The 55,850-nt window shown below is 72.3% G+C and carries 52 protein-coding genes (2 of these 52 cut by a window edge); 27 read left to right on the top strand and 25 right to left on the bottom strand.

Annotation, left to right across the window (positions count from 1 at the left end; all coding sequences use genetic code 11):
- From HCC61_RS28325 to HCC61_RS28310, 4 genes are all read right to left on the bottom strand, one after another.
- A protein-coding gene (locus HCC61_RS28325) for a 4-carboxy-4-hydroxy-2-oxoadipate aldolase/oxaloacetate decarboxylase (RefSeq protein WP_169140333.1) crosses the window boundary here: on the bottom strand, positions 1–666 show its 5' portion. Its footprint begins 12 nt before the window's first position; the window shows 666 of its 678 coding nt (coding positions 1–666); the start codon lies at positions 664–666; its stop codon lies off the left edge, out of view.
- Positions 663–1,457: a PIG-L deacetylase family protein gene (locus HCC61_RS28320; protein WP_169140331.1), complete on the bottom strand. Its 795-nt coding sequence runs from the start codon at positions 1,455–1,457 to the stop codon at positions 663–665. The genes HCC61_RS28325 and HCC61_RS28320 overlap by 4 nt, the downstream gene beginning before the upstream one ends.
- Positions 1,454–2,419 (bottom strand): DUF6282 family protein, encoded by a 966-nt coding sequence (locus HCC61_RS28315; protein WP_169140329.1) that lies wholly within the window; start codon positions 2,417–2,419, stop codon positions 1,454–1,456. Before HCC61_RS28315 ends, HCC61_RS28320 begins: the two co-directional genes overlap by 4 nt.
- A gap of 232 nt (positions 2,420–2,651) precedes the next feature.
- Entirely contained in the window at positions 2,652–3,320 is a 669-nt protein-coding gene (locus tag HCC61_RS28310; protein WP_346777424.1) for a GntR family transcriptional regulator, read from the bottom strand.
- 76 nt (positions 3,321–3,396) lie between these two features.
- On the opposite strand from HCC61_RS28310, the gene HCC61_RS28305 reads away from it, so the two are divergent.
- Entirely contained in the window at positions 3,397–4,242 is an 846-nt protein-coding gene (locus tag HCC61_RS28305) for a DUF1932 domain-containing protein (protein ID WP_169140327.1), read from the top strand.
- 116 nt (positions 4,243–4,358) lie between these two features.
- On the opposite strand, the gene HCC61_RS28300 is transcribed toward HCC61_RS28305, so the two are convergent.
- Positions 4,359–6,014: an FAD-binding dehydrogenase gene (locus HCC61_RS28300; protein WP_169140369.1), complete on the bottom strand. Its 1,656-nt coding sequence runs from the start codon at positions 6,012–6,014 to the stop codon at positions 4,359–4,361.
- Positions 6,015–6,176: 162 nt separating this feature from the next.
- Here HCC61_RS28300 and HCC61_RS28295 point away from each other — a divergent pair, with 162 nt between their 5' ends.
- The 9 genes from HCC61_RS28295 (at position 6,177) to HCC61_RS28255 (ending at position 14,764) form a co-directional block, all read left to right on the top strand.
- On the top strand, positions 6,177–6,728 hold the full coding sequence (locus tag HCC61_RS28295; RefSeq protein WP_169140325.1) for an NUDIX domain-containing protein: 552 nt from the start codon (positions 6,177–6,179) through the stop codon (positions 6,726–6,728).
- Positions 6,729–6,893: 165 nt separating this feature from the next.
- Positions 6,894–7,289, top strand: coding sequence for a DUF202 domain-containing protein (locus HCC61_RS28290; protein ID WP_169140323.1), 396 nt, complete (start codon positions 6,894–6,896; stop codon positions 7,287–7,289).
- Positions 7,286–7,624, top strand: coding sequence for a DUF202 domain-containing protein (locus tag HCC61_RS28285; RefSeq protein WP_169140321.1), 339 nt, complete (start codon positions 7,286–7,288; stop codon positions 7,622–7,624). The genes HCC61_RS28290 and HCC61_RS28285 overlap by 4 nt, the downstream gene beginning before the upstream one ends.
- Before the next feature lie 53 nt (positions 7,625–7,677).
- A complete protein-coding gene (locus HCC61_RS28280; RefSeq protein ID WP_169140367.1) occupies positions 7,678–8,151 on the top strand; it encodes a gluconokinase in 474 nt (157 codons plus the stop codon).
- Between the two features lie 433 nt (positions 8,152–8,584).
- Positions 8,585–9,607 carry a phosphotransferase family protein gene (locus HCC61_RS28275; RefSeq protein ID WP_169140319.1) on the top strand — a complete coding sequence of 341 codons (1,023 nt, stop codon included), beginning with the start codon at positions 8,585–8,587 and terminating at the stop codon, positions 9,605–9,607.
- 7 nt (positions 9,608–9,614) lie between these two features.
- Positions 9,615–10,841, top strand: coding sequence for an acyl-CoA dehydrogenase family protein (locus HCC61_RS28270; RefSeq protein WP_169140317.1), 1,227 nt, complete (start codon positions 9,615–9,617; stop codon positions 10,839–10,841).
- 919 nt (positions 10,842–11,760) lie between these two features.
- Positions 11,761–12,849 (top strand): class I SAM-dependent methyltransferase, encoded by a 1,089-nt coding sequence (locus HCC61_RS28265; protein ID WP_169140315.1) that lies wholly within the window; start codon positions 11,761–11,763, stop codon positions 12,847–12,849.
- Between the two features lie 381 nt (positions 12,850–13,230).
- On the top strand, positions 13,231–13,446 hold the full coding sequence (locus HCC61_RS28260; RefSeq protein ID WP_169140313.1) for a S1 RNA-binding domain-containing protein: 216 nt from the start codon (positions 13,231–13,233) through the stop codon (positions 13,444–13,446).
- A gap of 241 nt (positions 13,447–13,687) precedes the next feature.
- The gene (locus HCC61_RS28255; protein WP_169140311.1) at positions 13,688–14,764 is read left to right on the top strand and encodes an endonuclease/exonuclease/phosphatase family protein; all 1,077 of its coding nucleotides are present in this window, start codon (positions 13,688–13,690) and stop codon (positions 14,762–14,764) included.
- Between the two features lie 93 nt (positions 14,765–14,857).
- Here HCC61_RS28255 and HCC61_RS28250 read toward each other — a convergent pair whose 3' ends face one another.
- The 5 genes from HCC61_RS28250 to HCC61_RS28230 form a co-directional block, all read right to left on the bottom strand.
- On the bottom strand, positions 14,858–15,850 hold the full coding sequence (locus HCC61_RS28250) for an NADPH:quinone oxidoreductase family protein (RefSeq protein WP_169140309.1): 993 nt from the start codon (positions 15,848–15,850) through the stop codon (positions 14,858–14,860).
- A 255-nt stretch (positions 15,851–16,105) separates the two neighbouring features.
- Positions 16,106–16,651, bottom strand: coding sequence for a TetR/AcrR family transcriptional regulator (locus HCC61_RS28245; protein WP_169140365.1), 546 nt, complete (start codon positions 16,649–16,651; stop codon positions 16,106–16,108).
- A gap of 218 nt (positions 16,652–16,869) precedes the next feature.
- On the bottom strand, positions 16,870–18,552 hold the full coding sequence (locus HCC61_RS28240; RefSeq protein WP_240969362.1) for an AMP-binding protein: 1,683 nt from the start codon (positions 18,550–18,552) through the stop codon (positions 16,870–16,872).
- Positions 18,549–19,328, bottom strand: coding sequence for an SDR family NAD(P)-dependent oxidoreductase (locus HCC61_RS28235; RefSeq protein WP_169140307.1), 780 nt, complete (start codon positions 19,326–19,328; stop codon positions 18,549–18,551). The genes HCC61_RS28240 and HCC61_RS28235 overlap by 4 nt, the downstream gene beginning before the upstream one ends.
- Before the next feature lie 212 nt (positions 19,329–19,540).
- Positions 19,541–20,347: an SAM-dependent methyltransferase gene (locus HCC61_RS28230; protein WP_169140305.1), complete on the bottom strand. Its 807-nt coding sequence runs from the start codon at positions 20,345–20,347 to the stop codon at positions 19,541–19,543.
- Between the two features lie 459 nt (positions 20,348–20,806).
- Between HCC61_RS28230 and HCC61_RS28225 the strand changes: the two genes are divergently transcribed.
- Together HCC61_RS28225 and HCC61_RS28220 are read left to right on the top strand one after the other, a co-directional pair.
- Entirely contained in the window at positions 20,807–21,313 is a 507-nt protein-coding gene (locus HCC61_RS28225) for a hypothetical protein (protein ID WP_240969361.1), read from the top strand.
- A gap of 205 nt (positions 21,314–21,518) precedes the next feature.
- The gene (locus HCC61_RS28220; RefSeq protein ID WP_169140304.1) at positions 21,519–21,980 is read left to right on the top strand and encodes a MaoC family dehydratase; all 462 of its coding nucleotides are present in this window, start codon (positions 21,519–21,521) and stop codon (positions 21,978–21,980) included.
- Between the two features lie 84 nt (positions 21,981–22,064).
- Here HCC61_RS28220 and HCC61_RS28215 read toward each other — a convergent pair whose 3' ends face one another.
- Positions 22,065–22,754 carry a TetR/AcrR family transcriptional regulator gene (locus HCC61_RS28215; protein WP_169140302.1) on the bottom strand — a complete coding sequence of 230 codons (690 nt, stop codon included), beginning with the start codon at positions 22,752–22,754 and terminating at the stop codon, positions 22,065–22,067.
- Between the two features lie 138 nt (positions 22,755–22,892).
- On the opposite strand from HCC61_RS28215, the gene HCC61_RS28210 reads away from it, so the two are divergent.
- Entirely contained in the window at positions 22,893–23,516 is a 624-nt protein-coding gene (locus HCC61_RS28210) for a TetR/AcrR family transcriptional regulator C-terminal domain-containing protein (protein ID WP_169140300.1), read from the top strand.
- A gap of 58 nt (positions 23,517–23,574) precedes the next feature.
- Here the strand turns inward: HCC61_RS28210 and HCC61_RS28205 are convergent, their stop codons facing one another.
- Positions 23,575–24,417: an SDR family NAD(P)-dependent oxidoreductase gene (locus HCC61_RS28205; RefSeq protein WP_169140298.1), complete on the bottom strand. Its 843-nt coding sequence runs from the start codon at positions 24,415–24,417 to the stop codon at positions 23,575–23,577.
- 85 nt (positions 24,418–24,502) lie between these two features.
- Positions 24,503–24,835 carry a nuclear transport factor 2 family protein gene (locus HCC61_RS28200; protein WP_169140296.1) on the bottom strand — a complete coding sequence of 111 codons (333 nt, stop codon included), beginning with the start codon at positions 24,833–24,835 and terminating at the stop codon, positions 24,503–24,505.
- 145 nt (positions 24,836–24,980) lie between these two features.
- On the opposite strand from HCC61_RS28200, the gene HCC61_RS28195 reads away from it, so the two are divergent.
- Entirely contained in the window at positions 24,981–25,700 is a 720-nt protein-coding gene (locus tag HCC61_RS28195) for a TetR/AcrR family transcriptional regulator (protein WP_169140294.1), read from the top strand.
- Positions 25,701–25,740: 40 nt separating this feature from the next.
- Here HCC61_RS28195 and HCC61_RS28190 read toward each other — a convergent pair whose 3' ends face one another.
- From HCC61_RS28190 to HCC61_RS28175, 4 genes are all read right to left on the bottom strand, one after another.
- Positions 25,741–26,826 (bottom strand): Zn-dependent alcohol dehydrogenase, encoded by a 1,086-nt coding sequence (locus HCC61_RS28190; RefSeq protein ID WP_169140292.1) that lies wholly within the window; start codon positions 26,824–26,826, stop codon positions 25,741–25,743.
- A 128-nt stretch (positions 26,827–26,954) separates the two neighbouring features.
- Positions 26,955–28,373, bottom strand: coding sequence for an aldehyde dehydrogenase family protein (locus HCC61_RS28185; RefSeq protein ID WP_169140290.1), 1,419 nt, complete (start codon positions 28,371–28,373; stop codon positions 26,955–26,957).
- A gap of 56 nt (positions 28,374–28,429) precedes the next feature.
- Positions 28,430–29,773: an MFS transporter gene (locus HCC61_RS28180; protein ID WP_169140361.1), complete on the bottom strand. Its 1,344-nt coding sequence runs from the start codon at positions 29,771–29,773 to the stop codon at positions 28,430–28,432.
- A gap of 233 nt (positions 29,774–30,006) precedes the next feature.
- The gene (locus HCC61_RS28175; protein ID WP_169140288.1) at positions 30,007–32,580 is read right to left on the bottom strand and encodes a molybdopterin oxidoreductase family protein; all 2,574 of its coding nucleotides are present in this window, start codon (positions 32,578–32,580) and stop codon (positions 30,007–30,009) included.
- A 320-nt stretch (positions 32,581–32,900) separates the two neighbouring features.
- On the opposite strand from HCC61_RS28175, the gene hmgA reads away from it, so the two are divergent.
- The 4 genes from hmgA to HCC61_RS28155 all read left to right on the top strand — a co-directional run bounded on the left by hmgA (position 32,901) and on the right by HCC61_RS28155 (position 37,524).
- The gene (gene hmgA / locus HCC61_RS28170) at positions 32,901–34,295 is read left to right on the top strand and encodes a homogentisate 1,2-dioxygenase (protein ID WP_169140286.1); all 1,395 of its coding nucleotides are present in this window, start codon (positions 32,901–32,903) and stop codon (positions 34,293–34,295) included.
- Positions 34,296–34,303: 8 nt separating this feature from the next.
- Positions 34,304–35,056: a GntR family transcriptional regulator gene (locus tag HCC61_RS28165; protein WP_169140284.1), complete on the top strand. Its 753-nt coding sequence runs from the start codon at positions 34,304–34,306 to the stop codon at positions 35,054–35,056.
- Positions 35,057–35,236: 180 nt separating this feature from the next.
- A complete protein-coding gene (locus tag HCC61_RS28160; protein WP_169140282.1) occupies positions 35,237–36,103 on the top strand; it encodes a DUF1989 domain-containing protein in 867 nt (288 codons plus the stop codon).
- A 134-nt stretch (positions 36,104–36,237) separates the two neighbouring features.
- On the top strand, positions 36,238–37,524 hold the full coding sequence (locus HCC61_RS28155) for a type ISP restriction/modification enzyme (RefSeq protein WP_169140359.1): 1,287 nt from the start codon (positions 36,238–36,240) through the stop codon (positions 37,522–37,524).
- A gap of 280 nt (positions 37,525–37,804) precedes the next feature.
- On the opposite strand, the gene HCC61_RS31055 is transcribed toward HCC61_RS28155, so the two are convergent.
- A complete protein-coding gene (locus HCC61_RS31055; protein ID WP_169140280.1) occupies positions 37,805–38,071 on the bottom strand; it encodes a hypothetical protein in 267 nt (88 codons plus the stop codon).
- A gap of 209 nt (positions 38,072–38,280) precedes the next feature.
- Between HCC61_RS31055 and HCC61_RS28145 the strand changes: the two genes are divergently transcribed.
- Together HCC61_RS28145 and HCC61_RS28140 are read left to right on the top strand one after the other, a co-directional pair.
- Entirely contained in the window at positions 38,281–39,432 is a 1,152-nt protein-coding gene (locus HCC61_RS28145; RefSeq protein ID WP_169140278.1) for a DUF5925 domain-containing protein, read from the top strand.
- A 57-nt stretch (positions 39,433–39,489) separates the two neighbouring features.
- Positions 39,490–40,056: an NADAR family protein gene (locus HCC61_RS28140; protein ID WP_169140276.1), complete on the top strand. Its 567-nt coding sequence runs from the start codon at positions 39,490–39,492 to the stop codon at positions 40,054–40,056.
- A 133-nt stretch (positions 40,057–40,189) separates the two neighbouring features.
- Here the strand turns inward: HCC61_RS28140 and HCC61_RS28135 are convergent, their stop codons facing one another.
- A complete protein-coding gene (locus tag HCC61_RS28135; RefSeq protein ID WP_169140274.1) occupies positions 40,190–40,561 on the bottom strand; it encodes a GntR family transcriptional regulator in 372 nt (123 codons plus the stop codon).
- 185 nt (positions 40,562–40,746) lie between these two features.
- Positions 40,747–41,943: a MarP family serine protease gene (locus HCC61_RS28130; protein ID WP_169140272.1), complete on the bottom strand. Its 1,197-nt coding sequence runs from the start codon at positions 41,941–41,943 to the stop codon at positions 40,747–40,749.
- 387 nt (positions 41,944–42,330) lie between these two features.
- Between HCC61_RS28130 and HCC61_RS28125 the strand changes: the two genes are divergently transcribed.
- Positions 42,331–43,101 carry a dioxygenase gene (locus HCC61_RS28125; RefSeq protein WP_240969368.1) on the top strand — a complete coding sequence of 257 codons (771 nt, stop codon included), beginning with the start codon at positions 42,331–42,333 and terminating at the stop codon, positions 43,099–43,101.
- 186 nt (positions 43,102–43,287) lie between these two features.
- Here the strand turns inward: HCC61_RS28125 and HCC61_RS28120 are convergent, their stop codons facing one another.
- The gene (locus tag HCC61_RS28120) at positions 43,288–43,965 is read right to left on the bottom strand and encodes a hypothetical protein (RefSeq protein WP_240969360.1); all 678 of its coding nucleotides are present in this window, start codon (positions 43,963–43,965) and stop codon (positions 43,288–43,290) included.
- 332 nt (positions 43,966–44,297) lie between these two features.
- Here HCC61_RS28120 and HCC61_RS28115 point away from each other — a divergent pair, with 332 nt between their 5' ends.
- From HCC61_RS28115 to HCC61_RS28105, 3 genes are all read left to right on the top strand, one after another.
- Positions 44,298–45,293 (top strand): lytic polysaccharide monooxygenase, encoded by a 996-nt coding sequence (locus HCC61_RS28115; RefSeq protein WP_169140260.1) that lies wholly within the window; start codon positions 44,298–44,300, stop codon positions 45,291–45,293.
- A 74-nt stretch (positions 45,294–45,367) separates the two neighbouring features.
- The gene (locus HCC61_RS28110) at positions 45,368–45,571 is read left to right on the top strand and encodes a hypothetical protein (RefSeq protein WP_346777423.1); all 204 of its coding nucleotides are present in this window, start codon (positions 45,368–45,370) and stop codon (positions 45,569–45,571) included.
- Between the two features lie 6 nt (positions 45,572–45,577).
- Positions 45,578–45,718: a hypothetical protein gene (locus HCC61_RS28105; RefSeq protein WP_169140171.1), complete on the top strand. Its 141-nt coding sequence runs from the start codon at positions 45,578–45,580 to the stop codon at positions 45,716–45,718.
- 111 nt (positions 45,719–45,829) lie between these two features.
- On the opposite strand, the gene HCC61_RS28100 is transcribed toward HCC61_RS28105, so the two are convergent.
- Complete coding sequence (locus HCC61_RS28100; protein WP_346777422.1) at positions 45,830–46,816, bottom strand: alpha/beta fold hydrolase; 987 nt, start codon at positions 46,814–46,816, stop codon at positions 45,830–45,832.
- A 308-nt stretch (positions 46,817–47,124) separates the two neighbouring features.
- Between HCC61_RS28100 and HCC61_RS28095 the strand changes: the two genes are divergently transcribed.
- Both HCC61_RS28095 and HCC61_RS28090 read left to right on the top strand, forming a co-directional pair.
- Positions 47,125–47,967: an RNA methyltransferase gene (locus HCC61_RS28095; RefSeq protein WP_169140256.1), complete on the top strand. Its 843-nt coding sequence runs from the start codon at positions 47,125–47,127 to the stop codon at positions 47,965–47,967.
- Positions 47,968–48,072: 105 nt separating this feature from the next.
- Positions 48,073–48,531, top strand: a complete 459-nt coding sequence (locus tag HCC61_RS28090; protein ID WP_169140254.1) for a PPOX class F420-dependent oxidoreductase — start codon at positions 48,073–48,075, stop codon at positions 48,529–48,531.
- Between the two features lie 76 nt (positions 48,532–48,607).
- On the opposite strand, the gene HCC61_RS28085 is transcribed toward HCC61_RS28090, so the two are convergent.
- Together HCC61_RS28085 and dnaE are read right to left on the bottom strand one after the other, a co-directional pair.
- Complete coding sequence (locus HCC61_RS28085) at positions 48,608–49,699, bottom strand: hypothetical protein (RefSeq protein ID WP_169140252.1); 1,092 nt, start codon at positions 49,697–49,699, stop codon at positions 48,608–48,610.
- Positions 49,696–53,475, bottom strand: coding sequence for a DNA polymerase III subunit alpha (gene dnaE, locus HCC61_RS28080; RefSeq protein WP_169140250.1), 3,780 nt, complete (start codon positions 53,473–53,475; stop codon positions 49,696–49,698). Before dnaE ends, HCC61_RS28085 begins: the two co-directional genes overlap by 4 nt.
- A gap of 391 nt (positions 53,476–53,866) precedes the next feature.
- Here dnaE and HCC61_RS28075 point away from each other — a divergent pair, with 391 nt between their 5' ends.
- The gene (locus HCC61_RS28075; RefSeq protein WP_169140248.1) at positions 53,867–54,889 is read left to right on the top strand and encodes an aspartate-semialdehyde dehydrogenase; all 1,023 of its coding nucleotides are present in this window, start codon (positions 53,867–53,869) and stop codon (positions 54,887–54,889) included.
- A gap of 197 nt (positions 54,890–55,086) precedes the next feature.
- On the opposite strand, the gene HCC61_RS28070 is transcribed toward HCC61_RS28075, so the two are convergent.
- Positions 55,087–55,850, bottom strand: partial view of a S1 family peptidase gene (locus HCC61_RS28070; RefSeq protein WP_206323116.1) — the 3' portion only. Its footprint extends 301 nt past the window's final position; the window shows 764 of its 1,065 coding nt (coding positions 302–1,065); its start codon lies beyond the right edge, outside the window; the stop codon is at positions 55,087–55,089.

Raw genomic sequence — 55,850 nt, 5'->3', positions numbered from 1 at the left:
CCCTGATTCCGGGTTCTCGTCGGCCTCGCGCATGCCGTAGGCGTCGTAGCTGAACTCGCCGGCCGCCCAGCGTGCCCGCAGGCCGTCCTCCTTCGCGATGCGCTGCCGTACGGACTGGACCGCCGCTTCGACGTCGCCGGCGGCGACCGCCGTGACTCCGTCGTCGTCGAGCACGACCACATCGCCGGGCGCCACGGTCGTGCCGCCCACCTCGACCGGGACGTCCACGCTGCCGCGTTCGTCCTTCGTGGCGCCGCGGGCCCGGCGCCAGCGCGTCCACACCCCGTAGTCCAGGCGGGCCAGCTCCGCGCTGTCACGCACCGCGGCGTCGACGAGCACCGCCGCCGCGCCGCAGGCCGCGGCCTGGGTGGCGAGCAGGTCGCCGAAGAGGGCCACGGGCTCGGGCTCCGGCATGGTCAGCACGAGCACCTCGCCGGGCCGCAGACGCGTCATCGCCTCGTGCACGGCGCGGTTGTCGCCCTGGCCGCAGCGGGCGGTACGGGCGGGTCCGGCGGCGCGGAGGCCGGGCTGGAGGGGTATCCACTCCGCGTCGAGCAGACCGCGGCGGCCGTAGGCCTCGTAGACGGTGGCCACGCCGGCGGCGGCGAGCTCTTCGAGGGCCGCGGCCGCCGGTGCCGAACGATCCGGGGTCGCCGCGGTGTTCACAGCGCCCCCACGACGTTGGGCAGCAGCCGGTGGAAGGCCTCCGCCTGCCGGATGTTCTCGTCGCCCGTGACCTTGCGCGCGTGGTTGCCGCGCTGGTCGGCGCGCTGTGCGTAGTACTCCTGAAGATACTGCTGAGCAGCCATGCAGCTCATGGCCTCGACCTTACGGTCGAAGACCGGCGTGATGTCCACATAGACGGTCGGTGTGAAACCGCACAGCTCGGGCTGGTGCGGCTCGAAGGCCAGGAACTCCGAGGGCGGCGCCGTACGGAAGCCGCTGGCCACTCCGGCGCCCGAGGTGAGCAGCCGGGCGCGGGCGACCGCCTCGTGCGCGACGGGATGGTCGGGGTTGAACGGGTCCTTCTCGGGGTGGGTCAGCACCACGTGCGGTGCGAAGTCGCGCATCAACTCGGCCAGCCTGTCGACCGATTCCTGGGAGACCCGCAGCGGGTAGTCGCCGAGGTCGAAGGCGCGGAAGGCGGCGCCGACGGCGGACGCGGCCTTGGCCGCCTCCTCGTGGCGTATCCGCTTGACGTTCTCCTCGGTCTGGCCCTCCTGCTTCCACAGCACTCCGGACTCGCCGCGCTCGCCGTAGGACAGGGCGACGACGAGGGCTTCGCCGCCGGCGGCGGTGTGGGCGGCGACCGTGCCGGCGGAGCGCCACACGAAGTCGGCGCTGTGGGCGCCGACCACCAGCAGGCGGCGGGGGGCCGGGCCGGAACCGCCCGCGCCGGAGCCGGTGCCTGCGCAGGGACCGGAACCGCTCGCGGCGGGCCCTGCGGAGCTGCTCATACGAGGCTCTCCTTACGGTGCCGGGCGGGAGCGTCGGCGAGGGGCTCGGCGCCGACGAGCCAGCGGCTGTTGTGCACCGTCATGGTGCGTACGGCCGTCTCGTCGAAGCCCTCGGCCAGGAGGCGGTCGGCGCAGATGGCCAGGCCGTCCTCGACGGGCGGGTTGAAGGGCTGGCCGAGGTCGCTGGAGATCACCGAGTTCTCGGGGCCGGTCTCGCGGATGGCGCGGTACCAGGTCTCCCACTCGACCTTGCCGGTGTACGGAGTGGTGAAGCACCGCTCCAACAGGGCGCCGTGGGAGGCGAGTTCGCGCTGGCGGTCGATGGCGACGCGCTGCGAGGTGAACTCGGGGTGCGTGACGACCATCCGCTCGACGCCCTCCTCCGCGGCGGCCTCGACGACGACCGCGATCTCGTCGGCGTGCAGGTGGCCGGTCGCGAGCACCATCTTGTGCCGGGCGATCAGGCGGAAGACCTGGCGGGCCGCGGGTACGACCTCGCCCTCGGGCGTGAGGACGTCGACGGGGTCGGCCGCCATGCCGTCGGCGCGCAGGTCGTCCTGGAGCTTGGCCCACATCGGAGGGGTGGCGCCCTCGGGTTCGCGGGCGTGGCACTGGCGCTGGTTGGCGCTGTCGACGGTGGGCAGCCAGACGAACTTCGCCCCGCCGCGGCCGGCGATCTCGACGGCGATGGGGTTGAGGCCGCCGACGGAGGCGTTGAGGGTGATGGCGCCGAGAGCCGTGGCTCCGGGCTCGGCGCGGCGTACGACGGCGGCACGCTCGGCGGTGGGCGCGTAGTGCGACTTCAGCACGAAACCGGCGAGGCCCACGGCGGCGAAGCGCTCGGCGAGCGTCACGTCGTCGATGCGGCGGCGCATCACGTCCGGCGCCACGTGGATGTGCACGTCGTACGCGCCGCGCACCAGCTCTCTCGCACGGTCGGACGGCTGGGGATGGTCCGTCATCTCTCTCCTTCACGGCCCTCGGCACTCGGCCCTATTGCAGCCACAATCTCCGCTCAGATTGTTAACAATCTTGGCTACAGCGGTCAAGAGGGAGGTGAAGGGAAAGGCGCCGGGAGGAGAACGGACTCCGGAGATGCGGTGCGGACGGCGGGCCGGATTCCGGACCACGCGGGAGGCCCGGGAGGCGGGAGGCGCAGGTGGCGGGAGGCCCGAGAGGCAGGAGGCCCGGGTGTCAGCCTCCGGGCGGGAGCCCTGCCCCGCCGACCTCCTTCAACGCCTCGATCACGCTGCGCAGATGCGCGCGTGCGGCCGCCTCCGCCGCGTCCGCGTCGTGCGTACAGATCCCGTCGATGATCGCGAGATGCTCCGGCAGCGAGACCGACGGCCGCCCCGGATGCATCGCCAGCCGGAACTGGTGGCGCACGCTCTGCCCGCGCAGCCGCTCCAGCAGCCGGGACGCGGTCCGCTGGCCGCCGATCTCCCGTACGCGCCTGTGGAGTTGCTGGTTGAGCGAGGAGTAGCCGAGCACGTCGCGGTCGTCGACGGCCTCGCGCATCGAGGCGCCGATCGACCGGAGTTCGCTGATCTCCTCGGCCGTGACGGACTGGGCCGCCTTCGCCGCGCACAACCCCTCCAGCACCATGCGGACCTCGGAGATCTCGACCGCCTCGTCGAGGGAGACGGCGCGCACGCGGGCGCCCCTGTTCTGTATCCGCTCGACGAGGCCTTCGTTGGTCAGCTCCAGCAGCGCCGCCCGCACACTGGCCCGGCTGGCGTCGAACTGGGTGGACAGATCGGCCTCGACGAGCCGCTGGTTGGGCACGAACTCGCCGCGGATGATCGCCTCACGAATCGCCTCCACCAGGGGCACCTGCCCGTTCCGCCCGCCGTCCTCTGCCACGTCCGCTCCGGTTCCTCTCGCCCCACAGATGCACACCGATATTGTCAACAATTTTGGTCGAGCTTAGCCTAACGGCATGGCCTCTGCCTCTGGAACAGCTTCCGGTCCCGTCGTCGCGGTCCTCGGTCTCGGTGAGGCGGGCGGTGCGATCTCCGCCGGTCTGGCCCGTGCGGGAGCGGTCGTACGGGGCTACGATCCGGCGCCCGTGCCCGTACCCGAAGGCGTGACCCGCACCGGCAGCGAGGCGGAAGCGGCGGCGGGCGCAGCACTCGTGCTCAGCGTCAACAGCGCCTCGGCCGCGCACGACGCGCTGCGGGCCGCGGTCGCCTCCGTCGAGCCCGGCGCGGTGTGGGCCGACCTCAACACCGCCTCCCCCGGCGCGAAACGGGCCCTCGCGGCGACGGCCGCCGAGCACGGGGTGTCGTTCGCCGACATCGCCGTGATGGCTCCGGTGCCGGGCCGCGGCCTGAGCGTGCCGATGCTCGCCTGCGGGCCGGGGGCCGAGCGCACGGCACAACTCCTCACGCCGCTCGGGGCGTCGGTGGACACCGTCGAGGGGGACGCGGGCACGGCCGCCGAACGGAAGCTGGTGCGCAGCGTGTTCTTCAAGGGACTGGCCGCGGCCGTCGTCGAAGCGCTCGAAGCGGGCCGTGCCGCGGGGTGCGAGGACTGGCTGCGGGAGAACATCACCGGCGAACTCGCCCGCGCCGACGCCTCCACCGTGGACCGCCTGGTCGACGGCACCCGGCGCCATGCCGTGCGCCGCCGGGCGGAGATGGCAGCGGCGGCGGAGATGCTGGACGAACTCGGCGTCGTCCCCGCGGTGTCGGGCGCCAGCCGCGACCTGCTGGCACGCCTCGCCGCGGACGAACAGGCGGGCGCCGGGCGGGAGTCGGCGGACGGAGGCCGACCCGGGCGCTGACCGCCCGTCACCTCCGGCACGGGCACCGGCACCGGCGTCAGCACCCCACGCCGGCGCCCCCGCACACCGCAGACCCCGCACACCCCGCACACCCCGCACACCCCGCAAGTGACCCGCTACCCCAGCGCCTTCGCCGCCGCCCTGCCCGCCGTACGGCCCGAGAAGATGCAGCCGCCGAGGAACGTCCCCTCCAGCGACCGGTATCCGTGCACGCCGCCGCCGCCGAAGCCCGCGGCCTCCCCCGCCGCGTACACGCCCGGCAGCGGCTCGCCGCCCTCGCTCAGCACCCGGGCATCCAGATCGGTCTCCAGCCCGCCGAGCGACTTGCGCGTCAGGATGTTGAGCCGTACGGCGATCAGCGGCCCGGCCTTCGGGTCGAGCAGCCGGTGCGGCGACGCGACGCGGATCAGCTTGTCGCCGAGGTACTTGCGCGCACCGCGGATCGCCGTCACCTGGGAGTCCTTGGTGTAGGGGTTGCGGATCTCCCGGTCGCGGGCCTCGATCTCGTGCCGCAGCCCGGCCTCGTCGATGAGCTTGTCGCCGGTCAGCTCGTTCATCCGCCGTGCGAGGGCGCCGAGTTCGCGCTCGATGACGAAGTCCACGCCGTGATCCATGAACGCCTGCACCGGACCGGGCGCCCCCGAGCCCACCCGGGCCAGCAGCTGCCGTACGTCCCGTCCCGTCAGATCGGGGTTCTGCTCGGACCCGGAGAGCGTGAACTCCTTCTCGATGATCTTCTGGCTGAGCACGAACCACGTGTAGTCGTGCCCGGTGTGCATGATGTGGTCGAGGGTGCCGAGCGTGTCGAAGCCGGGGTAGAGCGGTACGGGCAGCCGCTTGCCGGTGGCGTCCAGCCACAGCGACGAGGGGCCGGGCAGGATGCGGATGCCGTGCAGGTTCCAGATGGGGTTCCAGTTCTCGATGCCCTCGGTGTAGTGCCACATCCGGTCGCGGTTGACGATGCGCCCGCCCGCCCGCTCGGTGACGCCGAGCATCAGGCCGTCGACGTGCGCGGGGACGCCGGAGAGCATGCGGGCGGGCGGAGTGCCCAGCCGCTCCGGCCAGTTGGCGCGTACGAGCTCGTGGTTGCCGCCGATGCCGCCGGAGGTGACGACGACCGCCTGTGCCCGCAGTTCGAAGCTGTCGGCGACGTCGCGGCTGCTCGCGGTGCCGCGCTCGGCGTCGCTGGGCTCCAGCACGTCGCCGCGCACGGTGTCGACGCTGCCTGCGCTGCGCCCGAGGCCGGTGACCCGGTGCCGGAAGCGCAGCTCGACCCGGCCGCGCTCGACCCCGGCGCGCACCCGCCGCTCGAAGGGCTCGACGATTCCCGGCCCCGTACCCCACGTGATGTGGAAGCGCGGCACCGAATTGCCGTGTCCGGTCGCGCCGTAGCCGCCGCGCTCGGCCCACCCGACGACCGGGAAGAGCTTCAGGCCCTGCTGTCGCAGCCACGACCGCTTCTCCCCCGCCGCGAAGTCGACGTACGCCTCGGCCCACTGCCGCGGCCAGTGGTCCTCCTCGCGGTCGAAGCCGGCGGTGCCGAGCCAGTCCTGCCAGGCGAGTTCGCGGCTGTCGCGGATGCGCATGCGGCGCTGCTCCGGCGAGTCGACGAAGAACAGGCCGCCGAAGGACCAGTGGGCCTGGCCGCCCATCGACTGCTCCGGCTCCTGTTCGAGAAGGATCACCTTCCGTCCCGCGTCGGCCAGTTCGGCCGTCGCCGCGAGCCCGGCGAGTCCTGCTCCGATCACGATGACATCGGCGTCGTACGCCATGCGCCCCACCTGTTCCACGTCCGCCACGTCCGGGTCCGCTCCCGGTCGTCCAGCCCGGCCGTCCAGTCCACCCGGAGGATCCGGTGACGGGAGAGTAGACCCCCTCGGATGTACGCGGCACCCCAGGGCCGGTGGTGGAATGAGCCGCATGAGGAAGATCCGATGACCGAAGAGCCGCGCTCGGCGCAGGAGTTGCTCGACATCGTCGACGAGGACGACCGCGTGGTCGGCCGGGCCCTGCGCGGAGAGGCGACGGCGCGGCGGCTGCGCCACCGCTGCGCCTCCGTGCAGGTGCGCGATCCGCTGGGCCGCGTCTTCGTCCACCGCCGCACGCCGCAGAAGCTGGTCTTCCCGTCGATGTACGACGTGGTGGTCGGCGGCGTCGTCGGCGCGGGCGAGAGCTATGACGAGTGCGCGCTGCGCGAGGCCGGGGAGGAGCTGGGCGTGCGCGGGCTCCCGTCGCCCGAGCCGCGGTTCACGTTCCTCTACGAATCTCCGCGCCACACCTGGTTCGTGCGCGTCTACGAGCTGGTCTGCGAGCTGCCCGTGTCGCCGCAGCCCGAGGAGATCGACTGGTGGGACTTCCTTCCCGAGGCGGAGCTGGAGCGACGGCTGCGGCTGCCCGGGTGGGAGGTGGTCCCGGACGGCCTGGAGTGCCACCGGCGCCTGCGCGCGTGGCACGGGCACGGGGACGGCAACGGGGAACGGGGCTGAGGCGCTGGGCGGCAGCGGGCGGGTGCGGGCAGCGCGGGTGCGGGCGGCGCGGGTGCGGGCATGGTCGGGGCGCGGTCCGGGCCTGGTCCGGGCGCGGGGGAAGCGTCCCCTCCGGGCGGTGGGATGGGGCAGGCACAGCGGAGACGGGCCCGTAGGCTCGTCGGCATGATCGACCGGCTCAGGGCGACTCTCCGGCTGTGGTTCGCACCGCGGGAGCTGCGTGCCGAGGGCAGCACGCCCGACTACCGCTTCTCGCTCGCCAACGAGCGCACCTTCCTCGCGTGGATCCGCACCGCGCTGGCACTCGTCGCGGGCGGCATCGCCGTGGACCAGTTCCTGACGGGCCTGAGCTGGGGCGTACGCACGACGATCTCCGTGGCTGTGCTGGCCTGCGCGGCGGCGTGCGCCTTCCGCGCCGTGAACCACTGGATGCGCTGCGAGCGGGCGATGCGGCGCGGCGAGGACCTGCCCGTCTCCCGCTTCCCCGTGCTGCTGGCGACCGCGACCGCGGTGGCCGCGCTGCTGGTGCTGGTCGCGGTGGTGCTGAGAGGCGGCCGGTGAGCGGAGGCGGCGACCGGACGGAGACGCGCACCGGCGACCCGGCGGCCCAGCCGGAGCGCACACGGTTCGCCTGGCGCCGTACCACCCTCACCTTCGCCGTCGCGGTGGCCCTCGGCGTACGGGCGGCGCTGTACGGCAGCGGCGGCGCATCCGCGACGGAGGCCGCGGCAGCGGCGACGGGCGTACTGGCGTGGCTCGCCTTCCTGGTGCTGGCCCACCGGCGCATCGCGGCCATGGAGGCGGACCGCCCGGCGGTCATGGGGCCCGCGGCCGTGGTCACCGCGGTGCTGTGCACACTGGCGGTGACGACGGTTGGAGTGGTGCTGCTGTGGTGAGTGAGGAAGAGGACCGGGGCCCCGCCGGCAGACCCGGGCCGCTCGTCGTGGTGATGGGGGTCTCCGGCTCGGGCAAGTCCACCGTGGGCGAACTGCTCGCGGAGCGCCTGGAGGTGCCATATGCCGAGGCGGACTCGTTCCATCCGCCCGCGAACATACGGAAGATGGCGGCCGGTACGCCGCTGGACGACGAGGACCGGCGCCCCTGGCTCGACGCCATCGCCCGCTGGCTGGCCGACCACACCGGACGCGGCGGCGTGGTCAGCTGTTCGGCGCTGCGCCGGCGTTACCGCGACCGGCTGCGCGCCAGCGGTGCGCGGATGTTCTTTCTCCATCTGGACGGCTCCGAGGAGCTGATCGCGCAGCGGCTGGAGGGCCGCAAGGGGCACTTCATGCCGCGTTCGCTGCTGCGCTCGCAGTTCGCGACCCTCGAACCCCTCGAACCCGGTGAGCACGGCGCGGTGATCCCCGTCGGCGGCACCCCGGCAGAGGTCACGGAAAGGGCACTGGCCGTTCTCGCGCCGTAGCCGCGGGGCAGTACGCACTGACAGGCTTCGGGCGCCCTCCCGGCGACCCGCTCGAAATCCCGGCGGTATGGGGAGAGATGGAGCAGATGAACGGCGGCGGACCGGCCGCGTGTCACGCGTGATGACCCGCTTCCGCCGTACGACGACGGGCCCGGCGCACCGTTCCGTGCGTGGGTCTCGTCACATGAGGGGCTTTCCGCGCGGTCCGCGTCCGTCCACCCCTAGACGCCATACCGACTAGTCGGCATGATCGGGCGGGCAAGCCCCGTGCCCCTGGCGCCCGTTGCCCGCCGGCCCGTCCCGAAGCCGTTCCGGCCACGTCCCGTCACCGATCCGCAGCCACCGTCCAGCCGCCGTCACCGATCCGCAGCCACCGTCCAGCCGCCGTCACCGATCCGCCGCCCCTCCGACCCACACCAAGGAGCGCGTACGCATGAGCAAGGAGAATCCGCCCGGGCTCGATCCCGAGCGGCTCGCCGCACATCTCGGCCGGGAGCGCCCCGGCCTGGTGCGGGGGCCGCTGAGCGCCGAGGTGATCCAGGGCGGCCGGTCGAACCTGACGTACCGGGTGACCGACGGCGTGAGCCGCTGGGTCGTACGGCGCCCGCCCCTGGGCCATGTGCTGGCCACGGCCCACGACATGGCGCGCGAGTACCGCGTGATCAGCGCGCTGCGCGGCACGGACGTGCCGGTGCCCGGCACGGTCCTGCTGTGCGAGGACGAGGACGTGCTCGGTGCGCCCTTCTACGTCATGGAGCAGGTCGAGGGCGTTCCGTACCGCACCGCGGACGAACTCGCCGCGATCGGCCCGGAACGCACCCGCGCGCTGACGCTGGCGCTGCCGGACACGCTCGTCGCGCTGCACGCCGTCGACCCGGGAAGCGTGGGCCTTCAAGACTTCGGACGCCCGGAGGGCTTCCTGGAGCGGCAGTTGCGCCGCTGGGGCAAGCAACTCGACGCCTCCCGCAGCCGCGAGCTGGACGGCATCGACGAACTGCACGCCTCGCTGGGCCGGCAGCTGCCCGTCTCGCCCGAACCGGCCGTAGTGCACGGCGACTTCAGGCTCGACAACGTGCTCGCGGACGACGGCGACCGGATCGCCGCCGTGCTCGACTGGGAGATGTCGACGCTCGGCGACCCGCTGACCGACCTGGGCCTGCTGGTGATGTACAGCGAACCGCTCAACATCCCCGACGCGCCCGTCAGTTCGACGGCGGAGGCGCCGGGGCATCCTTCGCCCGACGAGCTGATCGAGCGTTACGCCGCGGGCTCGGGGCGGGACGTCTCCCGTATCAACTGGTACACCGCCTTCGCCTGGTTCAAGCTCGCGGTGATCCTGGAGGGCATCCACTACCGCTACACGCTCGGGCAGACCGTCGGCCCGGGCTTCGACCGGATAGGCGGCCTCGTCCCGGTCTTCATCGACAACGGACTCACCACGCTGCGGAAGGGATGAGGTCTCAGTGGACTTCGCATACGACGCCCGTACGGAAGAGATGCGCAAGAAGCTCCAGTCATTCATGGACGAGCACGTCTACCCGGCGGAGGCCGTCGCCGACGAGCAGCGCACCGAACTGGAATCGCCCTGGCAGACACCGCCGGTCGTGGACGAGCTGAAGAAGAAGGCCCGCAGGTACGGGCTGTGGAACCTCTTCCTGCCCGACCGCACCTACGGCGCCGGCCTGACCAACCTCCAGTACGCGCCCCTCGCCGAGATCCTGGGCCGCAGCCCGCGGCTGGCCCCCACGGTCGTCAACTGCGCGGCGCCGGACACCGGGAACATGGAGGTGCTCACGGAGTTCGGCAACGCCGAGCAGCGCAGGACGTGGCTGGAGCCGCTGCTCAGCGGCGAGATCCGCTCCGGCTTCGCGATGACCGAGCCGGAGGTCGCCTCGTCCGACGCCACGAACATCGAGACGCGCATCAGGCGGGACGGCGACGACTACGTCATCTCGGGCCGCAAGTGGTACATCTCCGGGGCGATGAACCCCGACTGCAAGATCTTCATCGTCATGGGCAAGACCGACCCGGACGCGCCCGACATCCGCCGCCAGCAGTCGATGGTGCTGGTGCCGCGGGACACCCCGGGCCTCGAAGTGCGCCGCGCCATGCGGGTCTACGGATACGACGACCACTACCACGGCGGCCATGCCGAGATCGTCTTCGACGGCGTACGGGTGCCGCGCAGCAACCTCATCGGCGAGGAGGGCGGCGGCTTCGCCATCGCACAGGCACGGCTGGGGCCCGGCCGCATCCACCACTGCATGCGGCTGATCGGCATGGCGGAGCGTGCCGTGGAGCTCATGTGCCTCCGGGCCAACGGCCGTTCGGCCTTCGGGCGGCAACTCGCCGAACAGGGCCAGGTGCGCGAGTGGATCGCCGACGCGCGGGTGCAGATCGAGCAGCTGCGGCTGCTGGTGCTGAAGACGGCCTGGCTGATGGACACCGTCGGCAACAAGGGCGCGCACACCGAGATCCAGGCCATCAAGATCGCCACCCCCCGTGCCGTGGTCGGCATCCTCGACCGTGCGGTGCAGCTGCACGGCGCGGGAGGCGTCAGCCAGGACTTCCCGCTCGCGGAGCTGTGGGCCGCCGCCCGTACGCTCCAGCTGGCCGACGGGCCGGACGAGGTGCATCAACGATCGCTGGCCCGCCGGGAGTTGAAGAGGCACGCAGCCGGCGAGGGGTGACCCACCCCGGGGTCCGGTCCGGGTCTCCCGGCGCCCGGACCGCCCGGACCGCCCGGACCGCTCCCCCGGCCTCATGTCCGCATCCGATGTCCGCATCCGGTCCCGTCCCTGAAGGGACGGGACCGTTGCGGATCCGGACACCTCGACCGGGGCTCCCGGCAGGCACACACGTCTCCCCGCCCGGCGGCCCCCGCGGGCCGGGCAGGCCCAGAAAGGCCTTCTGCGGACGCGTCAATTCCCCTGCGGGCCGAGCGGATTGAGCGATGCGCCCTGACGCCGGAACCGCAGTCTGCGGTTCCAGGCGTACGGCAAAAAAGCGGGAAAGGAATTCCCCACCGGGAGGCCGTCCATATCTCGCCTCCGTCACAGCTGCGATACGGCACTCTCCGCGTCCCGGCTGCTTCAGCAAGTAGTTCCGACTGCGCTTCACCTGCTGGGAGTTCACCACCGGCCGGTTTCTCCCGGGCGGTTACACCGCGGCATCTTTACCCTCCCGTGATGAAGAGCAGAATCACGGCGAAGCCCGGTCCGGCACTGTGCGTGACGTCGTGAAGACCGTTCGAGGGCGACGCGATCCGGATCGTGCCCGACGGTGCGACCGAGGCGCCGGCCGGACCGCCCAGACCCTGGAAGCCTCTCCCACCAGCTCGGACTCCATCAACTGCCGCGTGGCGGGGCCTCCGTGGGCGACCCTACGGAAGGGCGGAGGGCACATGGGATCGGGCCACATACTCAACTTGGTACGTACCTCTGCACAGACCGAGCATTACAACTCAAATCGCTCCCCCGATTCGGCACCGAGCACCCCGGCAGCGGCTGGAAGGAGCGACCCTCTGTAATCGAAAGATGGTCACGGTGCGATTTCTTCCGGTGCGACCTTGGTTGGCGTCGAACCGACAGCCGACCAGAAAGGGGCACCATGGTGTCGACTACACGCGCCATCGCGCGCGCTGTATACGGATCGCGGTACAACAGCGTCCCGTGGGGGCAGCGCGTCTATGTCAGGCCCGGCGAGAGGACATTCAGGGAGTTGCAGTGGCGCAAGCTGCTGCGCACCTCCCCCGTGATATCGCTCGACCAATACCGCTCACGGGTCAAGCTCGGCGCCATCGAGGAATTCATCACCTGCCACCTGTGCGGCGAGTCGCGGCAGCAGCCGCTCTACGAGCCGACGAAAAGGAAGGCCAACGGCAAGATCGCGTGGCGCTACCACGTGGTCCGCTGCCCGTCCTGCGGGTTCCTCTACCGCAATCCCAACATCCTGCCCCACCGGCTCGGTGACCTGTACTCCAAGAACTACAGCACCTTCCTGACCGGCAACTACGCCATGAACAGGCAGCGTCGCTACCGGCAGGCGATGGACGCGTTCACGCCGGTCTTCGGCTCGGGCGAGAACCGGCGGCTGCTCGACTTCGGCTGCGGCGCGGGCTACTTCCTGGAACTCGCGGAGCAGCGCGGCTTCGACGCGTGCGGCGTGGACCTCTCACCGGACTCCGTGCAGCAGGCCAACGAGCGACTGACCTCGGCGAAGGCCCACTTCGGGGCGCCGGAGGACCTGCCCGAGATCGCCGCGGGCGGCTTCGACGTGATCACGCTGTGGTCCGTTCTGGCCCATCTCCCGCGCCCGCTGGAGGACTTCACCACCTTCCGCAACCTCCTCGGGCCCGGCGGGGTGCTGATGATCCTCACCGTCAACGCGCAGTCGCTGCTGCTCAAGGCGTATCAGTCCGAGTGGAACGGGTTCACCAGGAACCACCTGATGTTCTACTCGCGGGAGACGCTGCCCATGCTGCTGCGTCATACCGGCTTCGCGGGCGTGGCCTTCGAGCCGTTCTACGGCGACACGATCGAGGCCGGCACGACGCGGCTGAGCGACGCACACAGCCAGCGCCTGCGGCGCTCGGTCGAGGTGAGCGACGGCGGCAACATGATGCGGGCGCTGGCCTTCGCCGACGAGGAAGCGATCCAGCGCTGGGGCGACGGACGTCCCGTCCACCGGCTCACCTGACGGCTCGCCCGAGACGGACGGCGCGGCCGCCCGATGCAGCGCTGATCCGGGGGAAGAGGACTCCCCCGGATCAGCGCCTCCCATCATCCCGTGCCGGCCGTACCGCCCCGGTCACCCCCGTCCCGGTCCGCGTCCGTGCACACCGGTCGTGGCCGCGGTCCCGTCCCCGCCGGGGGCGGGACCGCGGGAGCGGTTCCGTGTTCCCCCGCAAGTGCCTTGTCGGCTAAGGTCGTTCACATGACTGCCGGGTCGGCCACGGGCCGCACACAGAACGGACGCCCGGCCGGCGTTTGATCACCGCGCGGGCGAGAGGCCCGCCCCCGTCACGAGAAGCGCGCACGGCGACATGTGCAGCCACTCGTGACGGAAGGAGGTGAATTCATGAGCTGGCAGGAGTTTCTCGCCCGTCACCAGGCAGGTGACGTCATCGAAGGCGTGGTCACCAAGGAAGTGCCGTTCGGCTCGTTCGTCGAGTACGAGGGCGTCACCGGCCTCGCCTACCAGGAGTCCTTGCCCGTAGGCACCCGCGTCTCGGTACGCATCCTCGAGATCGATCCCGAGAAGCAGCGGTTCAGCCTGGCCTCGGCCTCCGCCTGATACAGCGCTGATCCGGGGGAAGAGGACTCCCCCGGATCAGCGCCTCGCATTATTCCGTCCCGGCCCGCCCGACGTGCCCGGACCGCCGCACTCGGTACGGGAGTACGGGAGTCGAGGAAGCCGAGCGCCGGCGGAGGGCCATCGCGGAGAACTCCTCGCAACCGCAGGCCAGCCCGTCATCGTCCCCGATGAGGAGCCGGAGTGATCACCGCCCGTGCTTTGGCAAGAGGAGGCTGGAGGGATGGCGAACACCGTTGTGCGCAGGTACCGCGCAGCCGACGGGCGGGGCACCTACCGCCGCGGACGCCGGTGGGCGCTGCTCAGCTGCGGCGTGCTGCTCGCCCTGCTGTTCGTCCTGCTCGTCGTGCGGCTGACCGGACTCGACGCGGGAACCGCGCTCGCCGTGCCCGTGGTCTTGTTCCCCTATGCCGCTGTGCTCAGTGTGCTCGTTCTGACCACTGTGATCGCCGTCCCCGCTCTGCGCTCTCCCCGGCTGGCCATCGTCGCCGCACTGCTCACGGCCGCCCACATGGCGCTGCTGATACCGCGGTTCGTACCGCACCACCGGCAACACATCCCGGCGCACGCGACTGAGCTGCGTGTGGCCACGCTCAACACCCACGTCGGCCAAGCGGATGCGCGGGCACTGGCACGGCTGGTGAAGTCCGAACGGATAGACGTCTTGGCCGTGCAGGAGCTGCCGTCCGCGGGGATCGCCGCGCTCGCCGGAGCCGGACTGGACAAGGCCCTGCCCTACCAGGAGCTCCATCCTGAGAACGACTCCTCGCTCTACTCGCGGATTCCGTTGACGCATGGCGGCCCGCTCAAGGCCGACACCGCCTGGCCCCAGACCACTGCGCAGGTGACCGTCGGCGGGCGCATCGTGTCTCTGGTGGCCGTTCACACGTACTACCCGCTCGGCGATGCAAAGCGCTGGACCCGGGACATGGAGGCCCTCGCCTCCGTCGCCCACGGAAGCGGCCCGGACGCGGTGTTCCTGGGAGACTTCAACGCCTCTCCCGACCACGCACCGATGCGCGAACTGCTCACGTCGGGTGGGCTCGCGGACACTCATGCCGAACTCGGCCACGGCTGGCCTCGCACTTGGCCCGCCGGCAAAGGCCTGGTGCCGCCCCTGGTACAGCTCGACCACGTCTTGCACGGCTCCGGCCTGGCTGGCATCTCGGTTGGCGAACGGACCATACCGGGCACGGACCACCGGGCAATCATCGCCAGGCTGGCGCTACTGCCCTCCAGAGAACGTGCGGGATCAGCCCGCCGCCCCAGCGCCACAACGACCCCACCCAACACGCCCTGAACTGGTCCCGCCGGTACAGACACCGCCAAGCCACCGCACGACACTGCCACTACCGACGAAGACCGGCTCAGGACACGAACTCTCACTGGAGTGCTAGGGCTGGATGACCACGCGGCCCGTCGTGATGCCGTCGAAGACGCGCTGGACGGCCTCCGCGCCGCCGTCGAGGGTGAGGCGTTCGCTGATGTACGGCTTGACCGCGCCCTGGGCGGCCAGCGCCGTCAGCTCCTCGTGGCAGGACTGCACGGCGGCCGGGTCCTTGGTGTTGTACAGGCCCCAATGCAGGCCGAGGATCGAGTAGTTCTTGATCAGGGCGTGGTTGAGGCCCGGTGTCGGGACGGCGCCGCTCGCGAAGCCGACCACGACGATGCGGCCCTCGAAGGCGACGCACTTGACGGACTTGGCGTAGGCGTCGCCGCCGACGGGGTCGTAGATCACGTCCGCGCCGCGCCCGCCGGTGGCCTCCTTCACGGCGGCCACGATGTCGTCCTCGCGACGGTCCACGACCACGTCGCAGCCCAGCTCGCGAGCGGCGTCCGCCTTCGCCTTGCCGCCCACGACGCCGATGACGCGTGCGCCCGCAGCCTTGCCCAGCTGCACGGCGGCGCTGCCGACGCCACCGGCCGCGGCGTGCACCAGCAGCGTCTCGCCGGACTGTATGCGGGCACGGCGGTGCAGCCCGAACCAGCCCGTCTGGTAACCGATATGGAGCGCGGCGGCCTCGGCGTCGTCCAGTGCCTCGGGCGCCTCGCGGATGCTCGCCGCGGTGACGAGCGTGCGTTCGGCGAAGCCGCCCATGGGCAGCGCGGGCTGGGCGATGACTCGTGAGCCGGGCTCGGGGGCGTCGCCCTCCGCGGTGCCCTCGCCGACGGCGAGGACCTCGCCGCACAGCTCCACGCCCGGTGTGAACGGGAACGGCGGCTTGATCTGGTATTCGCCCCGGCACAGCAGCGCGTCGGGGAAGTTGACGGCGGCGGCGCGCACCCGCACGAGCACTTCGCCCGCGCCGGGTTCGGGGTCGGGGATCTCCTCAAGCCGCATGACCTCTCGCGGCTCGCCGTTCATGTGGACGCGCCATGCCTTCACCGGTGCTACCTCCGGAACTAGTTGCCTGCTCTTCGCTCGTCTCTCCCCCTGGGCCCGGCGGCCCGGGAGGTTCCCCCATCGCCCGCCCGCGGTGCCGGCCGCCGCCCGTACCGGGGGTATCCCCGGGTGCAGTTGCCTACCCAGCCACGCAGGGGCGCATGACCGTACTTGCGCACGACCGCGCCCCACTTGCGCACGACCGCGCCCCGCTTCCGAACGGCCACCCCGCACTTCCGCACGGCCCCGGTCCCGCCGCTACGGCCGCAGCGCCCGCAGCAGCAGGTCCGCGAGATGGTCCGCGACCTCCTGCGGCGTGAGCTTGCCGTCGGGCCTGTACCACGTGCTCAAGTGGTGGACCGAGCCGAAGTGGTAGTCGACGACGAGGTCCGGCGGCGTCGCGGGGTTGAAGACGCCGCCGCGCTGCCCTTCCGCGACCAGGTCGCGGAAGCGTTCGTGATAGCGGCGCCGCTCCGCGCGCACCGCCTTCTGCTTCTCGGGGCTGAGCTGGTGCATGGAGCGGAAGAAGATCCGCGCGTCGTCGAGGTTGTCGATGGTGGTGACGACGACGTCGGCCGCGGCGTGCCGCAGCCGGTCCTCGACGGGCCGCTCCTCGTCCGCGTAGGCGTCCAGGCGGTCCTGCTGGAGCCGCAGCAGCCGCCCGTAGATCTCGTGCAGGAGATCGTCCTTGGAACCGAAGTAGTGGTAGAGGGCGCCCTTGGTGACGCCGGCGGCCTCGACTATCTCCTGCACGGACGTGCGGTCGTAGCCGCGCTCGGAGAACAGGCGGGTGGCCGCGGCCATCAGCCGCTGCGGCACGGGCGCGGGACCGTCCGCGGTCCCGGCGTCACGCTGCCCGGCGCCGTGCTTGCCCGCCTTGCGCTTCCCACCGCTCTGTTTCGCACCGCTCTGCTTGCCGCCCGCGCCGGTGCGGGACGCCGTTCCGGGTGTGGCCATGTGCCCTCACCTGCTCTCTCCGTGCGCCCGCCCCCGCGTACACCGCGCTGACCGCCGCTGCCGTCTCATTCGCCGCTGTCACCGCGGGAACGCAGTTCCCGCCTCAGGATCTTCCCACTGGTCGTCTTGGGCAGTTCGCCCAGGATCTCGATCTCCCGCGGGTACTTGTACGCCGCGAGCCGCTCCTTGCAGTGCTCCGTCAGCTCGCCGGCCAGCTCCCCGGGCGCCGCGTCGGCACCCGGCCGCAGGCTCACGTAGGCCTTGACCGTCTCGCCGCGGTAGGCGTCGCCGACGCCGACGACCGCGGCCTCCCGTACGGCGGGATGACCGTAGAGGACGTCCTCCACCTCGCGCGGCCAGACCTTGAAGCCCGAGGCGTTGATCATGTCCTTCTTGCGGTCGACGACGTAGAGCCAGCCGTCCTCGTCCATGAACCCGATGTCGCCCGTGCGCAGTTCACCGCCGGGCATGGCCGCCGCGGACTCCTCGGGGCGGCGCCAGTAGCCGGGCACGACCTGCGGGCCACGGACGGTGATCTCGCCCTGCTCCCCCAGCGGTACGGGCCTGCCCTCGTCGTCGACGATGCTCACCACCGTGTCCGGGCCCGGCACGCCGACCGCGAGCGTGCCCGAAGCGGGATCCACGGGAGCGCGGCGCCCCGGCGGTACGGACGCGCACGGCGCCGTGCACTCGGTGAGCCCGTACCCGTTGCGCAGATAGGCACCGAAGGCCTCGCCGAGCTTGTCCACGAGCGCCGGCGGCAGCGGTGCCCCGCCGGAGGAGAGGACGTGGAAGGAGGCGAAGTGCTCCCGTGTCGCCTGCGGATGGGCGGCGAGCGCCATATAGGCGGTGGACGGGCCGACGGTGAAGGCCGGCCGATGCTCCAGGAACGCGTCCAGCACGACGCCTGCCTCGAAGCGGTAGGCGAGTGCGAGGGTGCCGCGCCCGGCGATGCACGCCGACAGCTCGCACACCATGCCGGTGATGTGGAAGAGCGGCGCGAGTACGAAGATGCAGGCGCCGTCGGGCAGTTGGAGCCCCGTGTGCTGCCGTTCCGCGTTGTAGGCGATGTTGGCGTGGGTGTTCATTGCGCCCTTGGGGACGCCGCTCGTACCCGAGGTGTAGCTGATCAGCGCTATGTCGCCGCCCGCCAGCCCGCGCCCCGACGGTGCCGCTCCGCCGGCCCGCGCCACGGCGAGGAGGTCGTCGGCGTCCACGGCGGGCGCGGCACGACCGAAGCCGAGCACGCGCTCGTCGTCCCGGGACTGGAGGTCCAACTCGCAGGCGGTCAGCACGATGCGTACCGGCGAACCGCCGGCCGCCTCCCGCAGGTACCCGTCCCAGGCACGCTCGTCGCACACCAGCGCCGCCACCTCGGCGTCGTGCAGTACGTGCGCGACCTCCGCCGCCTTGTACATGGGGTTGACGGGCACCACCACCGCGCCCGCCTTCCACGCGCCCAGCAGCGCGAGCACGTAGTGCGGGGTGTTCTGGAGCATCAGCGCCAGCCGGTCGCCGTGCCCGAAGCCCCGCGCGGCCAGGTGCGCGGCTATGCCGTCGGAGAGTTCGTCGGCCTCGCGGTAGCTGAGGCGGCCGTCGAAGTAGGCGAGCGCCGTGCGGTCGGGGACGGTGCGCACCGCCTCGCGGAAGGCGTGCAGCATCGTCTCCGGCGGCTGTACGGGCGCGCGCTGTGCCTCGTTGAGCTGCTTGAGCCAGGGCTTGTCCGCGTACGTCACCGCCGTCGTCAACCCGCCGCCTCCTCCTGGAGAATGGCTTCGAGCTTGCGCTGCATCTTGTTCATGCCGCCCAGCCAGTGGTCGGGGTCCTCGGCGCGGGCCGCGTAGAAGCCGGCGGTCTCGGGGTGCGGCAGCACGAGGAAGCGCCCCTCGGCCATCGCCTCGAACAGCGAGTCGGCCACGGCCTCCGGCTCGATGGCGGTCTCGGCCAGGATCAGGTCGCCCGCGGTGCCGGTGCCGGCGAGCATGTCCGTGCGTACGCCCTGCGGGCAGACGGCGTGCACGTCGATGCCGCGGTGCTTGTACGTCGCCGACATCCACTCCGCGAAGGCGAGCGCCGCGTGCTTGGTGACGCTGTACGGGGCGGAGCCGAGCATCGTGAGCAGCCCCGCGGCGGAGACCGTGGCGACGAACCGGCCGTGGCCCTGCTCCAGCCAGCCCGGCACCAGTTCGCGAGCGGCCCGTACGTGCGCCATCACGTTGACGTCCCACGCCGTCTCCCACTGCTCCTCGCCCGCTTCGGGGCCGCCGGGCGTTCCGACGCCCGCGTTGGCGCAGAAGGTGTCGACGGTGCCGCCGAGCGCCTCGCGCGCGGCCGGCACGATCTCCGAAGCGTCACCCGGTACGGCGACGGCGCCGATCTCCTCGGCGACGGCCTCGGCCTTGGCCGCGTCGAGGTCGTTGACGGCGACGCGGGCGCCCTCCGCCACGAAGCGGCGGGCCAGTGCGGCTCCGATGCCGCCGCCTCCGCCGGTGACGACCACAGTGCTGCCGCGCAAAGACTCCATCCCCGCAACTCCCCTTCGCATTCCCGGCTCTCGGCTCTCCCTGCCGCGGCAGACTAACCAGTCGGTATGGCCGGGGGAAGAGCGGGATCAGGACCCGGGAGCGGGAGGGGGCGGGCGCACGGGCCCGCGCGGGGTGCGGGCGGTGCCCGCGCCGGAGCCGGCGCCCGGCCCCTGACCAGGGGATCCTCGGCCGGCTCCGCCCGTGCGCGCGGTCAGGGCTTGCGGCCCACGCCTCCGTAGGTGGTGACGGGAGTCACCGGGAAGGGAGTGTGGTCCGGCCGCCACTGCGTCACCGGCACGAGTCCCGGCTCCAGCAGGTCCAGGCCGTCGAAGAAGTGCCCCAACTCCTCGGGGCTGCGCAGGTGGTAGGGGACGGCGCCGCTGCTGTTGTACTTCTCGTGCGCCGCCTGACGCGCGGCGCTGACGTCGGTGCCGTCGCTGAGCGTGAGATGGCTGCCCGGCGGCAGGGCGTCCAGCAGCCGCCCCACGAGCGAACGGGCCAGCTCGTCGTCGGTGATGTGGCCCATGATGCCGAGCATCATCAGGCCGACCGGGCGGTCGAAGTCGAGCGTCCTGGCGGCGGCCTCGATGATCGTGTCCGGCTCGCGCACGTCGGCGTCGATGTAGTCGGTGACCCCCTCGGGCGTGGAGGTCAGCAGCGCCTGGGCGTGCACGAGCACCAGCGGGTCGTTGTCCACGTAGACGATGCGGGAGTCCGGAGCGACGGACTGAGCGATCTCGTGGGTGTTGTCGACGGTGGGCAGCCCCGTGCCCACGTCGAGAAACTGCCGGATACCGGCGTGGCCGGCGAGATGGCGTACCGCACGGGCGAGGAAATACCTGGAGCCGCGGGCCGCGTCGACGATTCCTGGAAATGTCTTCGCGAACTCGTCGCCCGCTTCGGCGTCGACGGGATAGTTGTCCTTGCCACCGAGCCAGTAGTTCCAGATCCGGGCCGAATGGGGCACGGAGGTGTCGATCTTCGGCTGCGGGTCCGGCTGGGACTCGTCGTCTGCCATGGTGATCATCTCCCCGTCCGCCCGGTCGTTTCCTCCCCACCCTACGACCGCGCGCACCGGCCGGGCAGCCGTCCGTGCCGCGGAGGTGTGATCACCCCGTACCGCCAACTTCGCGCTCCGCGGGGGACGTTGGGACATCGCCGCGGCACCGGGCGCGGTACCGCGCCCGCGCATCCGGATGGCTGCTCGCGGGTGTGCTCCGGTCCGGAAACCGCCGTTGCGAGGTCTTCACGTCTTCACGCCTGATGAGAGTTCTGTGAGAACTCATGAGAGCCACGTGAGAATTCAAGCTCCCGGAGAGTGCGTCGGCGGTGCCGGGGTAGCTCACGGGCCCGGGAAGCCGGACGCGGAACGCCCGGACAAGCTGAAAGAAATGACTTCGCAACGGGGGGATCCGATTGCGCGGCACTTACGTCATATCGCCGACGAGTCGGGTCCGCTCCGTCGGAGGTGGGATGATTGGCCGGTTTCAGAGCCCTCGCAGAACAGGTCCGCGACCCTGACAGGGCACCCTCCCAGCGCCGGCAGGCGCTGCGTAAGTGCCTTGAGCGCTTCGCCCCTTACGGACACCGCGCGACGTGGCAGCACCTGTGCGCCCGCGCGGGTTTCCACCCTGACGACCGCGAGCCCGACCCGGCGCTGCTTGTCTCCGCCCTCGAGGAGCTGGAGGAGGCGCGCTCGGTGTGGCTGGAGTACGAGTCGCAGGTCGCGATGCGCCGCAGAGCCGAGAAGCGCCACGGAATCAGACAGCCGGCGCAGCACGACGAATGGCACCGCCTGACGTGGGGCGGCAGGTCACTGCTCCCGTGTGACCCGTCGACGCCGCCCACTCCCCGGCTCGCGGACGTGCTGCGCCGGATGATCACAGCCATGGACAAGGACGTCGGCAAGGACGTCTTCCGCCTTGCCGGCCGCAACCGCGGCGTACGCACCGGACTCGGTTCGATGGCGGCTTCGCAGAGTTGAGGCGACCGGCCGGCGACGCCGGCCGGCGGTACCGCACCGCCCCCGCCTCCCGCACCCGCCCGAACGGCACCACCGCACCCGGGTCGCCGCACCACCCTCATGCGGCCTGACCCTCCGGGCGTTGACACGCGCGACGACACCGCAGCATGCTGAGCGAGCGCTTAGCATCGGCGGGCGCGCGACACGTCTGCGGGAGGTTGTACGGATGGCGGAGCCCCGGATCTTCACCTCGACCAGTGAACTGTCGGCCGCGGTCGGCGAGGAGCTGGGTGTGAGCGACTGGCTGGAGATCGACCAGAAGCGGATCGACCTGTTCGCGGACGCGACCGGCGACCACCAGTGGATCCACGTCGACCCCGCCCGCGCGAAGGACGGCCCGTTCGGTACGACCATCGCCCACGGCTATCTGACCCTCTCCCTGCTTCCCGACCTCGTACCGCAGATCATGCGCGTGGAGGGTGTCAGCATGGGCGTCAACTACGGCGTGAACAAGGTGCGTTTCCCCGCGCCGGTGCCCGTCGGCTCCCGCGTGCGCGCACGCGCCGAGCTCGTCGACGTCAGCGAGGCGGGCGGCGGAGTGCAGGTCGCGGCGAAGGTCACGGTCGAGCGGGAGGGCGGCGAGAAGCCGGTGTGCGTCGCGGAGACCGTCAGCCGCTACTTCTGGTAGGCCGATTCCGGTGGGTCGCCCGGTGGGTCCGGTAGGCCGCCCTGTCGGCCGCCGACTCCCGGCTGCCGATGGCCGCTTCGCGGGTCAGCCACTGCCCGCGGTGGACTGCCCGCCGCCGTCCACCGGGCCCTGCGGGGCGACCATGCGCAGCACGAGGTCGGCGTAGAGAGAGCCGATCTCGTACGGGGATCTGCGGCCCGAGGGGCTGTACCAGCGGGCCACGTCGATGCACAGCGACATCACGGCGAGCGTCGTGCCCCGTACGTCCGCCACCTCGAACTCCCCGGAGGCGCAGCCGCTTTCGAGCACGCCGCGCAGGATCTCCTCGCTGCGGCGGCGCAGTCCGACGATCTCCTCGTAGTGCTCCTCGCCCAGCGCCGCGAGCTCGTACTGCACGACGCGTGCCGTGGTGTGGTGCTCGGCGTGCCAGCGCACGAAGGACCGCACGGCGCGCGCCAGCCGCGCCGAGTCGCCCCCTGCGGCCGCTTCGTCGCCCCCTCCGCCCTCGGCGGCCTCGGCCAGCACGCTGACGGAACGCTCGTGTCCCACCTTGCTGATCTGGAAGAGCAGCTCTTCCTTGGTCTTGTAGTGGATGTAGAGCGCGGCAGGGCTCATGCCCGCGCGGCTGGCGATGTCGCGGGTCGTGGTGGCGTGGAACCCGCGCTCCGCGAACGCGTCCACGGCGCCCAGCAGCAGCCTGCGGGCGGCGTCCGGCGAGACGCCTTCGAAGGATTCGTCGGCAGCCGCGACCTGGGGTTCCGCCTCCGATGCCATTGCCTGTGCCTTCCCGTCGACCGGTCGAACACCATACATCGGCAGCTGAGCAGTTGCTTAGAGCACGGATCCACGGGGCCGGGGCGGCCGTGGACGGCCACTGCCGGCCTCCGCGCCCGCCCCGCTACCGTTTACGGCATGGCCAGACCGCCCAAACCGCTGCTCAGCCGTGCGCGGATCGTGGCGTGCGCGCTCGCGCTCGTGGACGCGGAGGGGCTGCAAGCGGTCTCCACACGCCGGCTCGCGGCCGAACTCGGTGTGAGCGGGCCCTCGTTGTACAACCACTTCCGCAACAAGGACGAGATCCTCGACGCGGTGGCCGACACGGTCTGCGCACAGGTCGAGGTGTCGATGTTCACCGACGGCACCGACTGGCGCCGGGCGCTGGTGGACTGGGCACGCTCCTACCGCGAAGCGCTGGCCGCGCACCCGAACATCGTGCCGTTCCTCGCGCAGGGTCCCGGCAGGCGCCCGAGCCAACTGCGCATGGCGGACGCGGTCTTCGGCGGAATGACCCGCGCGGGCTGGCCCAACGCGCAGGCCACCCATATCGGCGCCATGATGCGCTACTTCGTGGCCGGTTCGGCTCTCGGCTCCTTCGCGCGCGGCTTCGTCGGCGACGCGTCGCTGTACGAGGACGACTATCCGCACCTCGACCAGGCGCATCTGCTGGCGCGGCACCAACGCAGGGTCGACGACGGGGCGTTCGAGACGGGCCTGCACGCGCTGGTCGACGGGCTGGCGGCCCGCTTTCCCGGCTGAGAAGCCCCCGGGGCTGTGCCCGGCCATCGCGCCCGGCCATCGGTCAACCGGTCACTGTCTACCCGCCGGGCGGGAAGTCCGCGCCCCGCGAGCGCGCTTCCTGCTCCCGGACGCCCTTGAGCGCGCTCTCGAACTTCCGGACGGCCGTGTCATACGCGCCACTTCCGAGCACGAGCCGCTGCGGAGGTTCGTCCTCGTCCATCGCCGAGAGGACGGCCCGTACGCCCCGGTGCGGATCCCCCGGCTGCTTGCCGTCCTGTTCGACGAACGCCGTGCGGACGGACTCCAGCATCCCCCGGTAGTCCTCATCGGTCTCCCGCACGGGCTCGTCGGCGAATCCCGCGTACGCCCGGGTGCGGAAGGCTCCCGGCTCCACAGTCAGCACCTTGACGCCCAGCGGCTCCAGCTCCAGGCGCAGGACGTCGGAGACGCCCTCGATCGCCGCCTTCGAGGCGGTGTAGTAGCCGAAGCCGGGCGCACCCACGAGAGCGGCCATCGACGACATGTTGACGATCCATCCGCTGCGGCGGGCACGCATGCCGGGCAGCACCGCGCGCAGGACGGTGAGGGCCCCGAAGAAGTTCAGCTCGAACAGCTTCCTGACGGCCGCCTCGTCCATCCCCTCGACCGAGCCGTACCAGCCGCGTCCCGCGTTGTTGACCAGGACGTCGATGCCGCCGAAGCGGCGCTCGGCCGCCGCCACGGACTCCTGGACCTGCGCGGCGTCCGTGACGTCCAGCGGCAGCGTGAGCACGCGGTCGCCGTGGGGCTCTGCCCAGTCGCGCAGCTCCTCGGGCCTGCGCGCGGTGAGCGCGACGCGGTCGCCGCGCTCCAGCGCGGCTTCGGCATAGGCCATGCCGAAGCCGCCGGGCGTGCCTCCCGTGATGAACCATGTCCTCATACGTGAGCCCTTCGCCGTGAGGGAAACCGGGAGCCTTCGGAGACCGGCCCGTGGCCCGGTGCGTCCGCGTCGTCGCGAGCTGTGCTCAAGGGGCGATCTCCAGACGGGAGATCGCGCCGCCGGCGACGGTGAAGCGCCACTTCAGGTCGGCCGTGCCGCCCGGGAAGTCGCCCTCGATGCGGCCGGTGACCAGGAAGGTGCCGTCGCCGACGGCCTCCGTGCCCAGCACCTGCGTCGTGTAGCTGTACTGCGAGGCGGTGCCCTCCCGCCACTCCCGGATCTCACCGGCACCGCGCCAGGTCCGGTCCTCGTCGACGATCGCGGCGTCGTCGGTGAACAGCGCGACGACGGCGTCGGCGTCCCGCCGGGCGTCCGCCTCGAAGTAGCGCGGGATCACATCCGGAACCACCGTGTCCATGGGCCTCTCCTCAGGATCGGGACGGCCGCCAGGGGCGAGCGGCCGGCGCAGGATTCGATGCTCGTTCTTCGGATGCCCGCTGATTCGATGCTCGCTATATTCGCTACAGAGATTCGTGTAGCGCTACATGGGATACCGTAGCGGCATGACCGCCCGATCGCAAAGCGGCGACGCGCGCGACCGGCTGCTGCTGGCCGCGGGTGAGCTGCTGAACAAGTCCGGCGACCGCAACGTCTCGACGCGGGCCGTGTGCGAGCTCGCGGGCGTGCGCGCGCCGACGCTGTACCACCACTTCGGCAGCAAACAGGGCCTGATCGACGCGGTGATCAATCACGGGTTCACCCAGTACGTACGGCCGCCGCACGCGCCTCACGAGTCCGGGGACCCGGCGGAGGACCTGAGGCAGGGCTGGGACAGGCACGTGCGCTTCGGGCTCGAACACCCGGCGTTCTACGCGCTGTTGTACGGGCAGGTCGACGCGGGCAAGCCGTGCACGATCACGGCGCCGGCCCACGCGATGCTGCGGGAGCTGCTCACGGCGGCCGCCCGGCAGGGACTGCTGAGGGTGCCCGCCGAGGACGCGGCCGAACAGATCCTGGCCGCCAACATCGGCGTCACTCTCAGCCTCATCACCCAGCCCGAGGACGAGCGCGACATGGGGCTCTCCGACCGCGTCCGCGAAGCGGCGCTGGCCGGGGTCCTCACGGACGGCGCGGAGCGGGACGCGGCGCACGAGTCCGCAGGCACGCGGGCCGGTGCGGCGCTGACGCTGCGCGCCCTGGTGGACGCCGACCCCCGAGGGCTCACGAGCGGCGAGCACGCCCTGCTTCAGGAACTGCTGGAGCGACTGGCCGTCTCCGGCTGATCCGCTGACGGCTCGGCGCGGCGCGGCGTAGAGGCGGGCCTCAGCCGAAGACCACGAGTGCGCGTCCGCCGCGTCCCGCGAGCATGGCGTCGAAGGCCGCGGGGATGCCGTCCAGTTCGATCCGGTCGGTCACCAACGCGCCCAGGTCCAGGCGTCCTTCGCGTACGTGCCCGGCCAGCACGGGCAGATCGCGGGCCGGGTCGCAGTTGCCGTAGACGCAGCCGGTGAGGGTGCGGGCGAAGTGGAAGATCTCCAGTGCGGAGAGCGTCACCTGCTCCTCCTTGCCGCCGATCCCGACGACCGTCGTACGGCCGCCGCGCCGCGTGGAGTTCCAGGCCGTGTGGATCGTGGCGGCGCGGCCGACGCACTCGACGGCGACGTCCGCGCCGAGACCGCCGGTGAGCTTGCGGATCTCCTTCGCCGTGGTCTCCGAGGCGACCACGAACTCGCTGGCGCCCGCGGCCCGCGCCAGCTCCTCCTTCTCCGGGGAGACATCGACCGCGATCACCGTCTCCGCGCCCGCCAGCCGCGCCGACTGCACGGCCGCGAGCCCGACGCCGCCGGCCCCGAAGACGGCCACCGACTCGCCGCTTCGCACCTTCGCGCTGTGGTGCACCGCGCCGTACCCGGTCAGGACGGCACAGCCGAGCAGCGCGGCCTCCGTGAGCGGCACCCCCGCGGGCAGCGGCAGCACCGAGCGGGCCGAGACGACGGTCTCCTCGGCGAAGACCGCCGAACTGAGGCCCGGATAGAGGTCGTCGCCCTCCTTCGTACGGGCGTAGGGGACGGTGGTGGCGGCGTTGGCGTTCACGCACAGCCAGGGCTCGCCGAGGGCCGCGCAGAAGTGGCATTCGCCGCACGACGGCGCCCAGTTGAGCACGACGGGGTCGCCGGGGGCGTGCCCCTCGACGCCCTCGCCGACGGAGACGACCGTGCCGGCGCCCTCATGGCCCAGCACCGCCGGCACGGGCTGGCGCAGCGTGCCGTTGGAGAGCGACAGGTCGGAGTGGCAGACGCCGGCGGCGGCCAGCCGCACCCGGACCTGCCCGTGGCCCGGCTCGGGCAGGTCGATCTCGGTGACGTCGAGGGGCGTTCCGACGGAGGAGAGTACGGCTGCGCGGACCATGTCGGGCTCCTGGCGGGTGAGTTCGGGCGGAAGGGTACGCCGGGCGGAAGGGCGGCCAGTCCGCCGCCCGGCGGGCGAGGGGGGATCGGCGGCGGCGGAAGGGCGAGCGGGCCCAGGGCCCAAGGCCCTCAGAATTGCAGGGACTTGGTGTGCAGGTACTCCCCCAGCCCGTGCCGCCCCAGCTCCCTGCCGACGCCGGACTGCTTGTAACCCCCGAAGGGCGCAAGGGGGTTGAAGCGTCCGCCGTTGATGTCGACCTGTCCGGTCTCCAGCCTGCGGGCGAAGGCGACGGCCTCCTCCTCGTCCTTCGCCCATACGGCGCCGGCGAGCCCGTAGACGCTGTCGTTGGCGATGCGTACGGCGTCGTCGGCGTCCTCGTACCGAAGGACCGACAGCACAGGACCGAAGATCTCCTCCTGGGCGACGGTCATCTCCGGGGTCACGTCGGCGAAGACGGTCGGTCGTACGTAGCAGCCGCCCTCGTACCCCTCGGGGGCCTCCGGGCCGCCGGCCACGACGGTGGCGCCCTCCTCCACGCCCTTGGCGATGAAACCGGTGACGCGTGCGTGCTGCTTGGCGTTGACGACGGGACCGAGACGCGTCGTCTCGTCCTTCGGGTCGCCCGGCACGTACTTGGCGACGGCCTCCGCGGCGAGCCGCACGGCCTCGTCGTAGTGCTCGGAGTCGACGAGCATCCGGGTCCACGCGCTGCACGTCTGGCCCGAGTTGGCCATGACGTTGGCGACGCCCTTCTTGACGGCCTGGGCCAGATCGGCGCCCGGCAGGATGACGTTGGCGGACTTGCCGCCGAGTTCGAGCGCGACGCGCTTCACGGAACCGCCGGCCGCGGCCCCGATCCGCCTGCCGACCGCGGTGGAGCCGGTGAAGGAGACGAGGTCGACGTCCTCGTGCGCGGCCAGCGCCTCTCCGGCCACGGGCCCGAGGCCGGTCACCAGGTTGAACACGCCCGCGGGGAAGCCCGCTTCGTGCACTGCCTCCGCGAACAGCTGGGCCACGAGGGGCGTGTCCTCGGCCGGCTTGAGCACCACGGTGCATCCGGCGGCGAAGGCGGGCGCGGCCTTGGCGACGATCTGGTGCAGCGGATAGTTCCAGGGCGTGATCGCGCCGACGACGCCCACCGGCTCGTGGAACACCCGGGAGTTGCCGATCTCCTCCTCGAAGGGGTACTCGGCGGCGAGCTTCGCGTAGCTGCCGCAGACCGCCACCGGCACCGAGGCGTGCACCGCCTTGGAGAAGCCCAGCGGCGAGCCGAGCTCCGCGGTGACCGTCTCGGCGATCTCCTGGTGGCGTGCCTTGAGCACACCGTGCAACTCCCCCAGCAGCGCGGCGCGTTCGGCCGGCGGTGTCGCCGCCCAGCCGGGGAGCGCGGCGCGGGCCGCACGCACCGCGGCGGACACGTCCTCCGCACCGCCCGCCGGCACGACGCCGACGACCGTGCCGTCCGCCGGGCTGGTGTCCTCGATCTTCTCCGCCGCTGCCGCGGGGCGCCACGCGCCGTCGATGTACATACCGTCGTGAGCCTGCATGGACCCAAACTAGCGACGCTAGTTTGGGGTGTCAGCACGGCGGCGGGTGCCGTGGGTCACGCGCCCCTTCTCCCCGCGTCGCCCGCGCCGTCCCGGCTCCCCGATTCGTCCGCGCGGTCCCGTCCGTGCCGCGTCGCCCGGGCCGCCCGCGCGGCCTTCGCCACCCGGCTCCGTACGCCGGAAGCCTCCTGCCGCTGCTCCCGCTCCGTGCCTCCGGACGTGAACTGCCGTGCCTCGTCGGTGTACCGGCGGGTGCGCGCGGCCGTGCCCGAGGCTCCCAGCAGCAGACCGCCCAGCAGCACGAACGGGGCCGCCGCCCCCGCCGTCCCGGCGAGCAGCCCCGCGGCGGCGGGCGCGGCGACCTGGCCGAGTCGGTTGCCGGTCAGCCGCAGCGCCAGCGCGGTCGAGCGTGCGCTGCCGGGCGCCGCCCGTACGACGGTGGTCATGGTCAGCGGCTGGCCGACGCCGAGGCAGAAGCCGAGCAGCGCGAGCGCGGCCGCCAGGGCCCACACCGGCACGGGCACGGCCAGCAGCACGCAGACACCGCCCGCCACCAAGGAGCTGAGGACCAGCAGCGTCTGCCTGCCCAGCCGCCGGCCCATGGCGGGCAGTGCGGCGCGCGAGAGCACGGACGCGGCGGCGCGCAGGCTCAGCAGCAGACCCACCACGCCGGGTGCGATGCCGCGTTCCTCGCCCACGACCGGCAGGTAGGCGGTGAGCACGTCCGTGGTGGACAGGACCGCGAGGGAGGCGAAGATGCCCGCCGGGACGCCGCGTGCCCGCAGTATGCGGACCACCGGTACGGGCGCGGAGGGCGCATCGGCTCCGGCCGCCGCCGACGGGGCGGAAGCGGCGCCGTCCGCCGTGCGTCCTTCGATGCGCCACAGCGTCGCGTAGGCGCACAGCGTCAGCGCGGCCGCCCCGAACAGGGCGACGGCGCTGCTGTGTTCGGCCGGCCCGTGCGCACCGGCGTGCGCACCGGACACCGCGCCCGCGCCCGCACCGCCCATCACGACGCCCGCGAGCAGCGGGCCGATGAGCTGTCCCATGGAGCCGCCGATGGTGAAGTAGCTGAAGTTGCGGTCGTGCCGGCCCGGGGTGCTCTGCCGCGCCACCAGCGACTGCGCGCCGATCATGAACACCAGGTGGCCCAGGCCCAGCAGCGCGCTCCACACGGCGAGCCGGACGAGCGTGGACGCCGTACCGGCCAGCGCGGCGCCCGCGGCGATGAACGCGGCGCCGGCGGGCAGCAGCGGCCCGCAGCGCCGGGAGTCGGTGTGCCGCCCGAGCGGTACGGCGACGACCAGCGGCAGCAGCGCGAAGGCGGCGCTGATGACGCCGACGGCGCGCGGGCCCGCGCCCAGCTCCAGCGCCTGGTACGAGACGGCGGGCCTCGCCATGTTCACTGCGCCCTGGGCGAAGACGAACGAGGTGACCAGGCGCAGCAGCCAGCGGTGCGGCGGCGACGGCACCGGGGCGGAGGCCGCCGACGACGCCGCCGAGGACTCCGAAGAGGCCGAAGATTCCGAAGACTCCGAGGACGCAGGGGACTTCGCAGACGCAGGGGACGCCGGGGACTTCGGGGACGCGGCCGGAGCTGCGGCGGCCGGGTCCGGGTCCGGAGCCGCAGCGGTCACCCGGCACCCGGCGCCGTCGCGCGAGCCGCCGGTCCGCCCGTGCCGGGAGCGGTGGCCGTGCCCGGTGCGTCCCCGGCGGACGGCGGTCCGGCCGTCTCATCCGTACCGTCCACCGAAGCTGCCGCCGTACCGGCCGCCGAACCTGCCGCCCTACCGTCCACCGAAGGGTCCTCGGCCGTGGCCGCCGCGACCCGTACCGCGAAGCCGTTGAGGACCGCGGTCCCGGACAGCGGATCCAGCAGCGAACCGTCCAGCAGCTGGTTGACGTTGACTCCCGGCTCACCGGCGGCGACCCGCATCCGCGTACCGGGCCGGTCGTGCCCCCAGCCGTGCGGCAGGCTGACGACGCCCGGCCGCACCGCGTCGGTCACCTCGGCCGGTGCGGTCACCTCTCCGCCGTCGCCCGTGATCGTGGCGTCGCGGCCGTCGGCGACGCCGAGCCGTGCCGCGTCGTCGGGGTGGATCTGGAGGGTGCAGCGGTTCGAACCGCCGCGCAGCGCGGGCACGTTGTGCATCCAGCTGTTGTTGGAGCGCAGGTGCCGCCGCCCCACGAGCACCAGCGCGTCCCCTTCCGTGCGCCGCCGCAGCGCCGCCCGCAGCCGTGGCACGTCCGCGCGCACCGGCTCCGGACAGAGCTCGACCGTGCCGGAGCGCGTACGCAGCAGCCCCGGCAGCCGCGGGCGCAGCGGCCCCAGGTCGATGCCGTGCGGACGGTCGAGCAGCATGTCCAGGCTCAGCCCGTCGGGGTCGGCGCCGAAGCCCTCTCCGTACGGGCCGAGCCGCAGCATCATGTCCAGGCGCCGCTCGACGGTGTCCCGTCCGGTCAGCCGCGCGGCGAGCTGCTCCGCGTCCTCGCCGTGCACGGGCGAGTGCGGGTCGGCGACGGCCTTGCCGAGGGTGCGTGCGATGACGGCGTCGTCGACGGTGTGCGCGGGGGCGCCGGGCTTGCCGGCGAGGCACAGCAGCAGCCGCGCGAGGATCTCCGCCTCGCCCGGCTCGTCGTCCTCCGGCTCGACGACGGCACGCGTGTAGCGGACCTGGTTGCGTACGGGCAGCGCGTTGAAGGCGAAGTCGAAGTGCGGGGTACGGCTCGGCCTCGCGGGCGGCAGTACGACGTCGGCGTGGCGGGTGGTCTCGTTGAGATACGGATCGACGCTGACCATGAACTCCAGCCGGGCGAGGGCCTCTTCGAGCCCTTCGCCGTCGGGCGCGGAGAGCACCGGGTTGCCGGCGAGGGTGATCAGCGCCCGTACCCGGCCGTCGCCGGGTGTGGTGATCTCCTCCGCGAGCGCGACGACCGGCAGCTCCGACTTGGCCTCGGGATGGCCGCTGACCCTGGAGTGCCAGCGCCCCAGCGTGAAGCCCTTGCCGGGGGTGCCGCCGGTGGCTCCGGGCCCGGAATTCCCGGTCCCAGAATCCGTCCCGGAATCCCCCGTCCCGGAGGTCCCTGGCCCGGACGCCCCTGAGGCCGCGGCCGGGCGCGGCGCCCGCGCGGTGGCCGACAGCGGGAACATGGAGCCGCCCGGCCGGTCGAGGTTGCCGGTCAGGGCGCTCAGCACGTCGACCAGCCAGTTGGTGAGGGTGCCGAACTCGACGGTGGAGGAGCCGACCCTTCCGTAGACGGCGGCGCTCTCCGCGGACGCCAGCTCGCGCGCAAGGCTGCGGATCTCCTCGGCCGGCACGTCGCAGGCGTCCTCGACGGCCTCCGGGGTGAACTCCCTTGCCAGTTCCGCCACTTCGTCGACGCCGCTGAGGTGCGGCCCGAGCTCGCCGGTGTCGGTGAGCCCTTCGTCGAAGAGCACGTGCACCATCGCCATCAGGAGCAGCGCGTCGCTGCCCGGCCTGATCGCCACGTGCCGGTCGGCGAGCCTCGCCGTACGCGTGCGGCGCGGATCGACCACGGTGAGGCGGCCGCCGCGGCGGCGCAGCCGCTTCAGCCGGCCCGGGAAGTCGGGGACGGTGGCGAGCGAGCCGTTGGACTCGACCGGGTTCGCCCCGAAGATCAGCAGATGGTCCGTGCGGTCGACGTCGGGGACCGGGATGGCCTGCGGATCGCCGTAGAGGAGCCCGCAGGAGACGTGCTTGGGCATCTGGTCGAGGGTGCTGGCCGTGTAGAAGTTGCGGGTGCGCAGGGCGCCGAGGAGCTGCGGCGGGTACAGCGAGCCCGCCATGGTGTGCACGTTGGGATTGCCGAGGTACACGGCGACGGCGTCGCGCTCGCCGTCCGCGAGCACGGCCCCGAGTCCGGCGGCGACCGCCGCGAACGCCTCGTCCCAGCCGGTCTCTCTCAGCTCACCGTCCGCGCCGCGCACCAGCGGGCGCGTCAACCGGTCGGGATCCGAGTCGAGTTCGCCGAACGACGCGCCCTTCGGGCAGACGAATCCGTGGCTGAAGACGTCGTCGCGGTTACCGCGTGCACGGGTGACGCGGCCGGCCTCGACGGTGACCTCCAGGCCGCAGGTCGCCTCGCACAGCGGGCAGATGCGCAGCCTGGTGCTGCTCTGGTCGTGGGGACGGGTGGCGGCGGGGGCGGCTTCGGCGGACGTGCCGGACGTACCGGTCGCGGTCATGGGGCTCCTCGGACCGTGCTGTTGTCACTCCGTGCCACGACTGTAGGCCCTGCGGACGGCAGTTCACCCGCGGGAGCCGGGGAACGTGACGGGGGTTACGGACGGGAGTTGCGGACGGGTTACGGGAGCGGGTTGCGGGGCCGGGGTTGCGGGCGGGGGTCACATGCGGGCGTCACGGGCCGGCCGGGTCCGCGCGCGCTCCTCCTCCGCCCGTGCACGGGAGACGCCCCGCCGCCGTTCACGCCTCATTGACGCCCGTACCCCGCATTCCTATGGTCAAGTACAGGAATTCAGGGGGACCATGAGCGGCAGGAGACCCGATGACCAACGGCAGCGGCAGCGGCAACGGCAACGGCAGCGGCGCCGGAGCCGGCACCGGAAGCGGTACGGCGGCCCGGGAGCAGGCGCGCAAGACGGCGGAAGGACTCGTCTACCTCTCCGGCTTCGGCAACCAGCACAGCAGTGAGGCCGTCCCCGGAGCGCTGCCCACGGGACGCAACTCCCCGCAGCGCGCCCCGCTGGGCCTGTACGCGGAGCAGCTGAGCGGCACGGCCTTCACCGAGCCCCGCGCGCACAACCGCAGGTCGTGGCTCTACCGCGTCCGCCCCTCGGCCGCGCATCCCCGTTTCGCACGCACCCGCAACGGAGGTCTGCGCAGCGCGCCCTTCACCGAGGCCGAGCCCGACCCGAACCGGCTGCGCTGGAACCCGCTGCCCGACCCGCCGCCCGGCACCGACTTCGTCGGCGGGCTGTGGACCCTCGGCGGCAACGGCGACGCGGCACAGCGCTCCGGCATGGCCGTACACCTCTACGCCGCCGACACCTCCATGACGGACCGCGTCTTCTGCGACTCCGACGGCGAGCTGCTGATCGTCCCGGAGCGCGGCGGGCTGCTGCTGCGCACCGAGTTCGGGCTGCTGAGGGCCGAGCCCGGGCACGTCGCGCTGATTCCGCGGGGCGTGCGCTTCCGTGCCGTACTGCTGGAGGAGACCGCTCGCGGCTATGTCTGCGAGAACTACGGACAGCCCTTCAGGCTCCCGGAGTTGGGCCCGATCGGTGCCAACGGCCTCGCGAACCCACGGGACTTCATGGCGCCGGTCGCCGCGTACGAGGAGGAGGGCGTTCTGGACGGTCCCGTGGAGGTGGTCAACAAGTTCTGCGGCAACCTCTGGGCGGCCCGCTACGACCACTCGCCGCTGGACGTCGTCGCCTGGCACGGCAACCACGTCCCGTACGTCTACGACCTCGCCCGCTTCAACGTCATCGGCAGCATCAGCTACGACCACCCCGACCCGTCGGTCTTCACCGTGCTCACCTCGCCGTCCGACACCCCGGGCCTGGCCGGCGTCGACTTCGTGGTCTTCGCGCCGCGCTGGCTCGTGGGCGAGGACACCTTCCGGCCCCCGTACTTCCACCGGAACGTGATGAGCGAGTACATGGGCCTGATCGAGGGCGCCTACGACGCCAAGGCGGAGGGCTTCGTGCCGGGCGGCGGCTCCCTGCACAACATGATGTCCGCGCACGGACCCGACCGGGAGACCTTCGACCGGGCCAGCTCCGCGGAGCTGAGGCCGCAGAAGATCGACGACGGTACGGCCTTCATGTTCGAGACGCGCTGGCCCGTGATCCCCACCGCACAGGCCCTTCAGGCCGCCCATCTCCAGTCCGGCTACGACGACGTGTGGCAGGGTCTCCAGCGCAACTTCCGCCCGTAGGGGGTGCCGTGTCCGTCTTCGCTCCCGACTCGCTGGAGCTCAACCGCAAGCTGCCGCTGTGGTATCAGGTCTCGCAGTCGCTGCGGGCCTCGATACTGGGGCGCACCCCGCAGGCCCCGCTGCGGCTGCCGACCGAGGAACGCCTCGCCGAGCACTACGGCGTGAGCGTGCTGACCATGCGGCAGGCCCTGAAGGAGCTGGAGACGGAGGGGCTGATCTCCCGGCACCGGCGGCGCGGCACCTTCATCGAGCCCGAGGCTCGCAGGACCAGGCCGGTCCGGCTGCTGGGCTCGGTGGACACGATCGTGGCCCAGCAGTCCGGCGACGCCACGACGCTGCTGGAACACGGGCCGGCGGCGCTGCCGCCGGAGCTGGCCGAGCACTTCGCCGGCGTCTCGGAGGCCACGGCGTACCGGCGGCTGCGCCGCGACCCGGACACCGGCGAGGCGACCAACTGGGCGGAGAACTACATCCATCCACGCGTCGCACCGCACATCGACCCCGCCGACCTGGAGCGCGGCTGGCCGATGACGAAGGTGCTGCGCGACGGGGTGGGCGTGCGCATCAGCCGGATCACCGACACCCTGGAGGCCCGGCTGGCCGACCCGGAGACCGCGAAGCTGCTGGACGTGCCGCTGCTCAGCCCGATCCTGCATTACACGGGTGTGACGTATGACGAGGACGGGCAGGTGGTGGACGTCGCCCTGATCCACTACCGCGGCGACCGCTTCTCCTTCTCCGTGACCCTCCAGGCGCACTGACGAGGGACCGGGGGCCGGTGCGCTGAGCGACCGGGGGCCGGTGCGCTGAGCGACCGGGGGCCGGTGCGCTGAGCGGCCGGGGGCAGATGCGCTGAGGGAGGGCGGCAGTCCGCGGCCCGGCGCGCATCGACGCACCGGGACGCACGGGACGCACCGGAACGCACGGAAGGAGCCCCGCACATGGCGGGCACCGACGCCGCATACCAGGCAGAGGAGGGCGGTCCGCTCGACGTCGACCGCGCCTTCTACGACAGGGTCGCTGCGCACGGTGGCCGCGAACCGGTGGACTCCTTCACCGTGCCGGTGCGTTCGGGCCGCGCCTGGGAGGTGCCGGCGGGGCACCTGTGCCGCCTGATCACGGTGGAGGGACCCCAGGTCGGCGACCTGAACGTATGGAACCGGCACGACCCGCGCGAGCGCCTGTGGGCCTCCCGCACAAGGCAGTTGCAGCGCGCGCATGTGAGCACCTACGACCGGCTGTGGTCGACGCTGCCGTTCCTGCGGCCGCTGCTGACGGTCACCGGCGACACCCTCGCCGGGTACGGGCCGGACGCGGAGGGCGGCAGGGTCCACGACCTGCTGGGCACGCGGTGCGATCCGTACGTCAACCGCATGCTGACCGGCGAGGACTTCGACCACCACTGCCACTCGAACCTGGTGCGGGCCGTACTGCCGTACGGGCTCACGGAGTTCGACGTACACGATGTGCTGAACGTCTTCCAGTGCACCGGACTGAACGAGCACGACCAGTACTTCATGAAGGACTGCCCCGCGCGGCCCGGCGACCACTTCGAGTTCTTCGCCGAACAGGACCTGCTGTGCGCGCTGTCCACGTGCCCCGGCGGCGATCTGTCCGTGCCGATGTGGGGGCCGGGTTCCGGGGTGGACCCGGTGGAGTTCTGCCACCCGATCGGGGTGGAGGTCCACCGCGTCGATCCCGCGCTGCTGACGGACTGGACGCCGCCCGAGCGGGCCGCGTACGGCGGACTGCACGGCATTACGCGCCCTGACTGGCGCCACGGTCCCGCTCGTAGCATCGAACCGTGAGCGACGACGGACCCCGCACCGACACCGGCACCGGCACCGGAGCCGGAGCCGGAGCGCCCACAGGCACGGGTACGGGCACCGGCACCCGCGCCGAGGACGCACTCGCGTCCGGCGCGCCCCTGCTCGACGAGGTGATGCCCTGGTCCGTCGCGCCGCTGCGCCCGGGACGCGCATGGGTCCTCGCGCCGGACGCCGCCACGCTGCGCGCCCGTTGGAACGCCCTGATCCGCGCCGGGCGCGAGGCGGAGCGCGAGGCGCTGTTCGGGCCCAGCCGCTCCCGCACGCTGCACAGCGCCGTCGCACCGCTGCCGGGGATGCCCGCGCACGAGGGGCGGCTGGTACGGGAGCACGGCCGCTGCCCGGAGCCGGTGCCGGTCCTGCACGGCCCGTTCGACCAGCAGTGGCTCATCCCCGACCACCGGCTCATCGATGCCGCTCGTCCGCAGCTGTGGCGGGTGAGCGACGGGCACCAGACGCATCTGGTGGAGACGGCACACGACCACAGGCATCCCGGGCCGCTGTTCACCTTCACCGCGCTGCTGCCCGACGGTCATACGCCCGCGGGCCGTCCGGGGCGCATACGGCCGCTGCACAGGCGGCCCGGCGGCCGCGAACCCAACGTCCTCCCGGGCCTGTTGGAGCTTCTCACCGGGCGGCTGGACACGCCGGTCACGGCGGGGGACCTGCTGGCCTGGACTGCCGCCGCCGCCCGTCCCGGGCCCGGTGGCCGCGTGGTGCCGCTGACCGCGGACCCGGAGCTGTGGCGGCGCGGTGTGGCGCTCGGCCGTCGCGTGATCCGGCTGCATACGCGGGGCGCGCGCTGCGCTGATGCGGAGAACGACGCAGCGGACCGGGCGGCGGACGGCGCGGGATCCGGCGAGGACGGCGTCGACGGCGCGCGGCCCCGGCTGCCGGGCGGCCACCGTCCGTACGTACGGGCGCCGTTGCCCGCCCCCACGGCCCCGGAAGCCGGTGAGCGCGGCTACGACGACGAGGAGCGCTCGCTGCACATCGGGGACGGGCGGATCGCCCCGGTGGCGCCGGCGGCCTGGGAGTACGAGGCGGGCGGCGTCCGCGTGCTGGAGGACTGGTTCGCGCAGCGGACGGCGGCTCCCGCTCCGGGAGGGACGCTGGCCGCCGTACGTCCCCGCAGCTGGCCGCAGGAGTGGACCTCGGAGCTGCTGGAACTGATCACGGTGCTCACGCTGCTGGACGAACTGCGCCCGGAGCAGCGGGACTTGGCGCGGGATCTGGACAAGGCCGGGGCCGCCGGGGCCGGTTCGGCGGGCGCCGGCGCCGTGATCGGGCGGGCGGACCTCGGCCGAGCGGGGCTGCTGCCCGTGCCCGCGGCGGCCCGGCGCCCGGCGTCGGTCCTCGACGTGCCGGAAGAGGGACCGGACGGCCAACTGGCGCTGCTCTGAGGGGAGTCCGGTCTGAGGAGAGTCCGGTCTGAGGAGAGTCCGGTCTGAGGGTCTGCGGGGCTGAAGGGGCGGGTCCGAGAGGGGTCGGGCAGGCCTCGGCCTTCAAGCGGGCCGCACGCCGCACACATCACTCGTCACATGCCGCAAGACGCACACAAGGGGCGGCGGCCGGATCACCGGCCACCGCCCCGAGGTGCAGGGTTGGGGTCTCCCCCGGACCGAGGGCCCGGGGTTTGGGGTCTCCCCCGGGCCGAAGGCCCCGGGGAACTGCGGAGGAAGCTCAGCCGCGACCGCCGAAAAGTGTGCGGCGCAGTTTGCGCAACGGCGCGAACAGCGAGACGCGTGCGCCCCGGACTCCCGTCCGGTGCCGCCCCGCATCTCGCCGGGTGATCTCGCGCATCAGCGAAGTCGCCTCTTCCGTCTCACCCTGCGGCACGGCGGGGCCGGCGAGCACAGCCAGATGCCGGTCCAGACGCGAACTCGTCGCGCCTGTACCGCATTTGATCGCAGGCACTCGTGCCCTGCCGCTCACTGTTATCTGTTCCATGACACTCCCCACCCGTACGAGGGCACGAGGCCCGGGCACAGCAACCCTAACGCCCGACTGCTCCACCCGTGTATCCCGGTCACAGGATTCACCTGCCCCACAGGCGCGTTGACGAACATTCCAGACGTCCTGTGATACCCGCCCGTGTCCTTCCGGGCGGGGCCGAAACGTGCGTGCACCGCGGCCCCCGATGCCGGATCATGTGACCCATGTCCGCACAGGCCCGCAGGCCGGCCACCGACGACAGGAGCGAGATTCTGACCTCTCCGACCCCGCCCGAGCGCGCGATCGCCCCCTATCTGACCATCGACGACTCCGATTCGCCGTCCGACGTCATCGACGCGCTCTTCCTCGGGCGCTTCACCAACGGGGAGCAGCCCTACTCGCGCAGCCACTCCGTGGACCGCGTCAAGAAGGGCCGCACCCTGCTGCCTTCGGGCGCCACGGTGCTGCGCGAGGCGCAGGCCGACGGCCGCAGCACGGTACTCGCGGAGGGCGAGGGCTGGACGGTGCTGGTCTCGCGCTGGACGCACGGCGCGGACGTCACGGTGACGGCGGTCAGCGGCGAACTCGCCCGGAAGCGGCTGGAGGAGGCCGTGCACGGCGCGGAGGACGAGCCGGAGCCGCAGTCGGACAAGGTCTCCATGGGCTTCTGGTATCACTCGCCGATGCGCGGCCCGCGCCGCACCACCCGTTCCATCACCGCCGGTTCGTGGCAGGAGGTACGCCAGAACTACACGGGGCGGGTCGCCGACGCCATGGACGGGCTGATGAAGGTCACACCGGACGAGATCTCGGGGCGGCTGCTGCTCCTGCACGGTCCTCCCGGCACCGGCAAGACCTCCGCGCTGCGCACGCTGGCCCGTTCGTGGCGCGAGTGGTGCCAGGTGGACTGCGTGCTCGATCCGGAGCATCTGTTCAACAACATCGGCTATCTGATGGACATCGCCATCGGTGCCGACGACAGCGACTCCGACGAGCAGCGCTGGCGGCTCCTTCTCCTGGAGGACTGCGACGAGTTGATCCGGGGCGAGGCCAAGCACGCGGCGGGGCAGGCGCTTTCGCGGCTGCTCAATCTGACGGACGGTCTGCTGGGCCAGGGCCGCAATGTGCTGGTGGGCGTCACCACCAACGAGGACCTGGAGCGGCTGCATCCCGCGGTCGTACGGCCCGGCCGCTGTCTGGCCCGTATCGAGGTCGGCGCGCTCAGCCGCACCGAGGCGGTCAACTGGCTCGGCACGGAGGAGGGCGTCGGCCGTGAAGGGGCCACGCTGGCCGAGCTGTTCGCGCTCCGCAAGGGCGCCTCGCCGGCTTCGCTTCCCGCCCTGGGCAACCGTGAGGGATCAGGCCTGTATCTGTGAGGCGCGTGCCCTGATAAACAGTCGAGCGAGGCGCTCCGTGGTGCCAGAATCTCGGCCATGGTCGCCGATGTCGCCGAACTCGCCGAGCGCGCCGCAAGCGGTGAGCGCTTCAAGTACCTCTACTTCTGGGGCCATCGGCCCAGGCGGGACGGCAGCATCGGCAAGAGCTGCCTCAGCCAGTGGTGGCCCGCGCCCTTCGAGGCGGAGGGAGTCGAGTACGCCACGGCGGAGCACTGGATGATGGCCCGTAAGGCCCGGCTCTTCGGTGACGCGGAGGCGGAGCGCCGCGCCGTCGAGGCCCGCCACCCGCGGCAGGCGAAGGCCGCGGGACGCGCGGTGCGGGGCTTCGACGCGGGCGTGTGGGAGCGCGAGCGGTTCGCCATCGTCGTCGAGGGCAGTCTGCGGAAGTTCGGGCAGTACGGCGAGCTGCGGGAGTTCCTGCTCGGCACCAACAGCCGGGTGCTGGTGGAGACGAGCCCGCTGGACCGGGTGTGGGGCATCGGCCTGGACGCCGACGACGAGCGGGTGCGCGATCCGTCGCAGTGGCGGGGGCAGAACCTGCTGGGCTTCGCGCTGATGGAGGCCCGCACACGGCTGCTGACCCGTACGGGCACGCCGATCTGAGTACGGCGCAAGTGCAGTTCGGGTGCAGGCGGTCAGCTCTCCGTGGGGGGCCGGGTACGGGGGTTCCGCCGGGGACCAGCGGGACCGGGCACGGCACGCACCGCACGCCGTCGCTACCCGTCGCTTACGCCGGTCACCCGTAGACGGCCCGCAGCGCGTCCCCGACCGCGGCGAGCGCCGCGTCCCGGTCCAGGCCGAGCCGCCGGGCCCGCTGCGCATAGGTCTGCGCGGCGGCGGAGATCTCACGGGCCGCCGCGTCGCCCGCCGCCGCGACGAACGTGCCGTGGCGTCCCCTGGTCTCGATGACGCCGTCCGACTCCAGCGCCCTGTAGGCCTTGGCCACGGTGTTGGCGGCCAGGCCCAGTTCCTCGGCCAGTCCGCGCACCGTCGGCAGCTTGTACCCCGTGGGCAGACCCCCGCCTCGCGCCTGCTCGGCGATCTGGGCACGCAGCTGCTCGTACGGTGCGTCCGGCGCGGCAGGGTCGATGGTGATCTGCAACGACACGTGGTCTCCGGTCTGTTCGCGGTCTGCTGACGCCCGCCGATTCTCCCTCAGGCAGCGGTGATCCGGCAGCGGCGCCCCGACGGCCACATGGCCCGGTCCGGTCGACGGCCGGCGAACGGCCCGGCGAACCCGCCCGGCGAAACAGCTCGACGAACCGGCCCCGTGAACCAGCCCCGTGAACCGGCTCAGAGCGCCGAGCGGTTACCGGTGTCGACGGGCCGGGTGGCGGAGGCACCCTCGCGCGCGTGCGGCTGCACCTGCTGGGAGGTGAGCGCGTAGCCGGTGCCGCCGTCGGTCGTGGAACGGGCGAAGATCACTCCGAGCACCTTGCCGTCCTTCGTCAGCAGCGGGCCGCCGGAGTTGCCGGGCCGGACCGTGGAGCGTATGGCGTAGATGTCCCGGGTGCTGAGGTTGTCGCCGTAGATGTCCTGACCTCTCGCCTGCACCCGCTGGGCCACCGCGGCGGCACGCAGATCGAGGCTCCCGTTCTCGGGATATCCGGCCACGACGCCGGGCGCACCGCGTGGTGCGTTGCCCGCGAACTCCAGGGACGGCGCCCGGAGTCCGGGCACGGCGAGCACGGCGACGTCGGTCTTCGAGTCGAAGACGACGACCTTCGCCTCGTAGCGCGGGCCGACGCCCCCGACGCGTACGGTCGGCTGGTCGACGCCCGCGACGACGTGCGCGTTCGTCATCACATGCTGTTTCGCGAAGACGAAGCCGCTGCCCTCCTGGCCGCGTGCGCTTCCGTCGACCTCGGCCACGCCCTCGACCTTGACGGTGCTGCGCTTCGCGGCCTGGGTCGCGGCCGGGGTGACGGAATCGCCGGACGGCTTGGCGACTTCGGTGCCCGGCTCGTGCTCGAACGGGTTGAAGACCGGGGGGAATCCGGCCGTGGTGAGCGCGCCCGTCGCGTCGTTGAACCAGGTGGCGGCCTGGTCCGGCATGCGGTCCTGGACGGTGCCGAGCACCTGGGAGCCGCGGATGGCCTGGTTGAGCGCCGGTGACGGCGACACGGACAGCGCGCTCGCGGCGACCCAGCCGACCACCAGCACGGCTATCGCGTTGACGACCACTCCGCCCACGCCGTCCGCCCAGCGCACCGGGGTCCAGCTCAGCGCGTCCCGCAGCCGCCAGCCGAGCGGAGCGGCCACGGCCTGACCGAGCGCCGCGGGCACGAGCACCGTGAGCAGCGCCACGACGGTCGCCTCCGTGGTGCCGGGCGGCACCTTCTCCAGTACGAACGGCAGGGCCCACACGCCGACGACGACTCCGCCCACGAAGCCGGCGAGGGAGACGAACCCCGCGACGAGACCACGCTGATAGCCGGAAACGGAGAAGACCACCACTGCGAGCAGCAACAGCACATCCAGCAGGTTCACCGCACACCCCTTCTCGCCCCACGCGGGTTACTCATCGTGCTCACGTTGCGGCCCTGTCCTCCCGATTGTGCCTTGACGCTCCTGCGCGTCCGCCACCCGGTCGCGAAACACACGCGAAACCAAGCGGGGTTGGTTCCCTATCACACTCAACGGACCTGCGGCTCACCGGCTTCTGCACCCTTCCCCCGGCCTTCTACCGGAATGCCCGGATGTTCGGCTCCTGTCGCCCTCGTCCCGCGGACGCCCCACCGGTCGGCTATCGTCGACGGCGAGGTAGTTCGAATTTTAACCAATCATCCGGTAGCGGAGAGTGAGGCGATCATGGCCACGGGTACCACCGGGACGAGCACCCGGGCCGCGCCGGGCGCCGGCGCCGCGCAGGACCGCATGCCGGTGCTCTACCTCAGCCACGGCGCGCCGCCGCTGGCCGACGACGAAGTGTGGCCCGGCCAACTGGCCGCCTGGAGCGCGCGGTTGCCGCGGCCGAAGGCGATCCTGATCGTCTCGGCGCACTGGGAGTCGGCCCCGGTCACCCTCTCCGCTACGCGGACGGTGCCGCTCGTCCACGACTTCTGGGGGTTCCCCGAGCGCTACTTCCGGGTCCGGTATCCGGCGCCGGGCGCGCCCGTGCTGGCGGAGCGCGTACGGAAACTGCTCTCCGGGCCCGGTGAGCAGGTACACGACGCACCGGAGCGCGGCCTCGACCACGGGGCGTACGTACCGCTCGTGGAGATGTATCCCGACGCCGACGTGCCCGTCCTCCAGATGTCGATGCCCACCCTCGAACCGGAGGAGCTGCTGCGGCTGGGCCGCAGGCTCGCTCCCCTGCGCGACGAGGGCTGCCTCATCGTCGGCAGCGGCTTCTTCACCCACAATCTGAGTGAGCTGCGGTGGGGTGCCGGCGTGGACGAAGCCCCCGGCTGGTCAAGGGAGTTCGACGCCTGGGGCCAGGAGGCGCTGGAGCGCGGCGACATCGACGCCCTGCTCGACTTCGAGCACAAGTCGCCCGCGGGACGCCGCGCCCACCCGCGGACCGAGCACTTCGCCCCGCTCTTCGTCACGCTCGGCGCGGGCGAGCAGGAACTGGCGGGGCAGCGCACCGTCATCGACGGCTTCTGGGCCGGGCTGGCCAAGCGGTCCGTGCAGCTGGGCGGTTGACGCGTCGACGCCGAAGGCCGGACGGCCGCGCCCTGGCCCGGCCGTCCGCCGGCGGCGCGGGGCGCGGGCCCGCCGGGGCGGGCGAAGTCCCGGGCGCCGTAAGGCCATTGAGCCGTACGGCGCCTCCGGCCCGCCGTCCGGGATCCGTCTCATACGGATCAGGTCCGGAACCCGTCTCATGCGGGATCAGCGCGGCGCCGCCCACGTGTGCGCGACGTCGACGACCAGCCGGTCGCCCAGTGCGAGCACCCGGAACGGCAGCCGGGCCCGGACTCCGAGACCCAGCTGGGTCGTCCCCTCGTAGCTCGCGCCGAAGCGGGCGTCGCGGAAGGTCTTGTATCCCTTGAGGTCGACGCCCGGCAGCGGCTCGCCGCCGCGGCCCGGGTACGTCGGCTCGAAGGTGCCGGGGTCGTAGGCCGGTGCGTCGGCGACGACCTCCAGCACCGCTCCCCCGCCGACCTCGACCGGACGTCCCGAGCCGTCCTGATGGAGCCTGTCGACGTAACGGACCCGGTAGCCCGGGGAGTTCGCGGACGCCCCCGGGCGTACGTCGAGGACCAGGCGGTCGTAGCAGTCGTGGCGTCCCGTACGCACATCGGTGAGCGACCGGCCTCCCGCCCCCTCGCCGGTCTTCGGCATGCTCCCCCAGCCGGCTCCGCAGCCCGCGGACGCGGTGGCGGACGAAGTGGCGGACCCGGCGGCGGACGAGGTGGACGCGGCAGCCGACTCGGACGACACGGACGAGGCGAGCGCGGTCTCTCCGGCTCCTCCGGCTCTTCCGGCTCCGGCGGCGCCCGCCCACGCGGCGGTCAGCAGCCCCGCGCCGGTGAGCGCGGCGACGGCGAGCAGCCTGGTGTTTCGCATCGTAGACCCCCTTTTGTGGTGCATTCGCTGTGGCAAGTGACCGGACCCACGAAACCATGCCGCAGTCGTACGCACACGGGCACAACTGGCAAGCCATAAAAAACGGATGAACGGCGCACATCGTCGCGCCACGGACGGCCCGTCTGAGGCCCCGCTTACCCCCGCCTTAACTCCACCATAAGGATGGCCAGTTGGCTTCTCGGAGCGTCGAAAGTGCAGCTGAGCGCGGCTAGCGTGCTGCGTGCACCACCGCACCGGCCCGGCCCGCCCGGCACCAACGGGGCGCGCGGGGCAGGCGGCTCGTAAGCCCCCCACTTCTCAGGAGCCCCAAGATGTCCGCTCGCCGCACCGTCGCCCGCATGGCCGCCGTCGGAGCAGTGCCGCTCGCGCTCTGCATGGCAAGCGCGGCCCCCGCCGCAGCACACGGGTCGATGACGGACCCGGTCAGCCGCGTCTCCGGCTGTTTCGCCGAGGGGCCGGAGAACCCGCAGTCCGCCGCGTGCAAGGCGGCCGTCAAGGCCGGCGGCACCCAGGCGCTCTACGACTGGAACGAGGTCAACATCCCGGACGCGGCCGGCAAGCACAAGCAGATCATCCCGGACGGGAAGCTGTGCAGCGCCGGACGCACCAAGTACAAGGGCCTGGACCTGCCGCGCAAGGACTGGCCCGCCTCGAAGATGAAGGCGGGCAAGCACGCCTTCTCCTACAAGGCGACCGCCCCGCACAAGGGCACCTTCGAGCTGTACATCACCAAGTCCGGCTACGACCCGTCCAAGCCGCTGAAGTGGTCGGACCTGGAGTCCAAGCCGTTCGCCAAGATCAAGGATCCGCAACTCCAGGGCGGCGAGTACAAGTTCAGCGCCGACGTGCCCAAGAGGAGCGGCCGTCACCTCATCTACAGCACCTGGCAGCGCTCCGACAGCCCCGAGGCGTTCTACACCTGCTCGGACGTGGACTTCGGCGGCAGCCAGGCCGGTGCCGCGGCCTCCGGCGCGCAGACCAAGGCCGCGGGCAAGGCGCCCGACGCGCCCAGCGACTCGCAGATCGCCGCGGGCGCGCCCAAGTCGACCGTGGAGCACCACGGGCACGGCAACCCGTCGCACGGGCAGTCCATGCACATGGAGCACAGCGCTCAGGGCGGGCACTCGGCCCACAACGCTCCCGCGACCAAGAGCGAGGGGCAGGGCGACCGGCTCGCCCAGACCGGCGGCGACGACACCATGACGACGAACATCGCACTGACCGGTGCGGGCGTACTCGTCGTCGGTGCCGCGCTGGTCTGCGTCGCCGCTCGTCGCCGGGACCTCGGCCGTCGTGGTGGTAACTGACAGATGTTCGTGAACTGCCGTTACGACCAGGATGCCGAGGAGACCTGCGTGGCCTGCGGAGAAGGTGAAGCAGGGTGGCACATGTGGAACCGCCGGCGGCGACGCGGGAAGTCGCTTCGGAGGCCGAGCTGCGAGAACTGCGGGGCGAACTCGCCCCGCACGCAGCACGGAAGGTCCGGAGCACGCTGCACGCGCACGCGCTGGACCGGGAGTGGCTTGCACACTCGCCGCTGTGTCTGATCGCCACGCCGGGGTCTGATCACCACGTCGGGCAGTGACGGTTCGTGCGACGTGGCACCGAATGGCGATCCTCCGGGCCGGGACGGACCAAGACGTCCGAGCCGCCGGAGCGCCGGCAGGACGCGCTGGAACTGCCGGAGGAGCGCTACGCGCCTGCGTACGCGGAGACGCTCTGCGAGAGCTGACGCGACTGTGAAGTGACGGCTACGACGGCCGTGCCGGGGTTCCGCTGCTGCGGAGCCCCGGCACGGCCGTCTCGTGCGCCTTCTGCGCTGCTCGTCGTGTGGGCGAGCCTGCTACGAAGTGCAGGTGGTCGGCTCGGCGTTGGCGGGGTCGAGCGCGTTGGCCGTCTCGTGGAAGACGAGCTTGTCGAACAGGCCCGCCGCCAGGTGCTCGGAGATGTCGGTCGGGCACAGGTCCTGAAGCAGCACGTTGTTGACGTCCGGGCCCTGGAGGAACTGCGACTTGTAGGGCGTGACGACCTCGTCGTACTTGGTCGCGATCACCGTGTACTTCACGCCGGGCAGGGTGTCGCCGCCCTCGTTCAGGCGGTTGAGCAGATCCGAGCCCTCCTCCTGCTCCAGCAGCGAGGGCGCGAGGCCGTCGACGGCGTCGCCGAGTCCCGGTATGAGGTCGACGAGCTTGGTGAGCCCGTTGAGCGTGGTGCCGTGATTGCTCGGCGCTATGCCGACGAGGGCGTTCACCTTGTCCTGGCCGCCGAGGAACTTCATGTAGTAGCGGGGCAGCATGCCGCCCTGCGAGTGCCCGACGATGTCGACCTTGCCGGTGCCGGTGGCCTCCAGGACCTTGTCGACGAACTCGTCGAGCTGGGCGGCCGAGTCCTCGACGGAGCCGAGGCCGTGGAGCAGCGGAATGCCCTTGTACTGGCCGTAGTCGAGGGAGAAGACGCAGTATCCGCGCTCCTTCAAGTACGGCGCCATACCGAGCCAGTTGTCCACCGCGTTGCCGCCCGTTCCGTGCACGAGCACGACGGGACGGGGGTGTTCCTCTGAGGGCTTGCACTTGTAGTCGTTCCAGCCGCCCTCCGACGAGGCGGCTTCGGACTTGCCGGCCGACTCGGCCTGGCCGGAGGCCCTGGTGTCCGCTGACGAGGCGGTCGCGGAGGCCGCGGACTCCGAGGCCGCGGAGTTCGACGAGGCGGGCTCGGACGGTGGGGCCTCCGACGCGGAGGCGCCCGAGGCCGTGAGCGGGAGGGCGGTGATGACGATCGCGGCCGCCGCGGCGACTGCCGGGGTGCGGGTGTGCTTCCAGGACAGTTTCACTGCCGTCTCCTCGTGGGGGTGAGGGGGCGTTTTTTCTCGTGGCGCCTCGTGGGGGTGGTGCGGGTGCGTCGCCCGGTGTGTGGCTGTGGGGGGTTGTGGGGGTGTGGTTGTGGGGGTGTGGGGTTGAGGTGGCTGTGGGGGTGGCTGTCGGGCTACACGGAGTGAGGCACGCCACATTTGACGAAGCCACGTCAATTAACGCAGCGGTAACATTGAAGGGCCATAACCGTGACTGTGAAGATTCTGTGACCGTCCCGATCCCGTGTAGGCTGCCGCGGCGGCACGAGGTCACGAGCGGGAGGAAGCCGGTGGTTCTGAAGATCACCACCCGCAACGCCCGTTTCCAGCAGTGGTGTTCACTGCTGACCAACCGCAACAAGCGGCAGCGCGCCGGGGAGTTCCTCGTCCAGGGCGTCCGCCCAGTCACCGTCGCCGTCGAACGCGGCTGGCCGGTGCGTACGTTGATCCACTCCACCCGCGGGCCGCTGTCGCGCTGGGCGGAGGAGCTGCTGCGCGACGTACGCGCGGAACGGGTCGCGATGGCGCCGGAGCTCCTCGCCGAGCTGGGCGGCAAGGACGCGACCGCACCCGGGGCGGCGCCCGAGATCGTCGCGGTGCTCGAGATGCCGGAGGACGATCTCTCCCGCATCGACGTCGCGGGCGACGGCTTCCTCGGCGTGCTCTTCGACCGACCCTCCGGCCCGGGGAACATCGGCACGGTCATCCGTTCCGCGGACGCCTTCGGCGCCGACGGCGTGATCGTGGCGGGTCACGCCGCCGACGTCTACGACCCCAAGTCGGTGCGGGCGAGCACCGGTTCGCTCTTCGCGCTGCCCGCGGTACGGGTGCCCTCGCCGCGTGAGGTCGTGGCGTGGCTGGAGCGGCACAGGGCGCTCGGGCGGCGGATCGCCGTCGTCGGCACGGACGAGAACGGCGACGCCGACCTCTTCGACGCCGATCTGACCGGCCCCGTACTGCTGCTCGTCGGGAACGAGACGACGGGGCTGAGCGCCGCCTGGCGCGAGCTGTGCGACCGCACGGTGCGCATCCCGATGGCCGGTTCGGCGAGTTCGCTCAACGCGGCGGGCGCCGCGACCGCCGTGCTCTATGAGATCTCCCGGCAGCGGCACCTCGCCGCTCGCCGGGGCTGAGGCTGCACCGGCCGGCCCCCGCTGCACACAACGCACCGGCCGGCGGGGCCCGTTCTGCCCGGCCGCGGGCGGAATCACCGGCATGCCCCGGTGGTTGCCCTCGGCATGAGCCGACCTCCGGGGCCCCGCGCCCTGTCCGAAGAAGCCCTCTCCGAGCTGCTGGGCGCCCGGCACTTCGGCGTCCTCGCCACCAACAAGAGCAGCGGCCACCCGCATCTGACCACCATGGTGCACAGCTGGGACCCCGAGGCCCGTATCGTGCGCTTCTTCACCACCGCGGACCGCGTGAAGGTCAAGCACCTGCGACGCGACCCGCGTGCCTCCGTGCATGTGCCGGGCCCCGACGTGTGGACCTTCGCCGTCGCCGAGGGCGAGGCGGAGGTCTCCGAGATCACGAGCGTGCCGGGTGACGCCGTCGGCAGGGAAGTGCTCGCGATGCTCCCGGAATCGATGAGGCCCGCGGACGAACGCGCCTTCCTGGAGCAGCTGGTGGACGAACGCCGGGTGGTCCTCCGGCTGAGGGTGGAGCGCCTGTACGGGACGGCGCTGGACGTCGGGGCCTGAGCGGCCGCCGGACCACGAGGGCCCGACGGCCCGGCGGCCGGGCGGCCCGGCAGCCCGACCCGGCCCGGCGCCGGTGCTACGCCGCGTCGCCGAACAGCCCCGCCGGATGCGCCGCCGACGGGCCGAACCGCAGCCGCGCCCGGTCCGCCGCCGCCTCGGCACGCCTCGCCTTCTCCTCACGGGGGTCCAACGAGAGCTGCCGGGCGGCCAGTTCGGCGGGCATCAGCTCCTCGGCGCGCAGGGCGACCGCCCGTACGCGGGCCCGCTGAAGCCCGAGCCTGTCGTGCAGGGCGTAGGCGGCGGCGGTCAACGCCGGTGTGTGCGCGGAGGGTTCGGCGAGCCTGCGGGTGCGTGCGGTGACGGAGCGGTCGGCGTAGCGGACGGTGAGGGTCAGCGCGCGGGCGGCCTGCCCTCCCGCGCGCATGCGGAAGCCCAGCTCGTCGGCGAGGGTGAGCAGCGCACGGCGCCGTGCGCCCGTGTCGAGTTCGTCCCGGCCGAAGCGGAACTCCGCGCTCTCCGAACGCGCCGGCTCGTCGGGGACCACGGAGGCCGGGTCGACGCCGCGGGCACGCTCGTGTAGAAGGCGTCCGCTCTTCGCGCCGAGGATGCGCTGCAAGGTGGCGGGGGCGGCGTCCGCGACGCGGCCGGCGGTGTCCAGTCCGTACGTCCGCAGGGTGCCGGCGGTCGCCGTGCCCACGCCGTGCAGCGCCGCGACGGGCTTGTCCGCGAGGAACGCGGCGGTCTCCTCCGGGTGTACGGCACGGACCGAGCCCGGGGGCCCGCACTGCGCCGCCATCCGCGCGAGCAGCGGATTGACGGCGACCCCGACGGTGCAGTCGGTGCCGTGCAGGGCCAGCGCACGGAGCCGGACGAGGCGGGCCAGCCCGGCCGCGTCGCGGTCGAAGTAGCGCAGTGCGCCCCGTACATCGGCGAGCGCGGCGTCGGGCGGCAGCGCCTGCACGACGGGGGTGAAGTCGGCGAGCAGTCCGAGCAGCGCGGAGAACCCCTCTTCCGTCTGCTCCCCGAAGTGCACGTACAGCACGTGGAGTTGGGGACGAGGGCCGGATCCGGGGCGGGGCCCGGATCCGGTTCCGGTTCCCGTGCCGCTGCCGGTGCCGGCGCCGGCGCCGATGCCGGTTCTGGTGCCGGTTCTGGTGCCGGCGGTCATCCCGCGCTCCCCGGGCTGGAGTGCCACAGCTTGCGCAGCGCCTTGGCGGAGTCGGCGGAGTCTCCGGCGGGACGCAGGTCCGCCCACGGATGCATCCGGTACCCCTTCGCCACCTCGACGGTACGGCCGCCCGCGCCCCGCCCGTCGCCCTGCCCGGGCTCATGCTCCTGCCCGCTCTCCTGCCCGCTCTCCTGCCCCTCCTCAGTCCCCTCTTCCGTCCCCTCCTCTGTTCCTTCCTCCGTCCCTTCCTCCAGGGGCTCGGCCAGCCTGGCCGCGACCGCGTCCAGGCCGCCGGTGCGGCGCAGTCCGGCCAGTTCGGCCAGGTCCCACGCGGCCGATCCGACCACGCTGAGGCTGCGCGGCCCCCGGCGCTGCACCACTCCCCGCACCAGCAGCAGCCAGGAGTGGAAGACGGTGTGTGCGCACGCGGCGTGGGAATCGTCGAAGAAGGCGAGGTCGACCAGCCCTGTGCCGTCGTCGAGGGTGCTGAAGATGACGCGCCGGCCGGAACGGATCGGCGGGGTCTGGGTCGCGGCCTTGGCACCGGCGACCAGTACCGTCTCGCCGTGCCGGACGTCGCGCAGCGCCCGTGCGGAGTGCACGCCCAACTCCCGCAGGAACGCGGCGTGATCCTCCATGAGGTGCCGGGAGGTGTCCATGCCGAGAACCCTCAGCTCCGCGCCCAGCCGCTCGTCGGCGTCGAGATCGGGAAGCCCGGCCGGTTCGGGCGCCGCCGCCTCACCGAGCGCCAGCTGTCCCTCGCGTACACCGGAGGCGCCGCGCTGCTGACGATGGAGTTCGGCGATCTGGAGCAGCAGGTCGCGGCGGTTGCCGCCGGGGGCGAAGGCGTCCAACGCCCCCACGGACGCGAGCTTTTCGGCGACCGGACGCGGCGGCCGCGCCCGCCGCCAGAGGTCGGCCAGCGAGTCGTAGGGCCGTCCTGCGGCGATGCGCTCCGCGTCCGCCTCGCTGATGCCCTGCACTTCGGAGAGGGCGAGACGCAGTCCCCAGCGATGCCGCCCCTGGGGGCCCTGCCCCTGCCGCTCCGGCTCCAACTCACGTACTGCCACTGCCGTTTCCGCTGCCGTTCCCGCTTCCGCTGTCGTCTCCGCGTCCTCAACTCCCTTGGAATCAGACACCAGTTCGATCCGATAGGAGTCCGACGACCGGTTCACATCCAGCGGCAGCACCGGCACCCCCTGCCTGCGCGCGTCCGCCAGCAGCAGCCGCTTCGGGTACATCCCCGGATCGTGCTCCAGCACTCCCGCGAAGAAGGCCGCAGGGTGGTGGGCCTTCAGCCACGCCGACTGATACGTCGGCACGGCGAAGGCGACGGCGTGCGCCTTGCAGAAGCCGTACGAGCCGAACGCCTCCACGATCTCCCAGGTGCGCCCGACGACTTCGGCCTCGTACCCGCGCCGGGACGCCTCCTGCGCGAACCAGGCCCGCACCCTCCCCTGCCGCTCCTCGTCCGAGAGCGCACGCCGCGCCTCGTCGGCCATCGCACGGTCGCATCCGGTCATCACCGACAGGATCTCGATGATCTGCTCGTGGAAGACCACGACCCCGAACGTCTCCCGCAGCGCCGGCTCCAGGTCCGGATGCGGATACGCCGCGGGCCGCCGCCCGTGCCGCGCCTCGATGAACGGCCGCACCATGTCGGCGACGACCGGCCCCGGCCGGAACAGCGAGATGTCGACGACGAGATGGTGGAAGCTCTCCGGCTGAAGCCGCCCCACCAGGTCGCGCTGTCCCGGCGACTCGATCTGGAAGCAGCCGAGCGTCTCCGCGGAACGGATCAGCGCGTACGTCTCCGGGTCGTCCTGCGGCACCTCGTCCAGCACGATGCGCCCGCCGCCGGCCCGTTCGATCTCGGTGACCGCGTGCGCCATCGCCGACTGCATGCGCACCCCCAGCACATCCAGCTTCAGCAGCCCCATCTCCTCCACGTCGTCCTTGTCGAACTGCGACATCGCGATGGGCGCGCTCCCCGACCCCGGAGGGCTCAGCGGCACCTCGCCGCTGGTGGGCACGACGGGCGTACGGGCGCGGAGCGAGGAGTCCGAGAGCAGCACACCGCACGGGTGCATGGCGATTCCGCGGGGCAGCGCGTCCAGCGACTCGACCAGGTCCCAGAAGCGGGGCCCGTACCGCTCGGCGTCCACGCCGCGCAGCTCGGGGAGTTCGTCGAGCGCGGCACGCGCGTCACGCGCCCGTATGTGCGGGAACGCCTTGGCGAGCCGGTCGGTCTCGGCGGGGTCCATGCTCAGCGCCGCGCCCACGTCGCGGATCGCGTGCCGCACCCGGTAGGTCTCCGGCATGGCGACGGCGGCGACGCGCTCCTCGCCGAAGCGGTCGAAGACGGCGCGGTAGACCTCCAGCCGCCGTGCCGACTCCACGTCGATGTCGATGTCCGGCAGTGCGCCGCGGCGCGGTGAGAGGAACCGCTCCATGAGCAGGCCGTGTTCGAGGGGGTCGGCGTTCGCGATGCCCAGCAGATGGTTGACGAGGGACCCGGCTCCCGAGCCGCGCGCCGTGACCCGTACGCCCATCGCCCGTGCGTCCTCGACGACTTGCGCGACGGTGAGGAAGTATGAGGAGAAACCGAGCCCTTCGATGATCCGCAGCTCGTGTTCGAGCCTGTCCCAGCGGTCCCGCAGCCCCTCGTACCGCCGTGCGACCATCCCGGCAGCGCACCGTGAACGCAGCACGCGCTCCGCGCTCCTGCCGCCGCCCGCCCCGACCAGCCACGGCTCGGGGAAGTGCACGCGCCCGATGCCGATGTCGTCCTGCGGGTCGACGCGGCAGGCCTCGGCGGTCTCCTCCGTCAGGGCCAGCAGCCGCCTCGCGGTGTCGCTCCGGTAGCCCGCGGCACGGGCGATGCGTTCGGCGGCCGCCGCCATGGCCTCCGGGCCCTTGAGCCAGCGCTCGCCGCCGTCCAGTCCCTTGCGGGGGTCGACGGGCACGAGGCGGCGTGCCGCGTCCAGCACATCCGCGACCGGGCCCTGGCTGGGATCGGCGTAGCGCACCCCGTTGGCCAGTACGGGCTTGACCCCCTGCTCCGCCGCGAGCCCCAGCATCCGCGCGGACTCCCGCAGCGGCAGATGCCCGGCGACCTCCAGGCGCAGCGCGCCCGTGCCGAAGATCTCCCGCCAGCCGTCCAGCCGTCGTGCCGCGCGGTCGGGGCGTCCGGCGGCCAGCGCGCGGCCGACGTCGGAGTCGGGACCGAGCAGCACGGTCAGCGCGTCCCCGGATCCGGGTCCGAGTCCGGGTCCGGGTCCACGGGCGTGGGCGCCTCCGCGTACGTCCCCGTACCGGTGTCCGTCCGCGGCGGACCGCGACGCGGCTCCCCCGCCTCCCAGCGCGGCCAGGTCCTCCCACTCCAGCCGGGGGCGCTCGCCGCCGCCGGCGTGCGCCGCGGTGACCAGCCGGCACAGCAGTTCCCACCCCACGGCTCCCCGGCCGGCCAGGAAGACGACGCGCTGCGCCGTCTCGTCGATGAAGGCGCCGCCTCTGACCGGGGTACGGCGGCGGCGTACCGCGCTCCTCTCCTCCGGCGGCTCCGCCACGGCCAGGTCCACCCCGTACACCGGACGTACGCCGGCGCCCGCGCTCGCCCGCGCGAAGCGGACCGCCCCGGCGAGGGTGTCCCTGTCGGTGAGGGCGACCGCGTCCATGCTGCGCTCGGCGGCGCGTTCGGCGAGCGTCTCGGGGTGCGAGGCCCCGTATCTCATGGAGAACCCGGAGGCGACGTGCAGGTGCACGAATCCCGGCATCGCACGCACCTCCTGCCGCATCCGCACCTTGGGCCGTCCTCAGGTACACCCCCACCATAGACCACCTATCGAACTCGCGTTCGACAGGTGTCCGTGTCGTCTCTCCGCAGCTCACCGGCGGTACGGGGCCGCCGCGACCCGCGCCGGGAGCCTCCGCGACCCGCGCCGGGAAAGGCCCGCGAACATCGGCCGGACGGAGCGCGCGAAGGCCGCCCAGACCTGCCATCCGGGGTTCCGCGTCCGGAGAACCACCCCGTGTGACCGATGTCAAAGAAGTGGCCGATCGTAGCGGCGGCAGGGCAGGGTAGAAGAGCCGACGCCCGGACGTCCGCCCACCGCGGACGGACAGGGCCCGGACCCACCCGCACAGGACACGCACATAAGGAGCCCCATGAGGATCGGGATCGTCGGAGCCACCGGCCAGGTCGGCAGCGTGATGCGGGAGATTCTGGCCGAGCGGAAACTCCCCATCGAGCAGCTGCGTCTGTTCGCCTCCGCCCGTTCCGCCGGGCGCACCCTCCCGTGGCAGGGCGGCGAGATCACCGTCGAGGACGCGTCCGCCGCCGACTACTCGGGGCTGGACGTCGTGCTGTTCTCCGCCGGGGGCTCGACGTCGAAGGCCATCGCGGAGAAGGTCGCCGCACAGGGCCCGGTCGTCATCGACAACTCCTCCGCCTGGCGGCTCGACCCCGAAGTGCCGCTCGTCGTCTCCGAGGTGAACCCGGACGCGGCCCGGCAGCGCCCGAAGGGCATCATCGCCAACCCCAACTGCACCACCATGGCCGCCATGCCCGTGCTGCGCCCGCTGCACGACGAGGCGGGGCTGACGGGGCTGGTCGTCGCGACGTACCAGGCGGTCTCCGGCAGCGGCCTGGCCGGCGTCGCCGAGCTGAACGAGCAGGCGAGCAAGGCCGTCGAGAGCGACGCGACCCGGCTGACCTTCGACGGCGACGCCGTGGACTTCCCCGAGCCGGACAAGTACGCCCGCCCGATCGCCTTCAACGTGCTGCCGATGGCCGGTTCGATCGTCGACGACGGCCTGGACGAGACGGACGAGGAGCACAAGCTGCGCAACGAGAGCCGGAAGATCCTCGGCATTCCCGGTCTGCGGGTCTCGGGCACCTGCGTGCGCGTGCCCGTCTTCACGGGCCACTCCCTCCAGGTCAACGCCCGCTTCGAGCGGGCGCTCACACCGGAGCGCGCGCGTGAACTGCTGGCGGCCGCACCGGGGGTGGAGCTGTCCGACATCCCCACCCCGCTTCAGGCCGCGGGCAAGGACGCGAGCTACGTCGGCCGCATCCGTGCCGACGAGACCGCCGAGCACGGCCTCGCGCTCTTCCTCGCAGGCGACAACCTCCGCAAGGGCGCCGCGCTGAACGCGGTGCAGATCGCGGAGCTGGTCGCCGCCGAGTGAGCTGACGAGCGCCCGCGTACGCGGACTCGGGCGCGGGCGCGGGCGCGGGCGCGAACGAGAACGAGAACGAGAACGACGGAACCCCCGGGCTGTGCCCGGGGGTTCCGCATGTGCTGACAGTGCCCTTCTCCTGGGCGGACGGCGCTCAGTGCGAGGTCACACCGAGCGCCTCAGACGCGTCGTACGCGCCCGCCCCGTCAGGGAAGCTCGGCGCCCAGCGCCTCCAGAGCCGCGGGAACCGGCTGGAAGAAGGTCTCGCCGCCCGAGGAGCAGTCACCGCTGCCGCCGGAAGTGGTGCCCAGCGCCTTGTCGTCGGCGAAGAGCGAACCGCCGCTGTCACCGGGCTCGGCGCAGACGTCGGTGTCGATCAGGCCGTCGACGGTGCCCTCGGGGTAGGTGACGGAGGCGTCCACGGCCTTGACCGTGCCGTCGTGCACCTGCGTGGTGCTGCCGCTGCGCTGGACCTTCTGGCCGACCTCGGCCTCGGCCGCGCCCGAGATCTTCTGGGTACTGCCGTTGTACAGGTCCACCTCGCTCGGGTGGTCGGTGTCGCCGGTGTAGGTGGCGATGCCGTAGTCGTTGCCCGGGAACTTGCCGTCACCGCTCTCGGCGATCGGCTCGCCACCCTCGCTGTCCGACCAGCTGGCGATGGCCGTCGTGCAGTGGCCCGCCGTGAGGAAGGCCGGCTTGCCGTCGAGCGTGACGTTGAAGCCGAGCGAGCAACGGCCGCCGTCACCCCAGATGGCGTCGCCACCGGCGATCTTGGTGGTGAACTTGCCCGCGCTGCGCTTCAGTTCGACCTTGCTGCCCTCGGCCTTGGCCGACTTCTTCAGCTCGGCCAGCTTCGCGCCCTTGACCGTCTTGTCCGCGGTGACGACGACCTTGTTGGTCTTGACGTCCACAGAGCGCGCGGTGCCCGGGATCTCCTTCTTGGTGAAGGCGTCCTTGACCGAGTTGAGCT

Origin of the sequence: Streptomyces sp. HNM0575 (assembly GCF_012726265.1) — a bacterium.
GTDB lineage: Bacteria > Actinomycetota > Actinomycetes > Streptomycetales > Streptomycetaceae > Streptomyces.
The sequence above is the reverse complement of the archived record's forward strand: the minus strand, read 5'-3'. Positions and strand labels throughout refer to the sequence as shown.

Bases quoted from the DNA above. Each gene is read 5' to 3' on its own strand.
- HCC61_RS28155 (WP_169140359.1), top strand. From the start codon at position 36,238: ATGCCCTGGTCCGTCGCGCCGCTGCGCCCGGGACGCGCATGGGTCCTC.
- HCC61_RS28195 (WP_169140294.1), top strand. From the start codon at position 24,981: ATGACCGCCCGATCGCAAAGCGGCGACGCGCGCGACCGGCTGCTGCTG.
- HCC61_RS28090 (WP_169140254.1), top strand. From the start codon at position 48,073: ATGAGCCGACCTCCGGGGCCCCGCGCCCTGTCCGAAGAAGCCCTCTCC.
- HCC61_RS28160 (WP_169140282.1), top strand. From the start codon at position 35,237: ATGGCGGGCACCGACGCCGCATACCAGGCAGAGGAGGGCGGTCCGCTC.
- HCC61_RS31055 (WP_169140280.1), bottom strand. From the start codon at position 38,071: ATGGAACAGATAACAGTGAGCGGCAGGGCACGAGTGCCTGCGATCAAA.
- HCC61_RS28235 (WP_169140307.1), bottom strand. From the start codon at position 19,328: ATGGAGTCTTTGCGCGGCAGCACTGTGGTCGTCACCGGCGGAGGCGGC.
- HCC61_RS28125 (WP_240969368.1), top strand. From the start codon at position 42,331: ATGCCGGTGCTCTACCTCAGCCACGGCGCGCCGCCGCTGGCCGACGAC.
- HCC61_RS28190 (WP_169140292.1), bottom strand. From the start codon at position 26,826: ATGGTCCGCGCAGCCGTACTCTCCTCCGTCGGAACGCCCCTCGACGTC.
- HCC61_RS28220 (WP_169140304.1), top strand. From the start codon at position 21,519: ATGGCGGAGCCCCGGATCTTCACCTCGACCAGTGAACTGTCGGCCGCG.
- HCC61_RS28260 (WP_169140313.1), top strand. From the start codon at position 13,231: ATGAGCTGGCAGGAGTTTCTCGCCCGTCACCAGGCAGGTGACGTCATC.
- HCC61_RS28265 (WP_169140315.1), top strand. From the start codon at position 11,761: ATGGTGTCGACTACACGCGCCATCGCGCGCGCTGTATACGGATCGCGG.
- HCC61_RS28280 (WP_169140367.1), top strand. From the start codon at position 7,678: ATGGGGGTCTCCGGCTCGGGCAAGTCCACCGTGGGCGAACTGCTCGCG.
- HCC61_RS28200 (WP_169140296.1), bottom strand. From the start codon at position 24,835: ATGGACACGGTGGTTCCGGATGTGATCCCGCGCTACTTCGAGGCGGAC.
- HCC61_RS28085 (WP_169140252.1), bottom strand. From the start codon at position 49,699: ATGACCGCCGGCACCAGAACCGGCACCAGAACCGGCATCGGCGCCGGC.
- HCC61_RS28245 (WP_169140365.1), bottom strand. From the start codon at position 16,651: ATGGCCGCGGCCACCCGCCTGTTCTCCGAGCGCGGCTACGACCGCACG.
- HCC61_RS28120 (WP_240969360.1), bottom strand. From the start codon at position 43,965: ATGCGAAACACCAGGCTGCTCGCCGTCGCCGCGCTCACCGGCGCGGGG.
- HCC61_RS28175 (WP_169140288.1), bottom strand. From the start codon at position 32,580: ATGACCGCGACCGGTACGTCCGGCACGTCCGCCGAAGCCGCCCCCGCC.
- HCC61_RS28295 (WP_169140325.1), top strand. From the start codon at position 6,177: ATGACCGAAGAGCCGCGCTCGGCGCAGGAGTTGCTCGACATCGTCGAC.
- HCC61_RS28140 (WP_169140276.1), top strand. From the start codon at position 39,490: ATGGTCGCCGATGTCGCCGAACTCGCCGAGCGCGCCGCAAGCGGTGAG.
- HCC61_RS28255 (WP_169140311.1), top strand. From the start codon at position 13,688: ATGGCGAACACCGTTGTGCGCAGGTACCGCGCAGCCGACGGGCGGGGC.
- HCC61_RS28305 (WP_169140327.1), top strand. From the start codon at position 3,397: ATGGCCTCTGCCTCTGGAACAGCTTCCGGTCCCGTCGTCGCGGTCCTC.
- HCC61_RS28185 (WP_169140290.1), bottom strand. From the start codon at position 28,373: ATGCAGGCTCACGACGGTATGTACATCGACGGCGCGTGGCGCCCCGCG.
- HCC61_RS28315 (WP_169140329.1), bottom strand. From the start codon at position 2,419: ATGACGGACCATCCCCAGCCGTCCGACCGTGCGAGAGAGCTGGTGCGC.
- HCC61_RS28300 (WP_169140369.1), bottom strand. From the start codon at position 6,014: ATGGCGTACGACGCCGATGTCATCGTGATCGGAGCAGGACTCGCCGGG.
- HCC61_RS28205 (WP_169140298.1), bottom strand. From the start codon at position 24,417: ATGAGGACATGGTTCATCACGGGAGGCACGCCCGGCGGCTTCGGCATG.
- HCC61_RS28230 (WP_169140305.1), bottom strand. From the start codon at position 20,347: ATGGCAGACGACGAGTCCCAGCCGGACCCGCAGCCGAAGATCGACACC.
- HCC61_RS28275 (WP_169140319.1), top strand. From the start codon at position 8,585: ATGAGCAAGGAGAATCCGCCCGGGCTCGATCCCGAGCGGCTCGCCGCA.
- dnaE (WP_169140250.1), bottom strand. From the start codon at position 53,475: ATGCCGGGATTCGTGCACCTGCACGTCGCCTCCGGGTTCTCCATGAGA.
- HCC61_RS28320 (WP_169140331.1), bottom strand. From the start codon at position 1,457: ATGAGCAGCTCCGCAGGGCCCGCCGCGAGCGGTTCCGGTCCCTGCGCA.
- hmgA (WP_169140286.1), top strand. From the start codon at position 32,901: ATGACCAACGGCAGCGGCAGCGGCAACGGCAACGGCAGCGGCGCCGGA.
- HCC61_RS28115 (WP_169140260.1), top strand. From the start codon at position 44,298: ATGTCCGCTCGCCGCACCGTCGCCCGCATGGCCGCCGTCGGAGCAGTG.
- HCC61_RS28075 (WP_169140248.1), top strand. From the start codon at position 53,867: ATGAGGATCGGGATCGTCGGAGCCACCGGCCAGGTCGGCAGCGTGATG.
- HCC61_RS28145 (WP_169140278.1), top strand. From the start codon at position 38,281: ATGTCCGCACAGGCCCGCAGGCCGGCCACCGACGACAGGAGCGAGATT.
- HCC61_RS28180 (WP_169140361.1), bottom strand. From the start codon at position 29,773: ATGGCGAGGCCCGCCGTCTCGTACCAGGCGCTGGAGCTGGGCGCGGGC.
- HCC61_RS28210 (WP_169140300.1), top strand. From the start codon at position 22,893: ATGGCCAGACCGCCCAAACCGCTGCTCAGCCGTGCGCGGATCGTGGCG.
- HCC61_RS28290 (WP_169140323.1), top strand. From the start codon at position 6,894: ATGATCGACCGGCTCAGGGCGACTCTCCGGCTGTGGTTCGCACCGCGG.
- HCC61_RS28215 (WP_169140302.1), bottom strand. From the start codon at position 22,754: ATGGCATCGGAGGCGGAACCCCAGGTCGCGGCTGCCGACGAATCCTTC.